Annotated in this window: 51 protein-coding genes and 1 pseudogene (2 of these 52 running past the window's edge); 29 read left to right on the top strand and 23 right to left on the bottom strand. The window is 53.7% G+C overall.

All coding sequences use genetic code 11. The features are described 5' to 3' along the window. Positions 1 to 942 carry the 3' portion of a Gfo/Idh/MocA family protein gene (locus tag JMI88_RS19360; RefSeq protein ID WP_201363579.1) on the top strand. 120 nt of this gene lie to the left of the window's left edge, so 942 of the gene's 1062 nt are visible here — the last part of the coding sequence; its start codon lies off the left edge, out of view; the stop codon is at positions 940 to 942. Further along, on the top strand, positions 939 to 1778 hold the full coding sequence (locus JMI88_RS19355; RefSeq protein ID WP_201363578.1) for a sugar phosphate isomerase/epimerase family protein: 840 nt from the start codon (positions 939 to 941) through the stop codon (positions 1776 to 1778). The genes JMI88_RS19360 and JMI88_RS19355 overlap by 4 nt, the downstream gene beginning before the upstream one ends. A 104-nt stretch (positions 1779 to 1882) precedes the next feature. Here the strand turns inward: JMI88_RS19355 and JMI88_RS19350 are convergent, their stop codons facing one another. From JMI88_RS19350 to JMI88_RS19340, 3 genes are all read right to left on the bottom strand, one after another. After that, positions 1883 to 3169 (bottom strand): MFS transporter, encoded by a 1287-nt coding sequence (locus JMI88_RS19350; RefSeq protein ID WP_201363577.1) that lies wholly within the window; start codon positions 3167 to 3169, stop codon positions 1883 to 1885. Between the two features lie 539 nt (positions 3170 to 3708). Beyond that, positions 3709 to 4917 (bottom strand): S1C family serine protease, encoded by a 1209-nt coding sequence (locus JMI88_RS19345; protein ID WP_201363576.1) that lies wholly within the window; start codon positions 4915 to 4917, stop codon positions 3709 to 3711. 52 nt (positions 4918 to 4969) lie between these two features. Then, positions 4970 to 5932 (bottom strand): TerC family protein, encoded by a 963-nt coding sequence (locus JMI88_RS19340; protein ID WP_373323894.1) that lies wholly within the window; start codon positions 5930 to 5932, stop codon positions 4970 to 4972. Between the two features lie 462 nt (positions 5933 to 6394). On the opposite strand from JMI88_RS19340, the gene JMI88_RS19335 reads away from it, so the two are divergent. The 4 genes from JMI88_RS19335 to JMI88_RS19320 all read left to right on the top strand — a co-directional run bounded on the left by JMI88_RS19335 (position 6395) and on the right by JMI88_RS19320 (position 11234). After that, positions 6395 to 7306 (top strand): S1C family serine protease, encoded by a 912-nt coding sequence (locus JMI88_RS19335; RefSeq protein ID WP_201363574.1) that lies wholly within the window; start codon positions 6395 to 6397, stop codon positions 7304 to 7306. Positions 7307 to 7435: 129 nt separating this feature from the next. Continuing rightward, on the top strand, positions 7436 to 8356 hold the full coding sequence (locus JMI88_RS19330; protein ID WP_201363573.1) for a S1C family serine protease: 921 nt from the start codon (positions 7436 to 7438) through the stop codon (positions 8354 to 8356). A gap of 421 nt (positions 8357 to 8777) precedes the next feature. Further along, positions 8778 to 9884, top strand: a complete 1107-nt coding sequence (locus tag JMI88_RS19325; RefSeq protein ID WP_201363572.1) for a Gfo/Idh/MocA family protein — start codon at positions 8778 to 8780, stop codon at positions 9882 to 9884. Positions 9885 to 10082: 198 nt separating this feature from the next. Next, positions 10083 to 11234: a Gfo/Idh/MocA family protein gene (locus JMI88_RS19320; RefSeq protein ID WP_201363571.1), complete on the top strand. Its 1152-nt coding sequence runs from the start codon at positions 10083 to 10085 to the stop codon at positions 11232 to 11234. 92 nt (positions 11235 to 11326) lie between these two features. Here the strand turns inward: JMI88_RS19320 and JMI88_RS19315 are convergent, their stop codons facing one another. After that, complete coding sequence (locus JMI88_RS19315; RefSeq protein WP_201363570.1) at positions 11327 to 11875, bottom strand: DUF4337 domain-containing protein; 549 nt, start codon at positions 11873 to 11875, stop codon at positions 11327 to 11329. 316 nt (positions 11876 to 12191) lie between these two features. On the opposite strand from JMI88_RS19315, the gene JMI88_RS19310 reads away from it, so the two are divergent. After that, positions 12192 to 13130, top strand: a complete 939-nt coding sequence (locus JMI88_RS19310) for an SPL family radical SAM protein (RefSeq protein WP_201363569.1) — start codon at positions 12192 to 12194, stop codon at positions 13128 to 13130. A gap of 402 nt (positions 13131 to 13532) precedes the next feature. Then, complete coding sequence (locus JMI88_RS19305; RefSeq protein WP_201363568.1) at positions 13533 to 14069, top strand: ATP-binding cassette domain-containing protein; 537 nt, start codon at positions 13533 to 13535, stop codon at positions 14067 to 14069. Positions 14070 to 14580: 511 nt separating this feature from the next. On the opposite strand, the gene JMI88_RS19300 is transcribed toward JMI88_RS19305, so the two are convergent. After that, positions 14581 to 15402, bottom strand: coding sequence for an alpha/beta fold hydrolase (locus JMI88_RS19300; RefSeq protein ID WP_201363567.1), 822 nt, complete (start codon positions 15400 to 15402; stop codon positions 14581 to 14583). 78 nt (positions 15403 to 15480) lie between these two features. Then, complete coding sequence (locus JMI88_RS19295) at positions 15481 to 16074, bottom strand: TetR/AcrR family transcriptional regulator (protein WP_201363566.1); 594 nt, start codon at positions 16072 to 16074, stop codon at positions 15481 to 15483. Between the two features lie 232 nt (positions 16075 to 16306). Here JMI88_RS19295 and JMI88_RS19290 point away from each other — a divergent pair, with 232 nt between their 5' ends. The 5 genes from JMI88_RS19290 to JMI88_RS19275 all read left to right on the top strand — a co-directional run bounded on the left by JMI88_RS19290 (position 16307) and on the right by JMI88_RS19275 (position 20770). After that, positions 16307 to 17968: an ISL3 family transposase gene (locus JMI88_RS19290; RefSeq protein ID WP_201363565.1), complete on the top strand. Its 1662-nt coding sequence runs from the start codon at positions 16307 to 16309 to the stop codon at positions 17966 to 17968. 20 nt (positions 17969 to 17988) lie between these two features. After that, a complete protein-coding gene (locus JMI88_RS19285; protein WP_201363564.1) occupies positions 17989 to 18159 on the top strand; it encodes a hypothetical protein in 171 nt (56 codons plus the stop codon). Positions 18160 to 18216: 57 nt separating this feature from the next. Continuing rightward, entirely contained in the window at positions 18217 to 18345 is a 129-nt protein-coding gene (locus JMI88_RS39450; protein WP_236022973.1) for a dihydrofolate reductase family protein, read from the top strand. Positions 18346 to 18394: 49 nt separating this feature from the next. Continuing rightward, the gene (locus JMI88_RS19280) at positions 18395 to 18925 is read left to right on the top strand and encodes a dihydrofolate reductase family protein (RefSeq protein ID WP_201363563.1); all 531 of its coding nucleotides are present in this window, start codon (positions 18395 to 18397) and stop codon (positions 18923 to 18925) included. 249 nt (positions 18926 to 19174) lie between these two features. After that, the gene (locus JMI88_RS19275; RefSeq protein WP_201363562.1) at positions 19175 to 20770 is read left to right on the top strand and encodes a sensor histidine kinase; all 1596 of its coding nucleotides are present in this window, start codon (positions 19175 to 19177) and stop codon (positions 20768 to 20770) included. Positions 20771 to 21127: 357 nt separating this feature from the next. Here the strand turns inward: JMI88_RS19275 and JMI88_RS19270 are convergent, their stop codons facing one another. Continuing rightward, positions 21128 to 21496: a SaoD/DsrE family protein gene (locus JMI88_RS19270; protein ID WP_201363561.1), complete on the bottom strand. Its 369-nt coding sequence runs from the start codon at positions 21494 to 21496 to the stop codon at positions 21128 to 21130. Between the two features lie 144 nt (positions 21497 to 21640). Beyond that, positions 21641 to 23422 carry an SDR family NAD(P)-dependent oxidoreductase gene (locus JMI88_RS19265; protein ID WP_236022972.1) on the bottom strand — a complete coding sequence of 594 codons (1782 nt, stop codon included), beginning with the start codon at positions 23420 to 23422 and terminating at the stop codon, positions 21641 to 21643. A 676-nt stretch (positions 23423 to 24098) separates the two neighbouring features. Between JMI88_RS19265 and JMI88_RS19260 the strand changes: the two genes are divergently transcribed. Together JMI88_RS19260 and JMI88_RS19255 are read left to right on the top strand one after the other, a co-directional pair. After that, complete coding sequence (locus JMI88_RS19260) at positions 24099 to 24467, top strand: HU family DNA-binding protein (protein WP_201363559.1); 369 nt, start codon at positions 24099 to 24101, stop codon at positions 24465 to 24467. Positions 24468 to 24549: 82 nt separating this feature from the next. Further along, positions 24550 to 25422 carry an alpha/beta hydrolase gene (locus JMI88_RS19255; protein WP_201363558.1) on the top strand — a complete coding sequence of 291 codons (873 nt, stop codon included), beginning with the start codon at positions 24550 to 24552 and terminating at the stop codon, positions 25420 to 25422. Here the strand turns inward: JMI88_RS19255 and JMI88_RS19250 are convergent. After that, positions 25367 to 26221: a VCBS repeat-containing protein gene (locus JMI88_RS19250; RefSeq protein WP_201363557.1), complete on the bottom strand. Its 855-nt coding sequence runs from the start codon at positions 26219 to 26221 to the stop codon at positions 25367 to 25369. The genes JMI88_RS19255 and JMI88_RS19250 overlap by 56 nt on opposite strands. Before the next feature lie 545 nt (positions 26222 to 26766). On the opposite strand from JMI88_RS19250, the gene JMI88_RS19245 reads away from it, so the two are divergent. Continuing rightward, positions 26767 to 27459: a hypothetical protein gene (locus tag JMI88_RS19245; protein ID WP_201363556.1), complete on the top strand. Its 693-nt coding sequence runs from the start codon at positions 26767 to 26769 to the stop codon at positions 27457 to 27459. A 141-nt stretch (positions 27460 to 27600) separates the two neighbouring features. Here the strand turns inward: JMI88_RS19245 and JMI88_RS19240 are convergent, their stop codons facing one another. The 6 genes from JMI88_RS19240 to JMI88_RS19215 all read right to left on the bottom strand — a co-directional run bounded on the left by JMI88_RS19240 (position 27601) and on the right by JMI88_RS19215 (position 32776). Next, positions 27601 to 28227: a hypothetical protein gene (locus JMI88_RS19240; RefSeq protein WP_201363555.1), complete on the bottom strand. Its 627-nt coding sequence runs from the start codon at positions 28225 to 28227 to the stop codon at positions 27601 to 27603. Positions 28228 to 28565: 338 nt separating this feature from the next. Then, positions 28566 to 28892, bottom strand: coding sequence for a hypothetical protein (locus JMI88_RS19235; RefSeq protein WP_201363554.1), 327 nt, complete (start codon positions 28890 to 28892; stop codon positions 28566 to 28568). A gap of 650 nt (positions 28893 to 29542) precedes the next feature. Further along, positions 29543 to 30499, bottom strand: coding sequence for an RluA family pseudouridine synthase (locus JMI88_RS19230; RefSeq protein WP_201363553.1), 957 nt, complete (start codon positions 30497 to 30499; stop codon positions 29543 to 29545). After that, positions 30489 to 31106, bottom strand: a complete 618-nt coding sequence (gene lspA / locus JMI88_RS19225) for a signal peptidase II (protein ID WP_201363552.1) — start codon at positions 31104 to 31106, stop codon at positions 30489 to 30491. Before lspA ends, JMI88_RS19230 begins: the two co-directional genes overlap by 11 nt. Positions 31107 to 31320: 214 nt before the next feature. Further along, positions 31321 to 31845, bottom strand: a complete 525-nt coding sequence (locus JMI88_RS19220) for a hypothetical protein (RefSeq protein ID WP_201363551.1) — start codon at positions 31843 to 31845, stop codon at positions 31321 to 31323. 256 nt (positions 31846 to 32101) lie between these two features. Next, the gene (locus tag JMI88_RS19215; protein WP_201363550.1) at positions 32102 to 32776 is read right to left on the bottom strand and encodes a TetR/AcrR family transcriptional regulator; all 675 of its coding nucleotides are present in this window, start codon (positions 32774 to 32776) and stop codon (positions 32102 to 32104) included. Positions 32777 to 32990: 214 nt separating this feature from the next. Here JMI88_RS19215 and JMI88_RS19210 point away from each other — a divergent pair, with 214 nt between their 5' ends. Together JMI88_RS19210 and JMI88_RS19205 are read left to right on the top strand one after the other, a co-directional pair. Beyond that, positions 32991 to 34220 (top strand): cytochrome P450 family protein, encoded by a 1230-nt coding sequence (locus JMI88_RS19210; protein ID WP_201363549.1) that lies wholly within the window; start codon positions 32991 to 32993, stop codon positions 34218 to 34220. Positions 34221 to 34456: 236 nt separating this feature from the next. Further along, the gene (locus tag JMI88_RS19205; RefSeq protein WP_201363548.1) at positions 34457 to 35533 is read left to right on the top strand and encodes a Gfo/Idh/MocA family protein; all 1077 of its coding nucleotides are present in this window, start codon (positions 34457 to 34459) and stop codon (positions 35531 to 35533) included. Positions 35534 to 35698: 165 nt separating this feature from the next. On the opposite strand, the gene JMI88_RS19200 is transcribed toward JMI88_RS19205, so the two are convergent. Further along, on the bottom strand, positions 35699 to 36934 hold the full coding sequence (locus JMI88_RS19200; RefSeq protein ID WP_201363547.1) for a leucine-rich repeat domain-containing protein: 1236 nt from the start codon (positions 36932 to 36934) through the stop codon (positions 35699 to 35701). 851 nt (positions 36935 to 37785) lie between these two features. Between JMI88_RS19200 and JMI88_RS19195 the strand changes: the two genes are divergently transcribed. After that, complete coding sequence (locus JMI88_RS19195) at positions 37786 to 40035, top strand: DUF7779 domain-containing protein (protein ID WP_201363546.1); 2250 nt, start codon at positions 37786 to 37788, stop codon at positions 40033 to 40035. A gap of 31 nt (positions 40036 to 40066) precedes the next feature. Here JMI88_RS19195 and JMI88_RS19190 read toward each other — a convergent pair whose 3' ends face one another. Both JMI88_RS19190 and JMI88_RS19185 read right to left on the bottom strand, forming a co-directional pair. After that, a complete protein-coding gene (locus tag JMI88_RS19190; protein ID WP_201363545.1) occupies positions 40067 to 42076 on the bottom strand; it encodes a hypothetical protein in 2010 nt (669 codons plus the stop codon). Positions 42077 to 42322: 246 nt separating this feature from the next. Then, positions 42323 to 42739 (bottom strand): TraR/DksA family transcriptional regulator, encoded by a 417-nt coding sequence (locus JMI88_RS19185; RefSeq protein WP_201363544.1) that lies wholly within the window; start codon positions 42737 to 42739, stop codon positions 42323 to 42325. A gap of 387 nt (positions 42740 to 43126) precedes the next feature. Here JMI88_RS19185 and JMI88_RS19180 point away from each other — a divergent pair, with 387 nt between their 5' ends. From JMI88_RS19180 to JMI88_RS19160, 5 genes and pseudogenes are all read left to right on the top strand, one after another. Further along, on the top strand, positions 43127 to 44377 hold the full coding sequence (locus JMI88_RS19180) for an MFS transporter (RefSeq protein WP_201363543.1): 1251 nt from the start codon (positions 43127 to 43129) through the stop codon (positions 44375 to 44377). Between the two features lie 277 nt (positions 44378 to 44654). Continuing rightward, complete coding sequence (gene glgB, locus JMI88_RS19175) at positions 44655 to 46709, top strand: 1,4-alpha-glucan branching protein GlgB (protein WP_201363542.1); 2055 nt, start codon at positions 44655 to 44657, stop codon at positions 46707 to 46709. A 228-nt stretch (positions 46710 to 46937) separates the two neighbouring features. Continuing rightward, positions 46938 to 47639: pseudogene (locus JMI88_RS19170) on the top strand (nucleoside phosphorylase-I family protein); the annotation flags it as partial. Between the two features lie 386 nt (positions 47640 to 48025). Continuing rightward, a complete protein-coding gene (locus tag JMI88_RS19165; RefSeq protein WP_201363541.1) occupies positions 48026 to 48442 on the top strand; it encodes a hypothetical protein in 417 nt (138 codons plus the stop codon). 46 nt (positions 48443 to 48488) lie between these two features. Beyond that, positions 48489 to 49175 (top strand): methyltransferase, encoded by a 687-nt coding sequence (locus JMI88_RS19160; protein ID WP_201363540.1) that lies wholly within the window; start codon positions 48489 to 48491, stop codon positions 49173 to 49175. 86 nt (positions 49176 to 49261) lie between these two features. Here the strand turns inward: JMI88_RS19160 and JMI88_RS19155 are convergent, their stop codons facing one another. Both JMI88_RS19155 and JMI88_RS19150 read right to left on the bottom strand, forming a co-directional pair. Further along, positions 49262 to 50338 carry a hypothetical protein gene (locus JMI88_RS19155; protein WP_201363539.1) on the bottom strand — a complete coding sequence of 359 codons (1077 nt, stop codon included), beginning with the start codon at positions 50336 to 50338 and terminating at the stop codon, positions 49262 to 49264. Between the two features lie 260 nt (positions 50339 to 50598). Continuing rightward, positions 50599 to 51465, bottom strand: a complete 867-nt coding sequence (locus JMI88_RS19150) for an LOG family protein (protein ID WP_236022971.1) — start codon at positions 51463 to 51465, stop codon at positions 50599 to 50601. 454 nt (positions 51466 to 51919) lie between these two features. Between JMI88_RS19150 and JMI88_RS19145 the strand changes: the two genes are divergently transcribed. Then, positions 51920 to 52408 carry a heme-degrading domain-containing protein gene (locus tag JMI88_RS19145; protein ID WP_236022970.1) on the top strand — a complete coding sequence of 163 codons (489 nt, stop codon included), beginning with the start codon at positions 51920 to 51922 and terminating at the stop codon, positions 52406 to 52408. Here JMI88_RS19145 and JMI88_RS19140 read toward each other — a convergent pair. Then, complete coding sequence (locus JMI88_RS19140; protein WP_201363537.1) at positions 52398 to 52721, bottom strand: hypothetical protein; 324 nt, start codon at positions 52719 to 52721, stop codon at positions 52398 to 52400. The two genes, JMI88_RS19145 and JMI88_RS19140, sit on opposite strands and share 11 nt — an antisense overlap. A gap of 308 nt (positions 52722 to 53029) precedes the next feature. Then, a complete protein-coding gene (locus JMI88_RS19135) occupies positions 53030 to 53797 on the bottom strand; it encodes a hypothetical protein (RefSeq protein ID WP_201363536.1) in 768 nt (255 codons plus the stop codon). 559 nt (positions 53798 to 54356) lie between these two features. Here JMI88_RS19135 and JMI88_RS19130 point away from each other — a divergent pair. Beyond that, positions 54357 to 55343, top strand: coding sequence for a threonine ammonia-lyase (locus tag JMI88_RS19130; protein WP_201363535.1), 987 nt, complete (start codon positions 54357 to 54359; stop codon positions 55341 to 55343). 296 nt (positions 55344 to 55639) lie between these two features. Here the strand turns inward: JMI88_RS19130 and JMI88_RS19125 are convergent, their stop codons facing one another. After that, on the bottom strand, positions 55640 to 56515 hold the full coding sequence (locus tag JMI88_RS19125; RefSeq protein WP_201363534.1) for a sigma-70 family RNA polymerase sigma factor: 876 nt from the start codon (positions 56513 to 56515) through the stop codon (positions 55640 to 55642). Between the two features lie 144 nt (positions 56516 to 56659). On the opposite strand from JMI88_RS19125, the gene JMI88_RS19120 reads away from it, so the two are divergent. The 3 genes from JMI88_RS19120 to JMI88_RS19110 form a co-directional block, all read left to right on the top strand. Next, positions 56660 to 56959, top strand: a complete 300-nt coding sequence (locus JMI88_RS19120) for a hypothetical protein (protein WP_007910063.1) — start codon at positions 56660 to 56662, stop codon at positions 56957 to 56959. An 87-nt stretch (positions 56960 to 57046) separates the two neighbouring features. Then, positions 57047 to 57391, top strand: a complete 345-nt coding sequence (locus JMI88_RS19115) for a hypothetical protein (protein WP_201363533.1) — start codon at positions 57047 to 57049, stop codon at positions 57389 to 57391. Between the two features lie 125 nt (positions 57392 to 57516). After that, positions 57517 to 57671, top strand: partial view of a GNAT family N-acetyltransferase gene (locus JMI88_RS19110; protein WP_201363532.1) — the 5' end (the start) only. It continues 427 nt past the right edge of the window; the window shows 155 of its 582 coding nt (coding positions 1-155); the start codon lies at positions 57517 to 57519; its stop codon lies off the right edge, out of view.

The raw sequence follows: 57671 nt of genomic DNA, 5'->3' as shown, positions 1-57671 counted from the left end.
GCACAGAAGCTGGCCGATAAGTTTCATGCCACCGCCTACACTAGTCTGCAGGAGATGTTGGATCGCGAGCAGTTAGATGTGGTCGATGTCTGTACGCCCAGCGGCATGCACGGTGAGCTTGCCTGCCAGGTTATGCGCTCCGGTCGCCATGTCATTATCGAGAAGCCAATGGAGATTCGCAAGGATCGTATTGAGGAGATTCTCAAGGTCCAGCGTGAAACCGGTAAGAAGGTGGCAGTCATCAGCCAGCATCGCTTTGATGAGGCTTCACAGCAGGTGCACCAGCTGATTAAGGAGCAGGCCCTGGGTCGCCTGGTGATGGGAAACGCAGCCATCCCCTGGTGGCGCTCGCAGAAATATTATGATAGCGGTGCCTGGCGCGGTACCTGGGCGCTGGATGGCGGCGGCATCCTGATGAACCAGTCAATCCACTCGATCGACGTACTGCAATGGTTGATGGGACGCGTGAAGACCATCCGCGCCTATACCGATACCCTGGTCCACAACATGGAAACCGAGGATGTGGCGGTGGCGGTGCTGCGCTTTGAGAATGGGGCGCTCGGGACGATCGCGGCCACCACTGGTGCTTATCCTGGCGTGACCACGCGCATCGAGCTCTTCGGCGATAAAGGCTCGGCCGTCATTGAGGATGATCGTATGGGCTACCTGCACCTGGCCAGCCAGGATACGGAAGAGGTAGGTCCTTATGGTGGCGGCACCAAGAAGTCTGAGGGAGCCGTTACCGCCAAACCGAAGGCGACGGCCAGTGATCCTGCCGCCCTGCAGGCGTCAACCCATGCCCACCAGATCGCCGATATGATCCGCGCTATCCAGGAAAATGGCACACCCCTGGTGGACGGAAATGCCGCCCGCCATCCCGTCGAGATCATTCTCGGCATCTATGAAGCCGCCCGCACTGGTAAGGAGGTTACACTTTCATGATTCGTTTATCCGCCTTCGCAGATGAGATCTCGCCAGATCTCAATGAACAGATCGCTGTTCTGCAAAGCGAGAATATTCATTACATAGATCTACGCTCGGTCTGGAAGGTCAATGTGCTTGATCTATCTAGCCAGCAGATTCAAGAAATCAAGCAGACATTGGCCGCGGCAGGAATCGGCGTTGCGGCGATCGGCTCTCCCATTGGTAAGGTGCCCATCGATAGCTCCTTTGAGGAGCATCTAGAGCGCTTCGATCGCTCGATCGCCGTCGCCAAGGCCCTCGATACACGCTACATTCGTATCTTCTCGTTCTACGCGCCCGTCAAAGAGGAGGCCGGTTCCACCAATCCAGCCGCCTATCGCGATGAGGTCATCAGCCATCTGCAGGAGATGACGCGCCGGGCGCGCGCGGCCGATGTGCTGCTGATTCACGAGAATGAGAAAGCCATCTATGGCGATAGCATAGCGCGTAACGTTGATCTCCTGCAGAGCATCAACGATTCGCACTTCCGCTCTGTGCTCGATCCGGCCAACTACCTGCAATGCGACCAGGTGCCCTATCCAGATGCCTATGAAGCCACCAAACCCTGGCTTGAATACGTCCACGTCAAAGACGTTCGCCCCGATGGCTCGATGGCCGTGGCGGGCGAGGGAGCCTCTGACTGGGCCGCCATCCTGCAGCGGCTGCGCCAGGACGGCTACGACGGCTTTATCGCCCTCGAACCACACCTGGCTGCCGCCGGCCAGTACCAGGGCTTCAGCGGACCCGATCTCTTCCGCCGCGCATCTCAGGCCCTGCAAACCCTGCTGCGCAACATGGACTGGTCCTACGAATAGACCAACCACATAAGCACGCCCAAAGAGGCCCCGCACGCTTCCTATCGGAAGGATAGCGTGCGGGACCTCTTTAGAAACAAAGTTTCCTTGCCATATTCCCCAACTCATCTTGAGCCGGGACTCGCTCGGTTAGCGCGCGACAGAGCCACCATCGTTCCAGTGAACGCCATGAGCGCAGCCGAGGTGAGGAGCGTGATCGACATACCTGTGGCACCTGCAATGACTGCCAGTGTGAACCCACCGCAAATCTCCCCAATGGCCTCAGCCTGATCGAGGAACGAGCGCACGGTTGCCCGCACGGAGCTACTGGTGCGCTCGTTCACCCAAATCACGCTGACTGTCCGCGTCACGTTGAACACGATGCCGCTCGCCAGCAGCACCCCAGCGCCGCCGATGAGGGCGTCAGGGGCCTCGGCCAGCACGAGCAGCCCGAGCACCCCGATGAAGCAAGCGAGCGCATACATGCGCCGGGCGACGCCCACGCCGTCGATGCGCGCCTGGACGATGTGCAGCGCGACGACGCCTGCCGCCGAGGAACAGATCCCGACTGCCGTGTACCACAGAACGGGATCTGAAGGGAAGCCCAGGTGCACGAGTTGCTTGGGAAACAGCCATGCTGCCATCGACGCACCGTTGATGAGCATCGTCGCGACGCAGACCAGCAGAATCTCGTGGTCGCGGCGCACAAGGCTGACGCCGAGCCGGACGATCGAGAGCGAGGTGTGCCACCGTTTCTCGCGCGTGGGCCTGAAGATGCGCTCAGTGAACTGTGCCGCGACGAAGAGTCCGAGCAGCGCCATTCCGACACCTGACACCACGATCGCTGTCGCCAGACCCGTGGTCCAGCCAAGTACCCCGAACGCGATCATTCCTGTTGCTCCTCCTACCAAATCCCAGCGAGCACTCGCCGTCAACACGCGGGCGATCCGCTGGGGTTGATCGAGCTCGTCGGTAATCCACGCGACATCGGCACCGGTCAAGAAGGCCCACCCCACTGCCCACAGCACTTGTGTCACCAGGATCAAAGGGAACGCCGTCACCACCCCGGTCATTACCATACCAGCAGCCAGGAACAGGTGGCCGATCACCAGTGGCCATTTGCGTCCGAGCGCGTCGGCCCACACGCCGGTAGGAATGTCGGTCAGCACTAAGGTGGCCGACATGACCGTGCCGAGGAAGACGATCTGGGAGGCGAACAGATGCGCATTGACCACGAAATAGAGGCCGGAGGTAAGCACGTAGCCCCGGTGGAACACCGCGCGCAAATACGTCCAGCGCAAGAATATTGTCACAACATCACGCCTCTCCGGGGAACGTTGGCGGAGCAGATCACTGGTCTCCCGCAGAGAGCGGGCGAACTGTCGGATGGCACGCCTGAACTGAATATCCATTTCTCTTTTCCTCTCTTACTCGGAGATTGTTGCATGTGCGGTTTGATATGAAACAAGCAGAGATCTGAGTGCGCACACATGGGTGCTTACCGAAGAAAAGACGCGGCATTCCCTGTTCAAGGGCGCACTCAGAGAAGAGTGAGTGGGAAGGTCATGGGAAACACGACGAACAGACCGGAGAGGAAGAAGGAGAAGCAAGAGGGGGCCACAAAACGGGAGCGTTTCTGCTCACAGATTTTCATGGGCCGCACTTCTTTCCCTGCCGAAGCCCTCCACTCCTGGTGTTCGCGATGCGCGACCACATGATTCTGAGAGATTGCATCATATACACCACCTCCTTTCTTGAGAGTAGTAGCTACAAGAGCTAGAAGAAATATAGCATACAGAACGAAACGTATCAATAACAATAATCCCAATAGGTTCGGGCCTTGCGCCTGATTTTCCTCCCGACGCTTGAAATCGCTCCCAATCGCTTTTCGGGAGCAATTGGGAGCGATTTCAAGCGAGATGCAAGCAAGCGCCCGCAAGGGGCGCACCTACTACGTTTTCGAGGGCGCTAACTCGCCGAGTTTGACGTCCACAGCGAGTTGCTGCTTGCCCCGATAGAGTCTGACGCGGATGATGTCGCCAGGATTGTCGTTGATGATGGCATCACTGAGCGAGAGCACATTGGTGATCTGGTTGTCTTCAACCTGGACGATGATGTCGTTGGGCTTGATGCCAGCATTGCTGGCGGCTCCACCCGGCGTCACATTGATTACCAGCGCTCCCTGAGTAACTGGCAGATTGTTTTTCCGGACAAATACGGGGTCCAGGTCCATGGCCTGCACTTCGAGGGCGGCCCTCCCGGTTCGTGTAACTTTTCCAGACACAATCAGTTGTGTCCCAATAAATTGCACACGATTAGATGGAATCGCAAAACCGACGCCACTAGCAGGAGTCTTGTACTCGGGGTTGAGCGCGGACAGAGTGGGAATGCCGATCAGGTTGCCGTGCATATCTACGAGCGCTCCACCACTATTCCCTGGATTGATGGGAGCATCGGTCTGGATGGTGCCGGGCAAGATCTGCCCATCTTCACCGGTAGCAATGTTGCGTCCCAGAGCGCTCACAATGCCGCTGGTGACGGTCTGGGTGATACCCAGTGGATTGCCAATCGCGATCACGTCCTGTCCTACCCGCAATCTGGAGGAGTCGCCAAGAGTGGCCACCGAGAGTTGAAGATGGGTCGGATCTACATGCACAACCGCCAGGTCGTCCGCCGCTGATGTCCCGGTCAGGCTAGCGGCCACCGTCTGTCCGTTAAAGAAGACAATCTGGATGGTCTCGCCATTCCTCACCACGTGATTATTCGTGATGATATAGCCACGCCGATCAATCACTACACCAGAGCCAACGTGGTTACCGGTAAGGCTTTTGACATTGATCTGTACAACGGTCGGCCGTATGTTCGCCACCACTTTCTCGCGTAATGCTTCCCGATCCTCACCATTGGAGGAGCTAATCGTCGGGGCGGCATCTGAGCCGAGTTGTAGATTTTGGCCCACCGCTCCGCGCAACGTGAATTGCCAGCCAGCCACCATGCCACCACCAAAGATGATGGCCAGCAGGAGGGCACTGATGATCAACGTCCCTGTACTCCATTTCCTGGAACGAGGCCGCCGGGTCCGGGACTCCTGCTGACCATCCGTTCTGCTCTGTTCTTCAATCAGATGCTGCTCAAGTGGTTCAAATGGTTCGTTCATCATAATTCTTCGCCCCGCGGGCGTTTCCTCCCTCCTCTACCCAAATCCTTTTGCGCTAGTGGACCGACTCTTCTTCTTCAGCTTTGACTGGCGTCTGCTCCTCACGCCGGCGGCGCGCTCGAATGATTGAAGCAATAATCGCTACAGCCAGTACCAGAGCAATAACCAGCAGCGAGAGCCCGGTCGGCACATGATAAAAACTAGAGATAACCATCTTCAAGCCCACAAAACAAAGAATCACTGCCAATCCAGCTTGCAGGAAGTAGAACTTGTGAATGATATTGGCAAACACAAAGTACAGTGAGCGCAAGCCCAGAATAGCAAACACATTTGAGGTGTAAACAATAAATGGATCGGTCGTCACCGCGAAAATAGCCGGGATTGAATCTACTGCGAACAGCAGATCGCTCGTCTCGATCACCAACAATACCAACAAGAGGGGTGTGATCATGATCTTGCCCGCGCGTTTCACTATGAAGCGATCCCTCACAAAGTCATTGCTCACCGGCACCAAACGGTGCGCACATTTTACCAGCGGATTATTCTCCGGGTGCACGTCAGCTTCTTTCTGCACACCCATTTTGATGCCGGTAAAGATCAGGAAGGCGCCGAAGACGTAGATGATCCAGTGAAATTGCTCGATCAACACGGAGCCAGCGACAATCAATATACCGCGCATGAGCAGAGCACCAATAATACCCCAGAAGAGAACACGATGTTGATAGGCGTTTGGTACCTTAAAGTAGCTAAACAGCAACACAAAGACGAAGATGTTATCGACGCTCAACGACTTCTCTACCAGGTAGCCTGTCAAAAACTGCAGGGCCACCTCACCACCGCTCACCAGGTACACTCCCGCGTTAAAAACTAGCGCCAGCGAAATCCATACCGCGCTCCAGATCAACGCTTCTTTCGTCGAGACCGCATGCGATTTGCGATGAAATATACCCAGATCAAGCGCCAACAGCACCAACACAAACAAGTTAAACCATATCCATGGCCAAACACCGGTCAACAACGTTATCCTCCCTCTTCTCATCCTCTTATTAAGATGTCCTGATAACATATCTCAACATACATGGGGGTCGAGGGGCCGCCAGCCCCCTCGCGGGGTTCCAGGGGACACCCCTGGCCCCTTCCCTTCCTCCCTCACCACCGCCGCATGATGTTTAACAAATAAAGCAGGTATAAAGCGGGGAGGTGCAGGAGGGGCGGCCAGCCCCTCCTGCCGGGGAGTGGGGTGTCCCCACCAACATCCTCTCCCCCTCCCGCCGAAGGCGGGAATACAAGAGATCATTTATACCTTCTTAAAAAGTAAAAGATCATCAGGCGGCGAGTCAAACAAAGGTAAAAGAAAACTCCACCTGTCATTTTTTCCAGGTAAACAACTGGAAAAACTAACGATGCGCCCTCATCAAGCATGATATATAGTATGCACAAGCTATCCGTTGTTATTAGTTCTCTGTCAAAGGATACATACATGGAAAACACGACTTACGACACCGCATTGTTACGCGCTCTCTCCAATCAGATGGCTGATGCGGTCGAAAGAGCTACGCCATCGCTGGTGACAGTGATGGGTCGAGCACGACAATCAGGTAGTGGCACTGTCATTGCGCCTGAACTTGTGATGACAGCGAGTCATATACTTGAACGTGAAAATGACATCAAAATCCAATCACACGAGCAGACTCAATTTCCAGCCACGCTGGTTGGTCGCGACAAGACAACCGATCTGGCGTTGCTGCGCGTCCCTGGCCTCAAGCTGCCAGCGGCGGTGGCCGCCGCCGAACCTGCGCGCGTAGGACAGCTCGTGCTGGCGCTTGGTCGCCCATCTGAGGACGGTGTAATGGCCAGTTCGGGTATCATCAGCGCGCTGGGTGGCCCCCTACGCACCAGCCAGGGAACGGTCCTCGAGCGCTATATCCGCACCGACGCCACCCCCTACCCGGGCTTCTCTGGCGGTCCCCTGCTCGATACCCAGGGACAGGTACTGGGCATCCTGACCACAGGACTGGCCAACGGCGTCCCGCTGGCGATTCCGATGGCGCAGGCGCAATCCATTGCCGACGCCCTGGCGCAGCAGGGATATATCAAGCGTGGCTTTCTGGGCCTGAGCAGTCAGCTCGTGCATCTGCCCGAAGCACAACGCGCGGGTCGCGCTCAGGACCACGGTTTGCTGATCGTCAATGTTGAGGAAAAGAGTCCTGCTCAGCAGGCGGGCCTGCTCATCGGTGATATCCTGGTCAGCCTCGATGGCCATGCCGTCACTGATACTGAGGATCTGCAGTTGCTGCTGACGGGCGAGCGCGTCGGCAAAGCCCTGCCGGTCGAAGTGATCCGTGGCGATGCCGTGCAGACGCTCTCGGTGACGCCCGGACAACGGCGATAAGTCAGAGTCTGACCATCATCACCACCCATTAATCATTTGGTAGGCGGAAGAAGAACTGGTTCCACGCTTCTTCCTTTGACATATTCCAAAAAGTATTTGGATCACATAGAGAACGGATCGGTTTCCAATATGACACAATCTACTACACCTTCAACACAGTCTTCATCTCCGCTACCTGATGCATTTTCGTCCACGCTAAGCGGACTCTTCAACCAGGTTCGACCGGCCATCGTCCAGGTGCGCAATGAGCGCCATGGAGGCGGTACGGGTATCGTCTGGCAAGCGGACGGTCAGATTATCACGAACAATCATGTGGTGCCCCAGGATGGCGAGGGCATTCAGATTCATTTTACCGATGGGCGCACGCTACCGGCCCGGGTGCTGCATCGGCAGCCCCAGTTTGATCTGGCCCTGCTCAAGGTTCAGGCTGAACAGCTCCCAACACTACCTGCTGGTGATTCGGACAGTCTGCGCGTGGGCGAATGGGTCTTCGCCATCGGACACCCCTGGGGACAACGCTGGACGGTTACGGCGGGCATCGTGAGTACAATGAGTACGCGCCAGGTCGAGCCCGAAGTAACGATTCCTTACATTAAATCCGATGTACGCCTGGCTCCTGGCAACTCTGGCGGACCACTGCTAAACGCCGATGGGCAGGTGGTGGGCATCAATGCCATGATCTTCGGCGGCGATCTCTCGGTCTCCATCCCCAGCAACGTTGTCAGCGCGTGGCTGAAAGATCTGCCCAGATCACAAGCCATCCTGGGCGTTGGACTCCAACGTATCGATCTGCCGACCGCCATCAGACAGCAACTAGCGGATCATAGCGACAACGGCCTGCTAGTCGTGAGCGTCGTTGAACGTCCCGCCGCCCAACAGGCGATCCTGCTCGGCGACCTGCTGCTGGAGATCGAAGGCCAACCTATCCAGGGCGTACACAGCATCCGCCAGAACCTGGCCAACAAAGCACCCGGCCAGCAGGTCACCCTCAAAATCGCTCGCGCTGGCAAGCTCCAAACCATCACCACCACACTGATTGCAACCGAATAAAAGCACCTCTACATCTTTGTCGCTCGCCAAAATTCCTCAAGAGGTGCAGGACGTGTCCTGCACCTCTCTACAAAAAAGATAAAAGCGCACATGCAACCGCACCCCCAAGAGGGCGCTTTTGCTCCCCCGGAGCTCAAATCATCCTCCCAAGCTCAAATCATCCTTCCGAGCTCAAATCATCCTTCCGAGCTCAAATCATCATCCATTTGTTGGTGCAGAAAGCGCGCTGTGCGCGCTTTCTGCACCAACAAACAAAAAAGGTGCGGCCGCGTATGCGGACGCCCGCAAGAAAAACAAAAAAACAGAATTCCCCACTATTACCTTGGAAAACCTTTTCTTGCATGATATTATGTCTATAATAAACTCTGGCAGACGCGATACCGTCATCGTGCCGAAACAGAAAGAGGAGTCTATTTCTGCTATGACAAAGAAAACCAATGTAGGTGTGATTGGCTGCGGACAAATCAGTTCTATCTACCTTGAAGCCCCCAGCAAGTTTGATATTTTGAACTTTACTGCATGCGCAGATATCGATTTAGAGCGCGCTCGTGCTCAGGCGCAGCGCTACAACGTTCCTAAAGCCTGTACGGTTGAAGAACTACTGGCCGATCCGGATATAGAAGTGGTTCTCAACCTGACAATTCCTAAGGTTCATGCCGAGATCGGCATGGCCGCCATTGAGGCCGGTAAGGCTACCTATAGCGAGAAGCCACTGGCGATCAATCGCCAGCAGGGTCGTACGCTTCTCGATGCGGGCAAGGCCAAAAATTTGCGTGTGGGCTGTGCCCCCGATACGTTCCTGGGTGGTGGCCTCCAGACCTGCATTAAGCTCATCAATGATGGCGTGATCGGTGAGCCGATAGGTGCCACCGCCTTCATGCTCGGTCACGGCCCTGAGAGCTGGCATGCTGATCCAGACTTTTTCTACCAGCCAGGTGCCGGTCCTATGTTCGATATGGGTCCTTATTATTTGACCGCCCTGATTGCGATGCTGGGACCCGTACGCCGCGTGACCGGTTCTGCTCGTATTACGTTTCCGGAGCGCATGATTACTAGCCAGCCGAAATATGGTACGAAGATCCAGGTCAATACGCCGACCCATATCGCTGGCGTGCTGGATTTCGCCAGTGGCGCCGTCGGCTCTATTATTATGAGCTTCGATGTCTGGTCCCACCAGTTGCCACGTATCGAGATCTACGGTACCGAGGGTACGCTGGTCGTGCCTGATCCAAATACCTTTGGTGGCCCGGTTTACGTTCGTACGTCCCAGGAGAAGGAGTGGCGCGAGGTGCCTCTGACCCACGCGTACGCTGAGAATAGCCGTGGCATTGGCCTGGCCGATATGGCGCATGCCATCAATTCTGGCCGCACCCATCGAGCCAATGGCGATCTGGCCTACCACGTGCTCGATATTATGGAAGCCATCCATGATGCTTCCGACCAAAACAAACACATCGAGCTGACCAGCATGTGTGAGCGTCCTGCTCCCTTGAATCCTGGCAAACATGATTGGAGCGAGGATCGCTAATTTCGCTCAATCCAGGCGCGGCCTGACCGTGGCGCCGGGAATGCCAGTCATTTCTCGGCGCGCGGTTATTATCATCGTTGTGTAATCGTGGTATCCTTCATATATATCTCTATTGAGCCAGGTACATCAGTCATGCTCTTCCGCACATATCTGCGCATAACTGATGCGCCATATTGACACAGATAGGAGAACATTTCAATGGGCAGAGACGTAGCTAATCGACGATTACGTGCCGGCATTGTGGGCGGCGGCAAAGGTTCTTTTATCGGCGCAGTCCATCGCGTCGCGGTCGAATTGGATGGTCAGGCGCAAGTGGTCGCGGGCGCGATGTCCACCGATCCACAGCGCGCAGAAGAGTCGGCCCGGGCCTGGTTCCTGGATCGCTCCTATGCCAGCTATGAAGAGATGGCGGAGAAAGAGGCCAGCCGCCCGGATGGTATTGACTTTGTGATGATAACCACTCCCAACCATATGCACTATCCTGTGGCTAAAGCGTTCTTGCAGCATGGTATCCACGTGGTTTCCGATAAGCCCATGTCCTTCAGCCTGGATGAGGCCAGAGAAGAGGTGGCGCTGGTTGAGCGTAGCAACCTGATCTTTGCTCTGACCCACAACTATACTGGCTATCCGATGGTGCGCCAGGCGCGCGACCTGGTGCGCAGCGGCGCCCTGGGTGAGGTGCGCAAGGTGCTCGTTGAATATGTCCAGGACTGGCTGATGGAGCCGCAGGAGAAGGGTGGCAACAAGCAAGCAGCCTGGCGCACCGATCCTACGAAGTCCGGTATCGCTGGCAGCGTGGGCGACATCGGCACCCATGCCGAGAACTTGATGGAATTTATTACCGGTCAGAAGATTGCCTCATTGAGCGCTGACCTGAGCACGTTTGTGCCGGGCCGCCAGCTCGATGACGATGCCAATATGCTGCTGCGCCTGGAGAACGGTGCCAAGGGCCTGCTGACCTGCTCACAGATCGCTGCTGGCGAAGAGAATAACCTGAACATTCGCGTCTACGGCACTCGTGCCGGACTCGAGTGGCACCAGATGGAGCCGAACACGCTCCTCTTCAAACAGCCAGGACAGCCCACGCAGATCTATCGCACCAATGCGCCCTACACCAGCGACGCTGCCAGAGCGGCCGCACGCACGCCCGGTGGACATCCCGAAGGCTTCTTCGAGGCCTTCGCCAACGTCTACAAAATGGCCATCGCCGACATTCGTCGCGTCGAATCCGGTGAGAAGCCCCTGGGCGGCTATCCCACCATCTACGACGGCCTGCGCGGCATGCTCTTCATCACTAAAGCCGTCGAGAGCTCCCAGAAGGGTGCCACCTGGGTCGACATGAAACTCTAACCCGGACCATCCCCTTCAAAAGAACAACGCATCAGTCAGGCGACTGCTTTGATCAAAGCAGTCGCCTGGCGTTTTCATGAATGATAAACCTCTCAAATGATGCCGCTGACAAAAATGACGACCGACACGCCCGTGACTAGAAGAGATCCAATCCACAGCCATTCTTTCTTAACCAGGGCACTCATCGCGGACAACGCGATAGCGATCTGGCAGAATAATGTCGCCGTGTCAAGCCTCTCGCCTTTCTCCAGCGCTTGAGCCGATTGGTCGTTGGCCGCCTGGGCCAGGCTTTCAAAGTGTTTGGCATCATGGTAAATGCCGTCCTGTTCTTTCTGGTAGCGATCGGCATCCTTCTTGCGCTGTGGATTATGGGTCTGCTCATAAAAATCCAGCGCCAGGTTGAGCTTGATGCTTTTAGCCTGGTAGAAGGACCACTGGTCGGAAGCTTTATTCTGATAGAGGATAGCATTATTTTTTTGAAGGAATGCCTCGCTAGAATAATTCCCTGCCATTGAAGATATAATAGCAGTGAAGACGGCGATGAGAGCGGTCGTAATCGCCAGGTATTTATTCCAGTGCCCCCCATGTTCGATCACTTCTTCGATCTTCTCTTTAACTTCACTCGCCTCCCTACGCAGCATATAAATCTCCTTTTTGTTATAGAATACCAATTTTTTATTAAAATATAAATATATATACACATAGGTTCGGGCCTTGCGCCCGATTTCTTGCTCGACACTCGAAAATGCTCCCATTGGTTCGGGCCTCGCGCCCGATTTCTTGCTCGACACTCGAAAATGCTCCCATTGGTTCGGGCCTCGCGTCCGATTTCCCTCTACGCACGAAAAATCCACCCATAGGTCAGGGCCTTGCGTCCGATTTCGGCTATGATATACTCTACTAGCTATCGATAGATCGAACATACTTAATCACAGACTTTGCAGGCAAAGGATTCGCATGGACATCCATATCAGAGAGGCAAAGAGAATCTTAAATCCCCAGCGCGGCGGTTTTCTGGCGACCGGCCCTTATCCATTTACCCATACGTTGTCGGCCTACGTGGGCTGCGGCTTCGGACAGACCACGTGTGGCATGTATTGCTATGCGCAGTTTCTCCCCAACTGGTCTTTCATCGGAGAAAACGCCACCTGGGGGAGCGCAGTTCACGTCAAGACGAATGTTGCCCAACTGCTCGATCAGACGCTGGAAAAGATGCGGCCCGCCACACGCCAGAAGCTGCGTATCTTTATGAGTAGCTCCACCGATCCCTACCAGCCGATCGAGCACAAATATCAGGCCACGCGTCAATGTCTGGAGGTGTTTGCGCGCTATCCCGATCTCGACCTGCTGGTTATCCAGACGCGCTCCCCATTGGTAGAACGCGACCTGCCGCTGCTACAACAGATTCCCTACGCCTGGTTATCCATGACCATCGAGACCGACGATCAATCCTATTTAAAGAATCTCAAAGGTGGGCCACCGCTGGAAAAGCGCTGGCAGGCGGTACGAGCAGCCAGCCAGCATGGCGTCCCGACCCAGATTACCGTCAGTCCATGTCTCCCCTATACCGACACAGAGCAGTTTGGACAGCAACTACTTGAGAGCGGAGCCCGGCGCATCGTGGTTGATACGATGGTCGATGGCGATGGTACGGCAGGCAACCGCACATCACACAGCCCCTTTGCCGAAGCCGTACCAGACTGGGCAGAGACGCGTCACGCCCACCAGCTCTATGATTATCTACGCCACCACCCTGAAGCCAAAAACATCACCATCGGCTGGAGCCAGGCCGGCTTCTGCGGCATCGCCCCACGCTCCCATGCCGTAGGTGCGCCCCTGGGGGCGCTTCTTACCTTGCCTCGCCTCAATGAAGGCGAATGCACAAACTCTAATTGACACATAAAAGCGGATATGTTATTTTTACTAGAATTGTTGCGCTGAGCAGCAACTCGAAAATTTTACTATAGAAGAAAAGAAAGGGATTTGGTATGGCTATTGCGACAACGAAGCTCACCAGAGTGTGGGGCCTTCGTACTTGTTGCACCGTTGTTCACGCGGTTCGTGTCGCCCATAGCCGTATTGTGCCCTTTTTTGGGATAGATGAGCGCGCGAAGCTAGAGTGAACGCCAGTCAAACGTCTAATCAAAACGCCGTGGGTGACGCAAACAGGTCTCACCCACGGCGTTTCTTTTTCCTTTCATTTATCAACCGCAACCAGACCGCTGGGTGAGCCATATACGCTACCACGGTTTTTTGTACGTGACAAGCATTTTAGATAATTAAAGGAATACATAGACGATGCTACAGGTTAATCATATTCAGCTCTCATACGGCGCACGCCTGATCCTGGACGATGCCCCTTTTACGGTCGCTCCAGGAGAAAAGGCGGCTTTAATTGGTGTGACACTCCGCTATTACGCACAGGAATACGAAAACTTAGACTATACGAAGACCGTCATCAACGAGGCCACGGAGATACTTCCGGAAAACGCCAAACGGGTGCGCAATGTGCTGGGACGCTTCCTCTTTACAGGTGATCAGGTGTTTCAGAAGATCGGCACCTTGAGCGGCGGCGAAAAGACACGCCTGGCGCTCGCCAAAATGGTGCTTGATGGGCCGAATCTACTGGTCCTGGACGAGCCCACCACGCACCTGGACGCCATGTCGCGCACCATTATTGGCGAAGCCCTCGGCCACTACAACGGCACCATCATCGCCGTCACCCACGACCTTGAATTCGTACAATACATAAAGCCAGACACCATCCTGATGATGCCTGAGGGTCGCGTCCAACTCTACGATCCCAAATACGACGATCTCCTCCAGCGAGCCTAAGCTAACGCGCAGGTGCGCCCTCTGAAGGCAAGGGCGCACTTACAAATCGCCTTTCTTGTTTGCATTGAGCATGCCAAAAAGATCTTGATGATAGCTTCTGTCGGTTGTACTCGTTCCATCACGCAAAAGCAACAATAAAAGCGATCCCCGTAGGTTCGACCCTTGCGGTCGATTAGCCCCACCGTTTGTGGGGCCCTGTGTCCTCGCCGCTCGGCGCCTCGTCGCATCACACCTCCGCCCACGCGGTGCCCAAAAGCGAACTTCCCCTCCGAAGGAACATACACATGCGTGAGCCATCGTAGGTGCCGGGCTTGCCCCGGCTTGGAGCCCGCGCAGCGTGGCGACCCCGTTCCCGGCCGGTTCGGCTTCTCCTGCCAGCTCCCCTCGGCCCATGTGGCCGATCGCGCGTGTGGTGCACCACACGCGCCCGGGCACAGGGCCGCTTCGCAGCAAGCCAGGTGTCGCGTTTCCCTTTGCAAAAAATGAATGATACCCATGGCAGGTGTTGTATTCAATCTGCGGGCTCATCCTGAAGAACTTCACTCAACTTTTGAGCAAAAGCTTTGGGATGGCTGATGTAGCCGGCATGGTGACTGGGAAAATCTACGACCGTGGTACCGAGTTGTTCTGCTACCGCTACCGCGCAGCGATATGCAACAAACTCGTGGCCGGCCTCGGCGCCAGCCAGTACAATACGTGTAGGCGCGGCCAGCAGAGCAGGAACATTTAGCCGGTAGCGGCGCACAGCCAGGAATGTGTGGGCGAAAAACGCTTCGGCATGCGCATCACTCACTTCTCTATTCAAAGGAGGCAGTTCAACACCCGGCTCCAGATCATCATATCGGACGCCCGACTGGGCCATATATTTCATCAGGGCCGCAGATGCCCCCTCGCGGTTCCTCAGTTCAAGCGGTTTCTCTGGAGATTGTTGCTCATCGTCAGGTAACAGATAGTGCGCTGGTGGTTCATGCGAAATCAGTGTGCGCACCTGCTCAGGATAGCGGGCAACCAGGTCCAGTCCAATTAGAGCGCCGGCACTGCTGCCGAATACGTATGCTGGTTCATTCGTCAGGGCAGCCAATAGATGATGAGCATCGTCACCCTGCGTTTCCAAAGGTATATCTGCGCTCACATCATCAAGTGTACTGCGCCCCGCGCCGCGGCGGTCGTAGGTCACCACGGTATACTGGCTAGCCAATATGCTAGCAATACCGTTAAAGCTGCTACCACCACCACCACCGGCAATCATCAAAAGTAGGGGACCCGCTCCACGTACTTCATAGTAGAGGGTCGCTCCGGGTACAGGCAATGTATCGCTCTTTGGCAGATTCATTCATTTGCTCCTTGCTGTCTGGAGAACATAATTCTCAAACTCATTCCAGAGACAATTCCCGCTTTAACTTGAGACGCACTATGGTTTAAGCATACGCAAAAAAATGCTGGCATCCGGAAAATGATCGCTATATTGATCAGGATAATAGACGGCCCAGCGAATCAAGCCATCCAGGCAGGCAAAGATGGCTCGTACCAGTTGATCTGGATCCCCGGCTGCTACTTCTCCAGTGGCCTGACCGTCAATGATGAGTTGCCTCAGCACGCCTTGCAGCGCCAGTCCACGTTGATGGATCAGTTCGCGTAAACCTGGCGGTGCCATATCAGAGCTGAGTACCTGCCCCAGGAGCAAGTAGATCTCTGGATGCTGCCTGCTTTTCACGAACTCTGACAACAGAAAATTCAGGCGCTCTCCCGGTGTTCCCGGCATATCTTGCACGTTTTGCAGACCCGCGGAAGGCTCAGGAATATCTTGCTTCACGAGGGCGTAAATAAGCTCCTCCTTGCTGGCAAAATAGCGATAGGCCAGCCCATGGCTGACTGAGGCTTCAACCGCCACATCATCCACTGTCGCCGCCAGTCCCTTGCGCGCAAAAACTTTCCTGGCCGCCTGCAAAATCTTTGTGCGCTGCTCCTCCCGTATACGCTGACTGGCTTCTTTCGTCCTCGGCATCGCATCACCTCCTTTTGCACATTTTATTTATGACTGACTTAGTCAGTCATAAATAAAATGTAACATCATTATTGTATGTCGTCAAGTGCTGCACACGATACCTCGCCACGTGATGCTGGCTCTCCCGCGAAGTTGATGAATAATATAGCTCGCTTGCTTGCGTGCAGAACCAGCTTCCAATTACATTCTTCATAGATGATGATGGATAGTTAGGAAAAGAGAGGAGTTTCTGATGGGAAGCGAAGTTCATTCTCCCCTATTGCCCGACCCGACATGTTTACACCTCACCCATTTGAAAACTTCTCCCAAAATGATTACGGTGGTGGTGACAACCACCGCCTCTCAAGCGCGCTGTCCAGTCTGCCAGAGCCTTTCGGGTCATGTGCATTCTCGTTATGTACGCACCGTAGCCGATCTCCCCTGGATGGGTTGGGAGGTCCGGCTGGAAATCCATACGCGTCGTTTCTTCTGCCTCAATCTTGCTTGCCCGCGCCAAATTTTCACTGAGCGACTTCCCAGCGTGGTTGCTCCCTATGCTCATCGAACCACGCGGCTGGCAGATGTCTTCACGCTCATCGGTTTTGCCATCGGTGGGGAAGCGGGGAAACGCGTCATAGCAGGTATGGGTCTTGTCACAAGTCCAGATACACTGCTTCGGCTCATTCAGGCAGCGCCGGAGATCTCCCATGCAACACCTCGCGTCCTTGGCGTCGACGACTGGAGTTTCCGCCGGGGCCGCAAGTTCGGTACGATCCTCATCGATCTGGAAAAGCACATTCCGATTGAACTCTTGCCTGACCGTGAAGCCAGTACGCTCGCTACATGGTTGCAAGAACATGTGGGGGTCGAGATCATCAGCCGTGATCGTGGCGGTACGTATGCGGAAGGAGCCTCTTTGGGAGCACCTGATGCTCAACAGGTAGCAGATCGGTGGCATATCTTAAAGAATGTAGGGGAGGCCTTGGAAGGTTTTTTTATCAGCAAGAAATCTCTGCTCAAAGACACCATGTTGGAACTGACAGCATCGACGAGGAAGTCTTCCCCCTTGCAGGAGAGTCCTATGGGCAATACCAAACGGCTCGAAGAAGTGAGCCTGCAACGTCATCAGGAAAAGGTGGAAAGATATCGGAAAATTCATGAACTGCATGCGAAGAAAGTGGATCAGGGGATCATCGCGCATGAAGTTGGAACCAGCCGCCAGACAGTCTCGCGCTACATCCATATGGATCAGCCACCGGAGCGAAGATGTCCGCGTCGCACCCGTATCCACCTGCTCGAACCGTTCAAGCCCTACCTGCTCGAACGCTGGAACGAGGGATGCCGGAATGCCTCCGAGCTCTTTCGGGAACTTCAGGAGCGTGGATACACAGCTTCGATGTCCAATGTGACCCGTTTCATCAAGAAATTGCGCACGACGAAAGGGAAGCCGAGGGGGTTCAAGCGCGTTGAGCCAACTCCAGAAACTATTGCGACGAAAAAAGATACGCAGGTGCGACGTCCACCGACAGCGCTCCAAGTGTCGAGATGGATGACCTTTACCGAAGAACAACGACTGGATTGGCAAAATGCCTATCTGACACGCCTGTGTGAAGCCGATCCGCTCATTGCCCAGACGTTCACTCTCCTGCAAGATTTTGCCGCTATGCTTCGGGAGCGTCAAGGAGCACGATTAGATGCTTGGCTTGCCCAAGTCGAGGAGCAGGAAGTAACCGAGCTGAAAAACTTCGCGCGAGGTCTCCAGAAAGATTATGATGCTGTCAAAGCTGGCCTCACACTCGAATGGAGCAATGGGCAAGTAGAAGGTCACGTGCAGAGGCTCAAGTTGCTTAAACGACAATCCTATGGTCGTGCTAGCTTCCAGATCCTGCGCAAGCGAGTACTCAAGCACGCTTAGTGAAGCCTCTCAAGGAGGGGATGATTCCGAATCATCAACTTCGCGGGAGAGCCGTGATGCTTGACGTATATGGTCAGTGCAAAGTGAGTAAAAAAATCGACGTCATCCGCGACGTTTTCTGGGAATGGAATGCTGACTATATGCCGGAGGAAAGCAAGATCGAAGAAGTTTTTTTCTTTGCAAGGTGGTAGAGTATATTTGCTTGCAACAGGCAAGCAGATGTTGTTCCCCAGAAGGAGAAAGACAGCATGAGAAAAGTCATCGTGTCAGAGATGATCACCCTTGATGGTTTTTTCGCAGGGCCTGATGGAGAGATCGACTGGCATGCCATTCATTTGGATGAGCGAAGCCGCCTGAACAGCCACCACTGTTTCTGAGAAAAGATTCGCTCCCAGTGATGAACTCTGGCGGCGGAGCTAGCCGCGAGTGAGCGGCGTTTCCAAATGCTTTTTACAGCATGCCGTGGATGAAGATTTTAATGAGCGTACGCTCAATTTTTTCCGTTCCGTAGACACGCTTGTGTTTGGTCGCCTCACCTATGAGCTGATGGCGAAGCACTGGCCCACCCAGGCTGCTGCTACGGATGATCCGCTCATCGCTGAGAAGATGAATACGTTGCCCAAAGTGGTGTTTTCAAGGACGCTGGAGAAGGCCGAGTGGGGGGAGTGGAAGAATGTCACAGTGGTGAAAGGAAATCTCGAGGAAGAGATCGCCAAATTGAAACAAGAGCCAGGAAGAGATATGGTCATATTTGGGAGTAGCGAGATCGCCTCAGTTCTGGCAAGGGCTGGTTTGATTGATGACTATCTGCTTTACTTGTCTCCTGTGGTGTTAGGGAGTGGAATACCTTTATTTAAAGGCATGAAGGAGAGAATAAAGCTGCAACTGGTAGACGTGCAGAATTTGAGTTCCGGCGTGGTTCGACTTCATTATCGATCTGTAAACTCTCTCCAGTGAGCTTTAAGGAACGGCGATTCATCTCCCGTTTGAAAACAGGGGCTTTCTCGCTCGCTTTTTGTAAAGTGGATGAGGTGCCTGCCTGATGGGTTGAAAGCTCAACTTCTGTGGAGACACTTTAAGGGCAACAACTTTTCCAAGCTACCTGGAAATTACTGTACGCTTGTCATATGATAGGTAGGAACGTCCCTGTTTTTTTTATCCAGCTAGCAAGTGCGAGCCTCTAAGCTCTTCAAATACGGGGGGAGCATGCACTACGGTACGTTGAAAAAGCATAAGTCATATCTGCTGTCACGCAAAAATCAACTCGACTTGCAAGGACGTTTGCTTGAATTGGCCCATGATGCCATCATTGTACGGGATCCTGAGAGTAATATTGTGCTCTGGAACCAGGGAGCTGAGCATCTCTATGGGTGGACGGCGCGGGAGGCCATGGGGCAGATAACCCATACCTTACTCCAGACGCGTTTTCCGGTCTCGGAAGATGATGTCCAAAATATATTGGAGACAAAGGGCTATTGGGAAGGTGACCTTGTCCATACCAACCGTGAGGGAGAGCAGGTTATTGTTGAGAGTCGACAGATTCTTGAACGTGATGCACGCTCCAAACCGATGGCAATCCTGGAAATAAACCGCGATGTGACAGAACGTCGTCGCCTGGAGGTCATTGAGCGAAAGCTCCAGGCTGAGCAGAAGGCGAAGCTAGATTTTTTGCAGTTGATTATTGATGAGCTACCCGTGGGTATTTATCTTGTCCGGGGGCTGGAGGCTAGATTCGTGCTATTTAATCGGGCTACCACCAGTGTCTGGGGCGCCGAAGTGAAACCCGGCCAGCCCTTGAAAGAATTTATGGAGGACAATAATATTAAACTGCTGGGCGCTAATGGTCAGGAGCTCTCATTCCAGCAGTTAGCCACCTACCAGGCTATTATGACCGGAGCGAATATTTACCAGTTCCAGGAAGTGGTACGGCGGCCTGATGGTTCGGTCCTTCCCATCCTGGTAGGCGCGATACCTCTTAAAAGAGACGATGCCCCCTACCGTTTTTCTCATGATCTTTTCACCGGTATTGATCCAGATGAGCGATTAGTGCTCGTTGTGCATCAGGATGTAACCATCCTTAAAAAGACGGAAGCACTCAAAGAGGAATTTATCAATCTGGCAACGCACGAACTGCGTACCCCGGTAACAGTGCTGGCTATGGGCGCGGATATGCTGCTGGCGCGCTCAGCACGCGGGCATGGACAACCTTTAGATGTGCGACAGGAAAAAATTGTGCAGGATATGCGGCAGGCAACTCGTCAATTGAGCAAAATCACGGAAGACATGGTGGATGCAACACGCTTGCAGGTGGGTCATCTCCAGGTCAAGCAAAAGCCAACTGATCTACTTGTGCTGGTCACGCAGGTTATTGATCGGCTACAACTAACCACACCAATTCATCAGATTAACTTGCATACTTCTGTAGACAAATTATGTGTCTTCATCGATGCCGACCGCATTGAACAGGTGCTGGCGAATCTACTATCTAACGCCATCAAGTATAGTCCACAGGGTGGTCCTATTGACATAACCATTAAAGAGGAAACCAGGACAAATGAGGCCTTGCTCCAGGTCAAAGATGGTGGATTGGGCATTCCTGCCAATCAGCAATCACGTATTTTTGGACGCTTTGAGCGCGCCGATAATGTTAAAGCGATGCATATCGGCGGAACCGGCCTGGGCCTCTATCTGAGCCGAGAATTAATCGAATGCCATGGCGGGCATATCTGGTTTGAGTCTGAAGAAGGGGTCGGCTCTACCTTTTGCTTCACACTACCGCTCTGTAGCGAGAACCTCTCTTAAGAGCGTGCATGAAAATCATGCGGTTTGCGCCTTCGGCCCCTGACGCTTCGCACCTTCGGTGCTCAAAAAAAAATTATTTAATTGTGGAACATGAAAAATGTGTATATACACATTTTTCATGTTCCACAATTAAATAGAAGAGTGGGGGCGTCCGCACCCTACAGGTATAGGTTTTTTGGATTCGCGCCAGGCAAGCGGGGATGCAAGGGGCGGTCAGCCCCTTGACTGGGGGTTTGGGGGCTGTGCCCCCAACTCCTCCTCTCCTCGTGCCGCCCGCAGGGCGGCATCAAGGGGCCTCAGGGGCGTAGCCCCTGAAAAACCTATACCTGGGCTGGCAGAATCTATTGTATAAGCGCTCTAGAGCGTAATCACCTGGTCGGGCGGATTGCCTTCCAGGGCGGCATAGAGATCGGGGAAGCAGCCAACGCGAACACCTTCAACGGTTCCGACGGGATCATAGGTGCCTTGCTCGTTTTTGACGGCCAGGTTGCGCTCGCTGGCACATTGGTCGCAGAGCATGAGCAAGATACCGCGCTCACGGGCGACGGCGCTCAGACGCTCACCAAGCGGATCGCCTTTGCGTAGCGCAAATGTGTTATCGTCGAAGAAGAACATGCCAACTACTTCAGCCCCATGGCGCCGCTCTTCGAGTTGGGGCAGGATCATTTTTCCTAGTTTATAGCTGACAGTGTGTCCGGATGTGCTAAAGATATAGGCAACTTTCATTGTGGTCCTTTCTTGTTGAGGCAACAGGGATTATAGTTTGTCGAGACAAACGCCTTATGGTTGTCCACCATACCGGTCTATCTAGCAACTATACAACAGTGCAGCCCTACAATGAAACAGCCAGCAGCCTTCCTTTATAGATATCTACCAGGGCGCAACCAGGTAATCTTTCCAGAATTTCCCGGCTGTAATCTGGCCGCCCTGCGCGGTTCCAAAGATCAGGTCGCAGATACGGGCGGCCGCGTCAACCTCATCTAGAGGCAACTTGTCCTCTGCGATGCGTTGCCCGTAGGGAACCTGTTGTGAGATCCAGCCGGGGTCGACACTGTTGATGGCAACCCCTTCGGCGGCTAAATCCGTTGCCATGGTTAAGGTTAACATATTTAATGCGGCTTTCGCCATATTTGTATGTGGATGCGCGCCCGTTTTGTGGCCCGCGAATTGCCCTTCAATCGCTGATACGTTGATGATATGGGTCGGGCGCTGTTTGACGTCCTGCGTGCGGCGCAGCAGGGGCGTCAGTTGCTGAATCAGGACTGTGGGGGCGATGGAATTGACCAGTTGCACTTCAACAATTTCTGGAATAGAGAGGTCCTGTAAGCGCATGGTCCAGCTGTTCTCTGTGCGCAGGTCGAGTTGCTGTCCATCCTGGTCATAGGTGGCGGGCGGAAAATGCTCTGAATTGCTGAGTTCATCGCCTGCGATCAGCGGTATCTGCGAGAGGGCGGCGGATCGCTCTGCGCTCAATGATGGTATGGAGATATGTTGTTGATCGGCTGACCACTGCTCACGTTCGCGGACCGGCGGCAGCATGGAAACCTGTTCGCTCTTTAGCAATGGTTGGAGGATTGCCGGGAGCTCGTCGGGTGCCAGTAATTCAAATTCCAGCAGGTGAGCGTAAAAAGCTGGTGGACGCCGCACGGTCTGGGCGGCGTTGTTGATCAGGATATCAAGCCGTCCATATTGCTGCTGAATATAGGCTGTGCAGCGTTGGATGCCCGAGAGCTGGCGCAGATCGAGGCCGTAGATTTCCAGGCGTTCACACCAGTCGGCGAAGTCGGGCTGGCTGGCATAGCGCCGGGCGGCGTCGTGAGGGAAACGCGTCGTGACGATCACAGTGGCTCCGGCCCTCAACAGTTTGAGGACCGCGGCCTGTCCGATACGCAGGCGCCCACCAGTAATCAGTGCCACATAACCACGCAGGTCGGCCGTTTGCCGCCGCTTCACATAGTTCAAATCGCCGCAGCGGGGACACATATGCGGATAGTAGAAGTGCTGGCGGAAGAAGCGCTCCTTGCATACATAACAACTTTCAGCGTTCTGATGATCCGGCTCCCGGCATATGCTCAGTTCATAGCCTTTCAGGCCACGTCCATCCAGGGCGGGATTGCGATAGTATACGCCCCAGTCCAGCAGGTATATATAATCGGGTCGCTCCCCCAACTCATACTGCGAGATGAATTCCGCGAGATGACGACAACGCTCCTCGTGCTCCAGTTCTGGTAGAGAGCCCCGCGCCAGCACGATTCCAACCGGAAAGGCCTGCTTCGGAATGCGCTCAGTCCGCGTACTCAGGTCTGCTACTTCTTTCTTGACTATAGGAATGACGCGATAAGGTTGTAAGTGTTTGACGCTCCGGATAACTTCCATGGCCGAATCCGGCCCGGTGAGGTTGAGCTCCATGCTGAATTGTAGTATGGCCAGCACACTTTTGAGGCTGTAGCTACCTGCGGCTGATGGTTCAGACGTGGCCCGCGTTTGGTCGTAAATGACGATGTCTGGCACACGCGAGCTTTGTCCCTGGGAGTTGTTGATGGGTCCACTGCCAATACCATAGCTGCTCGGCAGCAGTTCGCGCAGTTGGGCGCGCATGCCCTGCCTGGCAGCCTCCCACGCCAGTGCATCTGCATCATGTGGAACGGCCATGAACGCACTCCGGACCAGCTTCACAATTTTAGGCAGGTGTTTATGGATGTCCGTCATAGCTATGCCAGGCCTGCTTGCAAAGGGGATATGTCATGGTTGTTTTTCTTTTTGCTGCAAAAAGCTTTTTTACGCCTCATATACAAGCGGGATGATAGCAAATAGTCTCGGATCTGTCAATACAAAACTGTGCAAGCAGGATTCTTAGCTGGTGCTCCGGACGTGTGTGCGTGGCTCTTGCTGGAACTGCGCAGTCATTGCAGCGGTTCGCATAGATCACGGCTGCCACGGTGCCGCGACAGAAGGGTGCAGGGGCGATCAATGCTCATCCCGGCCTTATCAGCAGGTTACTGCTACTTCTGCATTCAGGCATCATTTATCATGGCACGAAGCAGGTGGCAAGGACGACCCTTTACGGTAAAGACCTAAAGTATTTGGTGGCACTCTGTATAGTGAAAGTGGTAGACAACACTACGCTATTCAATCAGATGAGCTGTACACAGCAAGTCGCATCAGCGGCACTTCTGATTGCTGATTACAGGACTACTAATGCGCAGAGTTACTATTCTGTTTTATGCAGCTAGTCTGCCAGATAACATTGGCAATGCTGCACAGCATTGACGTTATGAGCAGAGCACTATTTCTCTCTGCAAACCATTTGTGAGGAGTTAGAATTCTTATGAGAACCAATTCACCAGATAGAGAGCATGTTGTAGTTGGCAAAGACGAGCTGATCCATCAGATCGCTGCCAAGGCTGGTATGAATCTGAAAGAGACGAATAAGGTCATTGATGCTTTTACTGAGGTCGTTCGTGAAGGTGTCGCCAAGGGCTATGAGGTCCGCTTGATGGGCTTCGGCACCTGGAATCTCCGTGATGTTGCTCCCCGCCGTGTTAAATCCATTCGCGGTGGCGCCCAGATTACTATCCCGGCGCGTAAACGTGTTGGCTTCTCAGTTGGTGCAGTCCTTTCACAGGCAGCGCTAGATGCTTCTGCAGGACGCAGCAGCAAAAAAACAGATACGCAGCGCAGCGGTACAGGCCGCTAATCTCGTTTGATTCGTTCCTCCTATCATGCTATTCTAGCAAGAGATGTTTCCTGCGCAGTAGTATGATAGGAGGTCTCGGGCAATGCGGCAGCAGAATGTACCTTTTTTGCTTGGTCCAGAAGATGCGTCCAGCGCTTGTTTACTTATTCACGGCTTCAGTGGTTCGCCGAAAGAGATGCTGGGGTTGGGTGAGGCGCTGGCTGCCCAGGGTATTCGTGTCTATGGGGTGGCCCTGGCGGGACACAGTGGCGATCCGGATGAACTGTTGCGCTATGGGCGTAAGCATTGGATCGCTTCAGCCAAGGCAGGACTGGAACAGCTAGCGCGCTATCCACAGGTCTTTGTGATCGGCTTTTCTATGGGTGGCGTTCTGGCTTTGCTATTGGGCATTAAGCATCCTAAACGTATCGCAGGCGTGGTGACGCTCTCAACTCCAACGAACTTCTACGATAACTGGCCGGCACGCGTGGTCCCCCTCTTACGCTATTTTATGAAATGGTATTATCCGCTCGCTCGCCTCAATTTTAATGATCCTAAAGTACAGGCTGAGACACTCCAGCAGGCCCGCTTGCGCGATCCAGAGGCGCAGATTGATTTTTCCGATTATCATACGGTCCAGGCCATTAAACAGATGGTGCGCCTGCCCATCCCTGCTCTGGCCGAGCTGTTTACGCTGACCGCTTATTGTCGCCGTCGCCTGCATAAGCTGCGCACCCCTCTCCTGATTATCCAGAGCCACAACGATCATACCGTCAAGCCACGCAACGCCGATGAGTTGTATCGCCGGACACGGGCGGCCGCGCCCAAATTGCTGCGCTGGCTACATAAGTCGGATCACATGATCGTGGTTGGACCTGAACGGGACGAGGTCTTTGCTCAGATCAGCCGTTTTGTACAGACTACAAACCCAGATGCTGTAGCGTCTGCTCGATCTCATCCTGCTCAGCCGGAGTAGAGAGACGAAAGCTCTTCCCATCATTGATGTAGACAAGATGCTGGCCTTGATAGAGAACGATCATGTCTGGCTTGCGGTCATTGTTGACATCGACAAACTTGAGCTCGACCGGTACCAGTTCATCATTAGCGTGATAGAGTTCGGGCCCGATGAAGATTTTGGCCTGGCCAGGATCACCGCCGGCGAACTCGATGATCTCGATACGCCGATGCAGGTTGATGGCGATAAAATGGCTGGGCTGACCGCTCTGTTCGTTGTGGCCCACCTGGGCATCGGTCTGAAAGGTTCGTGGTCGTCCGTAGTGCAGGTCGTCCATCCAAGTCGAAAACCAGCCGGCCGCTGTGCTCAGTAGCATCCATAGCACGAGGGTAGCAGTCATGCCGATTAACAGATAAAACCAGAAAGGGCGTGGGGACTCTGTATGCACCTTTATAAGTTTTCGCGGCTTCTGGTGCGCTGGCCGACGTAAGGTCCCCTGTACTCGCGTCACGCGCGTCGGCGACAATTCCATATACAGCATCTGCCGCGTCGCCGTATTCTTTCCGTTGTGTCCCTGACCAGCCGTTGTCTCTTGCATATGCCGACCCTCCCGCGGCAACTCATCGGGCGCCGCCTCCCTCTCCTGCTGCACTGCAACACCACCCTCTCCACTCGGACGCGAGGCACGTGGAACAGGAGTTGGAATACCAGCCAGGGAATCAGGTAACTTCTTTCGTGACTTAGCAGTCCCATCCTCTATCGGACGATGGCGTAAGATACTTTTTGGGGCAATCTTATCAGTAGATTCCAGAGTCGGCATCGTGCGTGCTCCTCTCGATCTTGAACGATACTCTTCGCGTTTGTTCTCTCAAAAACGCCACTTCAATTCACCTACTCCTCGCTACCGCTAAAATAGAACAAACGATCAAATCAGAACCTTTGTTCTATTTTAGCCGAACAAAATACCCCTGTCAATCTATTTGGACCAAAAGGAGAAAAAAGCCCATACACACCAGGGCCTGCACGCAGCACACAGGTAATGGAGTATAAATCACAACACAACCACAATCCATCATCAAAAGATACACATATTTTAACTGCAATTACGGCACACTGCAAGAAATATCACCCATATGTCTTATCCGATCCTCGGCCTGCACAGCCTGTAATGGAGCGTGGAGATGATAATGACATTTGTCATAAGCACTACATGATGATTTGCACTGGGAAATAGAACTGCCTCCTGCTACACTTATAAATGTCGAAGAGAAACGCAACGCGAATTGGGCGCGTCGTTACATACAAGATGTGAGTGCTTCACAAGCAAAATTATCAGGCTCACATTTGCAAAGGAGTTTCGCGATCATGTCTACAAGATTATTCCGTATCCTGGTGGCTCTGTGCGGCCTGCTCGGTGTTATAGCGCTCATGGTTTCTTTCTCCATCAATCCAGCTCCACCGGCAGGTGCCAGCATACGACAGATCGTGGTATGGGGACGGGCACACGAGAACTTGATTCTGGCCGGTTCATGGCTGCAAGGCTTCGGTTCGCTGCTCGAAATGATTTTTATTATAGCGCTCGTTCATCTGGCGAATGCCACCCAGCGACTGCGGGGATTAATTACGATCGCCGCAGCCATCATTATTGCCAGTGTTAGCCTGGTCGAGGTCTCCTTCTATATCAGCGCCATCGAGGGCGGCGTGGGTGGCGACCTGGAAGCGTTGGCGGTAAGCCTCAACCTGATCAAGGCCATCCAGCACGCGTATGTGATTGCGCCAGCTCCGGCACTCCTGTTGAGCCTGGGACTGGTCATGTATATCTCACGCCGGTTCTCGCACGTCTTCAGCTACCTGGCGCTGCTGCTTGGTGTCACCATGAGCATCCTGGGCCTAATCGGCACCTTCATTCCGCTCCAGACGGTGATTGACTCCGTGCTCAGCGCCCAGGAGGTCTGGTTCGCGGCTGTGGCTGTGGCGCTCATCGTCGGTGCTCGCAAAACATCAACCACCCAACCATCCAGGGAGCAGTCACAGCTAACCGCGCAAGTCCTGTCTTAATCCAAAACAGCATCGTTGGCTTCCCATCCTGAACATGCATGCCAGTATCTCACGTAGATACTGGCATGCATGTTCGATCTGATGCTGGTTCAGTTTCTATCAGATCCCTTGCTTGAGCATCAGGACAAGCGGTTAGATTGTTCAGGCCTGAATCGTGCCGGGGTGGGCCTTGCCCGGCGTATCCTTCTGGATGCGGTCGGTGCGCGCACCTTCTGTCAGCTCCAGCAGGCAGTTCGCCAACAGGAGTTTACGCACCATCTGCTGGCTGGTAGAAAAATCGGGTGCGGTCGTCGCAACCGGCGTATGGGTGTGGTATAGCTCAATAGCGCTCTGTATAGCTTCTGGCAGGCCAACAAAATCATGCTGCGCATCCGACCAGTGGATGGCATAAGGGGCCTGCAGCCCGAGCGTGTGCAGCAGGACGAAAGAGTTCTGCCTCCAATCGACGCCGTGTAACAATACAGGCACCAGCACTATATCTCCGTCTTCGTGACGCTCTAGTATCTGTTCCATTTCCAGCCCATCACTGAACTCGCTGGCAAAAAAATGCTGGCTGATCAGCACACAGACCAGCGCATCATCTCCTGCATAACTTCCTTCTCCGTGACTATCCGCAGGGCTGACAGAGATATCGCAGCACTCCCAGCCGGCGATCAGACCCTGCTGCGCCAACTCTTTGAGATGCACTTTAAATACATTCAGCCAGAAGATATCTTCGGTCACATACAGTACGCGGATTTTAATATTCTGATCCCTGGTTTCTAACATAATACGCTCCTACTTTGCGACAAGCCCCATCTACATCTGCTAAACCAGCTATTAACCATATATCATCCATTGAAAGCTTCATTAAAAGTATATGGAAATATATTCAGCAACAGCTTATTTTTTATCATATTTCAGCCCGGGTGACAAGGACATGCTGCGTCCGATTCTGTTCCGCGGCAAAAAATATATGGAAACACCGCCATAGCTTAGAAAAGAAAAGTCAGTTCCTCGATGTCAGACCTGGCGGTGTGAATACCTTCCAGAAACTAACTGACGAGGAGCTGACCTTCTTTAGTGAGAAATCCTGATAAGGAGTAATCTGATAGGTGCGCTAGCGGTTAAGGCGATACTGGCTGCTGCGTGTAGCTCTGACGATAACGGCGGGCTGCGCGGCGGCCTAGGCGGCGGGCTGCGCGGCGGCGATGGCGCCGGATCACTCCACCAGGCACAGTGGGGGGCGCGGGCGCTTGCCCGTACATACCAGGAGGAGCCCCACCCAGGTCCATATCATCCAATTCGTACGCGTCCGCAGCATAGCCAGCACCAGCAACGACATTAGCCAGGTCTTCATCAGCTAATTCTACTATAGCTACACTATAGTCAGGCGACGTAGCTGCGAATGTTTCCCTGGCATGCTCACAAGGAACTGTTTTCTTCATCAGCATGAGGATAAACCTAACCTTTCGGCAAAAGGTCAACATAAACTTATACGCGCTACATGGCTTGAAAACTACCGACACGATAGTAGTACCCTAAAAACGATTGCTAGTCAAGCCCCTGAAGTCATTGTTTAGGAAATGCATTGTTTTTTTGTTGTAATTATTATAAAATCGACTTGATTTATACTCTCTTATCAGTCGAATATACTCTCTGAGCCCGCAGTCGCTGCGAGCAGATCCAGGCACCATTTTTTTAAGGCCGGGCATAGTGGTTGATGTAATAACCAGGGCATAATTATTGCACAAGCCTGCGCCAGACCTCTGTTCCTTGTCGTTGCGGTCACTCCTGTAACATTTTTCCGAATCGATTGGCGGGTTTCTCCCAGTTTTCAAGCGTCTTGAGCAGTTGCATTATTTCCCACATTCCTGGCTACCAAGCTGATAGTTATCGGTGGGCGCGCTCCTTGCGGGCGCTTTTATCCTTCCCACTCGAAGAATGAACAAAAACCATAATATGCATCGCATCAAACCGCCCTAAATCGTTCTCTTGTTGCTTTTTCGAGCGTAAAGGAAGAAAGCGCCCGCAAGGAGCGCATCTACGAATCGCATCTATTATCGCTTTTGCGTGATGGAACGGGACGACGGTGGGCCTGAGGCTAGAGAAACTCTGGCTGGTCCAGGATGTCCTGCAGGTCTGGTGGCAAGGGGGCTTCCAGTTCGATGGTGGCTCCTGTGGTGGGATGGTTGAAACGCAGTTGATAGGCGTGCAGGAACTGGCGCTGTAAGGTGATGCCGTATCTGATCCGGCCGGTGCCGTAGGTTGGATCGCCAACTACTGGATGGCCGATCGCTTTCAGGTGGACGCGAATCTGGTGGGTGCGCCCGGTCTCTAGCTGCAGCAAGACCAGGGTGTGATGCTGGAAGCGTTCCTGCACCTTGAAATGCGTGACGGCCTCTTTGCTATCGATGGAGGTAATCGTCATTTGCTGACGGTGGCGTGGATCGCGCCCGATCGGTGCGTCGATGCTGCCACGATCCAATGATACGACGCCCTCGACCAGGGCCAGGTAACGCTTCTCGATCTGGTGTGCCTTCATCTGCTCGATCAGGGCCCCCTGCGTCTGCAGATTCCGGGCGACGAGCAGGAGCCCCGAAGTGTCGCGGTCCAGGCGATGCACGATGCCCGGCCGCAGATCCTCTTGCTGTTTTTTTAGCTCTGGATAACGGGCCAGCAGGGCGTTGACTAGCGTGTCCTCATAGTGGCCGGGAGCTGGATGAACGACCATACCAGCCACTTTATTGATCACAATTAAATCAGCGTCTTCATACACGATGTCCAGCGGGATGGTCTGCGCCACCACGTTTTTGACGGCTGAGGAAGGAACCAGGGTCAGGACCTGTATCCGGTCATTGCGGCGCAAAGCATAGCCTGGCTTGGTAGCTGGTTTGCCATTAATGAGGATGGCCCCATCGGTCACCAGTTGCTGGATCGAGGCGCGTGACAGCTTGTCGATCTGCGATGTTAAGAAACGGTCCAGGCGTGTGCCCACTTGCTCTTCTGCGATCGTCCAGGTTGTTTGTGGTGTTGTCGGTGTAGTGTTTTTATCCATCATTCTCCGTTGTGTGCAGTGTGGTGTTTTTAACTGCCGCCTTTTCTTCTGCCGCAGGCTTATCTGTTACGTCTGCGTTGCTTTTGTCGTCGTCCTCTTCCTTGCGGTGCCTGAGTCCCCCAAATAGCACCATGATGAACAGGAGGGCGACACCAACTGAGATGCAGGCATCGGCGACGTTAAAGATAGCGAAATAGTAGTTGATCTCAGGTATGCGAAACGAGACAAAGTCGACGACATAACCACTATGCACCAGGCGATCGATCAGGTTGCCAAAGGCGCCTCCCAGGATCAAACCAAAAACGAGTTTATAGGCCAGTGAACCCGTGTTGAGCATGCGCGAGTAGAGGTAGCCGACAACCAGAATGGCGACCGCGATCAAGATGGCCAGCACAATTGAGCCATTGCCGCCGGACAACATGCCAAAGGCGGCACCTGAATTATGGATATAGTCGAAAACCAGGTTGTGTCCAAAGATTGGAAACGGTATTTCGCTTCCAACGGTCATATTGCGGACAACCAGTGCTTTGCTCCATTGGTCAAGCACAATGGCGATGATCGCCGTACAGAGAGCCAGAATATCATACAGACGGGCACGTTTAAGCGGCACGATTTCCTTTTCCTTCTTTCCATGCAATTGCTTGGCTGCGGTCGATCACTTTACCATGGCTACAACCGTGCCAGCCAGACAATCGCGCGCACACAATTATAGGGCGCATGATTAAAGCCATTGGGCATGCCTATTGTATCACACCAGCACCAATGACCTCTACCTGCGTGTATCCTCTTGTGTCTCTCCGTGCCTGCTCCTCGTGCTGAGGCTTCTACAATCCCCGACGGCCGGATCTGGATTGGGCGATCTTCCCGTTGAGCGTGATGCGCTGGGATGATGGCAGTTGCTGGACTGAATAATGCAGTAAAATGGTTTGCGCCAGGCGCGCAATCCTCTCTTCATCCTCTACGTCAAGCGGGGCCAGGGCCAGTTCGATATCTCCCAACACCAGGCCGATGCGCAAACTGGCTGGCGCCTGCAGGGCTTTTTTCCCTGCCATCCAGAAGATGCGTACAATGGGACTGACCGCTTGCAGTAGCAATCTCATCCCTTCTCCGATGTCTGTCGCCTCACCCGGGCTGCTCTCAAGTGGCACAACCCCCGATGCCACCAGATAAAACATGCTGATCCCTCCAGGCTTGCCCTTATAGACTGATGCGACTGCATAACCATCCTGCCGTAAAGCGCTGATCAACTCACGTCCAACTTCATGGATCACTGCCACATCAGCATCATGCTCATTTTCAGGAGCGATCTCGATATTACACATCAGCCTTGCTGGTGGCTGCGTCCCCATAAGATCTTTCCTTCCAGCTTTACGCTATCTCTAAAAAACTCTACCCACATCACTGATCATCGGCCAGCAATTGGTTTCCTATCCTTCAGGTATAATTTTCCCTTTGCAGGTCCCCCATTATAGATGCCTTTTATTAGGACGAATGACAGAATGTTCATCTCAAAGCATACATCATGAAAATTTATTAATAAAGATGCGATTCAAATTCATACGCTTTTCCCTTCCCCACCCGAAAAAACAACAAGAAAGCGTATCTTCATTCCCAGGTGGTCGCTTCTTTGAGGATCGCGAATACCAGGTGGAAACTGTAGGTAGCAATCTGGCTGGCAGGATATGGTCTGCCTTGCTCAAGCCACCAGGTGATGACATCAACTATCTGCGCGCTGATGAGGGCAGGCATCAAACCCTTCGCCAGCATATGCTGGTCGGTTACTCGCGCTCCCTGGATGTGCACGATAAAATCGTGCAGGCGCTCGCTGGCCCGTTCGGTCAGATATTCGCGCATCTTGATGGCAAACCAGGAGCTACCCTTCTTTCCCAGCAGGACGCGGTAGAGTCGCTCATATTCCTCAAAATGCTCGAACAGCTTCACCCATGGCTCTGGTGTATATTCCTCCATTGTCTCAACCAGCTTGAATAACTCGGCCCATGACTTCGGTTTGTGGTCCCCATCGATGCTGGCGAAAATACCGCGGCGCAGAGGATCGATGTCGCGTGTCAGGGCCTCGATGGCATCCTCAAAGATCTTCTCTACCAGGTCGTATTTGTCCTGATAGTAGCGGTAGAAGGCGGCCCGACTCACCATGGCGCGCTGGGCAATCTCACCCACGGTGAGGGAATCGAAACCGCGCTCCTCGATCAGCTCAATCAGCGCCTCGCGGAGCAGCTTACGGGTACGCCTGACGCGCAAGTCGTCGGAGTTTTGAGACATTTTTCGCTCCCTGTCACATATGTGACATTTCTTTCTGATTGCACCTTGTTGCCAGCTGTTCGACAGACTACACTTCGAATGAGACAGATTGTTACGTATTGCTTATCATGTATTACATAAGCACTACTGTCAAATGTCATCTTACAGAGAGGCGTAACCATTTTGATATTCTCTTTTCGGTAAACTCCGCACGATCGATGAAAGGAATTTAGATATGACCGGACATATCACCATGGATGATTTGCTTGCTCAGGAAACCAAGCGCAATCCGCAAGCGTTCTATGCACATTTACGTGAACAGGCTCCGCTCACCTACGCCGCCGGACTGCTCGGTACAAGGGGTGCCTGGATTACGACCAGCTATGATGATGCAATTGCCATTCTGAAGGACCCGCGTTTTACCAAGGATGTGCAAAAGGTTTTACAGTCGGGCAATGGACAAATCACTGATGGCGCGAGTGAATCCATCGCTAAATTAGTTACCTGGCGGCGCGATATGCTTACGGTGGACCCGCCCGACCATACGCGCCTGCGTGGCCTGGTGTCGAAGGTTTTCACGCCACGCATGATCGAGCAGTTACACCCACGCATCCAGCAAATTACCGACGAGCTGTTGGATGCCGTTCAGGAGCGTGGTGAGATGGATCTCATTGTTGATTTTGCCTTTCCGCTCCCCATTACCGTCATCTGTGAAATGCTGGGCATTCCCTCACAGGATCGGCCACAGTTCCGCGTCTGGACGCAGGCACTACTGAATTTTTCAGAGGGCAATCAAAGAGGGGAGGCGACGGTGGCGGCGATGGAGGCGTTTATCCACTATATCAAGACGCTGGTGGCAGTCAAGCGCGCACAGCCCGGCAATGATCTGATCAGCGAGCTGGTTCAGGTCGAGGAGAGCGGCGACACGCTCAGCGAGAACGAACTCCTTTCGACGATCTTTTTACTGATCGTGGCCGGACATGAGACGACAGTCAATCTGATCGGCAACGGTACGCTGGCGCTCTTGCAGCATCCCGAACAGATGCGTCTACTCCAACAGGATGCCTCTCTTATCCCTTCGGCAGTCGAGGAATTGTTGCGCTACACGGCTCCGGTGACGCTGGCCTCGCCGCGCTGGGCGCTCGAAGACATCCCCCTGCATGACCAGGTCATCCACAAAGGCGAGATGGTGCTGCTCTCCCTGGTAGCGGCCAACATCGATCCGCAACATTTCAACAACCCGGAAGAATTGGAGGTTACACGCCAGGTAAACAAACATCTCGCCTTTGGCAAGGGCATTCATGTCTGTCTGGGAGCACCGCTGGCGCGCCTGGAGGGCCAGATTGCCTTTGCCACCCTGCTGCGGCGTCTGCCTGGCCTGCGCCTGGTGGGTGATCCCGCACAATTGCACTGGAATCGCACTCCTATATTGCGCGGCCTCACAAGCCTGCCCGTGGCTTTCTAAGGTCCCCAAAAACGACTCGTAATCACCCGTTTGCTTGCATCTCGTTGTGTATCCCATAGGAAATTCAAACAAGAAAGCCAGCACGAGCGCCCACAATACAGCATAAACCCTATCAAAAATACGAGGAAATACTACTCTGCCGACGAAATTATGTTACTATTAATTCGAAGAGTAAAATTCTCGCTATGCTGTTTTGTACCAGAATCAGAGTAGATAAAGGATGAAGGAAGAGAACAATGACTCGTTTACGTGTTGGCTTTATCGGTACCGGTAGGCGTAAGGAGCGCCGGGACGCATTTGGCTTTGCTATGGCCTATGATCATGCTGCTGGCTACCTGGCTCTGCCAGAACAATGCGAACTGGTCGCTTGCGCCGACCTGGTCCAGGACTATGCTGCCGCCTTCGCGATCACGAATGGCATTCCATCTGAGGGTATTTACACAGACTATAAGAAGATGCTGGCCGAGGAGGGGCTGGATGTGGTGAGCATCTGTACCTGGCCCCACCTGCATGCTCAGATGGTGCTGGATTGCGCGGTGGCTGGCGTGAAGGCAATCCATTGCGAGAAGCCGATGAGCGATAACTGGGGCATGGCCCGCTTGATGGAACAGGAGTGTTCGCGCCACGGGGTACGCCTGACCTTTAATCACCAGCGCCGCTTTGGCTTGCCGTTCCGCAAGGCCAACGAGCTTTTGCAAGGAGGCTCCATCGGTGAGCTGCAGCGCATTGAGATTTCATGCGGCAATATCTATGATTGGGGCACTCACTACCTGGATATGGCCGGCCTCTATTGTGGCGAGCAGGCCGCCGAATGGGTAATGGGCCAGATCGATTATCGCGCGGAGTCCCGCGTCTTTGGCGCCCACGTCGAGAACCAGGCTATCGCTACCTGGCGTTATCGCAATGGCGTCTTCGGCCTCATCAGCACTGGACCCGGCGCAGCTTTGGTCGGGGCCGACATTCGCCTGCTTGGCACTGGCGGCAGCATCGAGATCGGCAAATGGGAGGAAAATCGCTACCTGCGCGTCTCCAGCCAGGGCCGCCACGACTGGGAATATATAGATACCGGAGCCGATAACCTGCACGGTCCACATTATGTGGAGCGCGCCATCGCCAATATTGTGGAGGCCATCGTCACCGATCAAACATCGGAGCTGTGCGCACGCAACGCCTTGAATGCCACCGAAATCATCTTTGGCATCTATGAAAGCAGCCGCCGCCGTGGTCGCGTCGACCTACCGCTCACCATCTCGGACCATCCCATGTACGCCATGATCGAGAGCGGCGACATCCGCCCCACACCAACCGCCTGACCCTTTTGAATATATCCCGTAGGTGCGCCCCTTGCGAGCGCTTGCTTGCTTCGCACTCGAAAAGCGTTTTTATTGTTTGATTTTCGAGATTGAAGGGTAAAAGCGCCCACAAGGGGCGCACCTACGGGTTTCTTCTTTCTTGTTGCTGTCTCTTATCACCTTCGCTTATTTGAGGACCACACAACCACGCCGCTGCAGGCGTGATAACCAATCTGGTTCAGCCACTAGCTTGAGCCAGCGCAGGTCTAATTTTTCTAGCTTTGGCAGTCTTTCTAGCTGTGGCGGCAGGGCAACCAGGCGGTTGGCCCGGAGATCCAGCTGGACCAGGTTCTCTAGCTGACCAATGGGGGCTGGCAGTTCCTGCAACTGATTATTTCTGAGGTCCATAATGCGCAAACGTGCCAGCCCTCCCAGGGATTCGGGCAGGGTGGCCAGGCGATTGTTCATGACGTGTAATTCCTGCAGCTGGCTGAGTTTTCCAAGGGAGGTCGGAAGCGTCTTTAACTGGTTGTTGTAGATGCGGAGCTCGCGCAGGCTGGCCAGCTTGCCAATGGTGTCGGGCAGTTCCTGCAGCTGGTTATCGGTCAGGTTGAGGTAGGTAAGCTTGTCCAGGCGCTCAAACAAGGCTGGCTTCAGCGTTGTCAGGCGATTATTGCTGAGGTACAGGTACGCTTCCAGGTTTGTGAGCTGGCCCAGGGAATCAGGAAGCTCGTTCAGTGCGTTATGGGCCAGATCCAGGGTGTGCAGCTGGCTGAGCTGACCAATGCCTTCAGATAGAGCGGACAGCTGGTTTTCGGCTACGTTTAATACCTGCAGCCGTCTTAGTTGCCAGAGTGCCTCTGGCAGCGTTGTCAGCTGGTTCTTACCCACACTGAGATTCTTGAGCTGCGCCAGTTGACCGATCTCCGACGGTAGTTCCTGTAGCTGATTGCCATAGAGCTGCAATGTCTCCAGCGCAGGCAACCGACAAAGCCGGGTCGGGAATCGACTCAGGCGATTGCCATCCGCATGTAGTGCCGTCAGGCGCTCTAGCTTGCCCAGACTCTCCGGCAAAGTCGTGAGGCGGTTATGATCAACTATCAGCGTGTGCAGGTGCCGCAGCTGGCCCAGCGATGCTGGCAACGCCTCTAGCCTGTTGCCACGCACATCCAGGTAGCGCAACTCCTGCAAGTCTCCCACATTTTCTGGGAGAGCCTCCAATCCACAATAGCGTACGACCAGGCCAACGACCCTGTCGCCAGCGATCTCTACACCACATTGTTCGCCGCCACCTTCTCCCTCGGCCCACCCTGACAAGCCATAATACTCATTGAGCCAGCCGCTCCGCTGAAGCATCTCCTCCACCTGCCTGATTACTTCCCGCTCGCCGCCATCTAACCGACGCACTTTTTCGTTCGACATTGCGTTATCTTATTCCTCTCACACATACTTAACCATAATAAACACCGCACCCCGTTAGGGTGTACCTGAAGCCTATCACCATGGGAAGCAAAGCGCCTCCGTACGAGCAGGCGCATGCGCGCCTGAGCCCTTTTTATGTGATGGTGGAAAAAGTGCGCCAGGCGCACTTTTTCCACCATCACATAAAACCTTTTGAGCGCCGCAGGCGCGTAGCGTCGTAGGTGCTGGGCTTGCCCCAGCTTGAGGCGCGAACAGCAATGCATTCAGATATGCTCTTAGAAAAATCTCACGTGGGCAAACAGCTGATGCTTGATGATCAGATATATCAGCAAGAAGATCAGACCAGCGATTAACAGCAAGACAATGGAGAGCTTATTTAGATAGTCTAATCTACTTTTATAATGGATATATTGATCCTGCAGCGTATAGCGATGCGAGACCATCCTGAGCAGGACCATCACGCTTATCAATAGGCATATGCAAAATAATAGCATATATGGAACCAGGCAGTTCATCATCCCTCACATGGCATGCTTAAAGCTGGCTAGCAGCGTTTTGGGAATTTATTCAGGGTCAGATTTGTTTAAGACCAGTTCACTGTTTACTAAACATTGAACGACCATTAAAAATTATACATTACCTGCCATGAAATACAAGATATCTGGCTGGTATTTCTTCACACATTAAAAAATCTGTAGCAACAATCGGACGGCCTGCCTGGTTCGGTCAGGAGAGCTGACCGCAGGCTGGGGCAGCCACTTTCATTGTATTCTTGAGCATGATCGCATATACTATATATTGTTTATTATTGTTTACTATCTTTCACGAAGCAGCACTCGACAGGAACAACAATGGCGCGTAAGGATAAACAAGTTGCAGATGCACATCTGGAGAGTCTTCCACTCTCGATGCGTTTGCGCCTGGCTCGTCAACAAAAAAATATTTCGTTGACCGAAATGGCTGCTCGTCTGGCGTATTCCAAGGGTTACCTGTCTGGCATTGAGAATGGGAATATCCGCATTACCGAGGACATGATTCGGCGCTATGCGGAGATACTATTAGCCAGCCAGGAGGAGCTGGAGGAATTGCTGCGGCTGTTCCATGGCTCCGACAGCAAACGGCAGACATTATCCTGGTTTATGCCCTATCAGCGCAATATTTTTTTTACTGGTCGCGACGCTCTTTTGCAGGAGGTTCATGCGCGCCTGCAAACCAGTGGTCCTGGATCGCGCTTGCTGGCTATTACTGGCCTGGGCGGTATCGGCAAGACTCAGATCGCGATTGAGTACGCCTTCCGCCATCGCCAGGACTATCAGGCGGTGCTCTGGCTGAATGCCGATTCACCCGAGACGCTGCTGGAAAGTTGCGTGGAGCTAGCCGGCTATCTGGACTTGCCCGAGAAAGGTGCCAGGGATCGTCAGGCGACGGTCGGGGCGCTGCGCCACTGGTTCAAGGTGCATCCACGCTGCTTGCTGATCCTCGACAATGTCGATAATCCGGCTGACCTGCAGGCTTTTCTACTGCCACCAGACAATTGCTATACCCTGATCACGACGCGGCGACAGGTGATTGGCCCGATTGGACAGTCGTTTGAGCTGTTAGAGATGTCGCCTGATGAGAGTGTCCAGCTCCTGCTGCGGCGGGCGCAGATGATTTCACCTGCGACTGCTTTGGAACAGATACCGGACGTGATGCTGACGCTGGCCTATGAGATCGCGAAGGAGCTGGATTACCTGCCGCTGGCCCTGAATCAAGCCGCTTCGTATCTGGAGGAGACTGGCTGTGGCCTGGCCAGCTACCTGAAGCTATTCCAGGAGCACCGGGCGGATGTGCTACAAGAGTTCGATTCGGTAGCTAGCAATTATCAATTCTCGGTGGCGACCACCTGGAAACTCTCTTTTGATCGTATCCAGCAGACACAGCCAACATCCTCGCAGATCCTCTATTTATGCGCCTTCCTCAATCCAGATCGCATCTATGAGGAGTTTGTGCAACAGAGCATCGCGTATTTTAACCCCGAGCTGGCGCCCCTTGAGGAGAATCCACTTTTGCTGCATCGGGCCATCGGCGAGCTGCGCAAGTATTCGCTAATCCGCACGCAGCCTGATAGTGGGGCCCTCTCGATCCATCGCCTGGTTCAGGCCGTGATCCAGGATTCAATGGATGAAGAGACGCAGCGTATGTATGCGCAACGCACGGTTAGCGCGGTAAACCATGCCTTTCCGCTGGTGACCGTTGCCCACTGGCATGAGACCTGGTCTCAGTGCCAGCGCTATTATTCGCAGGTTGAAGCCTGCGTCAAGCTCATGGATCGTTATCAGTTGACTGGCGATGAGGTGTCACAGCTCTTGAGCAAGGCCGGTCACTATCTAAGGGAGCGCACCCAGTATCAGCTGGCGCAACAAATGTATCAGCGGGCACTCCAGATCGATCGCCAGCTATATGGGGACGAACATCTCGGCGTCGCCACCGACCTGGGCAACCTGGCCGTAATCTATGAAGACCAGCATCAATTCGAACGCGCTGAAAAGCTCTATCGCCAGGCTATCTCCCTGCAGGAGAGGATTAGTGAATCTGCCAATGCTGATGTCTCGCTGCTAAAGCGTTATGTCAACTTACTACAAAAGACCGAGCGCCAGCATGAGGCGGGTCAGTGGTTTCAGCGCATTGGTACGCACGATACGGAACATGCCCTGACGCGCGAGGTCATCAATGATAATGACCCACGTATCCTCTATAATGAGGAGGGGCACTGGACCTCGCGCCAGCATGCCGGCGATTTTAATAATGATGCGCATTTCACCGAGACACCCGGGGCCTCGTTCCAGTGCCAGTTTACCGGCGTGGGCATCGAGATCATTTCTGATACGACGGTCTATACAGGCGCGATCGAGATCTATATCGACGATACCCACATTCAGACCACCAATACCGCCCGCTTCTCGGTTGAGAAATATACCCAGACCATCGTGTTCAGCCACACCAACCTGGCACCAGGACCCCATACGCTCAAGGTCATCGTTGTCAAAGGTTCTTTTATCCTCGATGCCCTGGCCGTCTTTTCCTTCAATGGCACAAACCTGGAGGCACATAGCGCCTGAACTTCTTCTACGTTATAATTGGCTACAGTCATCAAGGTAGGGGTGTGAAGGTGAAGTTTGAAAAGATGGTGGTTGCAGCCGCCCCCTTGCTGCCGGGCAGCGTATTGAGCTCGATATGATCGGTCGTGTTCAGAAACACATCATGGACAGAGGCGACTGGTACGCTATCAATCTGTAAGCTCTGGTTGTCCACGTTGCTTTCAGCCTCAAGAGTATAGCTGTCACGCGGGGCTACGCGGCCGGCGGCCAGTTGATAGCCGGCACCATTATTATCGTAGCGCACTATTTTCCAGTTACCGTCATTGCGTATCAGAAACGTATAGCTGGCTCCCTGTGTATTTATGCGCGTGCTCAATCCGGCCCAGTTGTCGTTGGATCTTTTCAAGTCTACATCAACCTTGACGCAATAATTGCCGTACACGAACCCATCCAGGCCATAGAATGGGATGCGCCCCATGTTCTTGATATGCGCTTTCTGCTCTACGCTAAGTCCCTGCGCCAGGCAGTGGGTAGTTATATACCCCTCGATCTCGCTGGTCGGTTGCCATTGTCCCTGGCCGTGGTCACAGGCAAAGCCGGGCACCAGAGCGCTGTAGGACTGCCGCCTCAGTTGATTGGCTGCGGCATTGGCCTGCGCGTAAGCGGTACTGCGAACCTCGGCATCATTTTTTGGCAAGCTATCTGGCAGGGGCGTATAGGTGAAATGGGAAAAGAGGGCGCTGGGCGGCTCCTTAGCGCCAGCATCGCTCAGTCCAAAGGAGATACCGTAACTATCTGGGTAGGTGGTGTCGATAATCGTGGCTACAGTATGCTGGTTGATAGTAAAGGTCATCGCCGGCCCATTGACGTCGGCCGCCAGTATGTAGTTCTGAGCGGCCGGGACAAAGCCACGGGCGTAGCGTACATCGATAGCGTTGGTTGTATTATTATAGCGCACGATCTCCCAGGCACCATTGATGCCAACCTGCAATACGTCGTTGCCGTAGCCAAGCTCGGTGCCACTCATGTCCGAGCCGCTCTGGTCGCGCACACCCAGTTTAAAGACGGCGGCCTTGCTGGTATTGACCACGCTGGCCATAATCTGGGTACTGTAGTGATGTGGTAGGGGCAGGCCCCGACTGGTAAAGATCATGGAGGCAAAGGCCGCATAATGACTGGTATGGGTGAGTAGTACACCATCTTGCTGACATGTGGTGACAATTGAGTTATCCAGGATCAACTGAGGCGTCGGCGTGCTCTGGCGAGGAGTCGCCGTGACCGGATCACTAGCGGTCGGCGTAGCTATCCCTTTGTAATAATCAGGCACTTCCCAGTCGGCGCCACCCGTGTCACATTCCTGGCCCGGCACAATCGTTGAGTAGACGTGATTGCGCCAGGTCGAGGTGGTAGCCATGGGCGTGGTAGCCTCGGTGTTTGTGGTGACTGAAAGCTGGAAAAAATAGTAGGTCAGGAAACTGATGCAGAGGATAAAGGCCAGCGGCCAGCAGAGTTGAATATAATGGGCCAGATTGCTGCCGGGCCTTTTTTTGTGCGCGGGGGCACTGCTCACTATTTCGGGCTCGCGTAACCAGGCAGCACTGGCAGACTCCTCGAGCTCACGCAGCCAGGGATTGCTACCGGCGCGTTCTTGCATAAGCACATTGACCTCTTGTTCCGACACCGTTTGCAAGTGATGGCGAATCAGGGTCACCAGGGCTTTCGCCGTTTCGGCCAGCATCTCTTCAGCTAGATAAAATGGCTCGGTTGCCCAGGCGGCCCGGGGCAGGCTCATTGGCTCTTCCAGCACAGGAATCATAAAGCGTGGATTCCTGCGCATGGCGGTCATGACCGAGGGGACACTACGCCACCTGTCGGGATGCAATACGACCACACAGACCGCCACGTCATCTGCTTGAGATGCTAAACCGATAGTCGCCGCAATAATTACTGTTAAACCCAGAGCACGCATGGCTTTGACAAGCTCGATCGCCTGCATGTCGTCTGGAGCTACCGCCACCAGCACCCTGCGCCTCAGGAACGAGGGCTGCATCTCATACCCCATCAATTTACTTCCCTACATGCTAAAATATTTACGGATCGATAAGTATTCATTGTAGATGACATGTTGGGGCACGTCAAGATGATTTTGGAGTATATCGAGGTTTCTTAATATTAGGTACATTGTCTACACTGCAAAAAAATACTCCTATTCATGCTCAAAGGAGTAATTATATGGGTGCGCATGAATAGGAGCATCGCTATGTATCTTTACATATTTTGGGGGAAGGAGCCCAATGGAAAATAGCTCCTAGTAGAAATGGGTGCCTTCAGTAGGCTCGTTGCTATGAATAGCATCTTCGCTGGTCAGTATTTGATCGTGTTTTTCTTCGTCTGCAATACAACGCAGAGCCCAGGGCATGGCCTCCAGGCGCTTCGGCGGTATCTCTTTGCCACAATCAATACAGCGTCCATAGGTGCCATCTTCGATGCGCTTGAGGGCGGCATTCACATCATCCAGCTCACGCTGCAAGGTGAAGCGAATACCTTGTTCTTGCTGCGCCTCCTGCGTATCGGTGGCCTCGTCTTCCTTATCCTGGTACTCGATCGTGGCGGGATCGCCATCGCCCTGTGGTGGTGGTCCGGCGGTTGGGTCCTTGAGATTCTCCTCTAGCTCATGGCGTCGCTCCTCCAAACGTTTCTTCATCTTTGCTATATCTATAGCCATGGCATTACATCTTCCTTTCTTCATCTATCTTGTGACGCTTCCCGTTAATATAGCCCAATCAACTGGCTCTCTTCACCGGGGTGCGCGACTGAAGCGAGCGTATATAAAAACCTGTATCGCTTTCCTTATACATACACGTAGCTCGTAGGCAATTGGTCTCATGTGTAGCTACTCAGCGACCTCGACTCTTATGGCACTCGCCTCGCTTAACCCACCATCGGTTATTTGCTAATTTTCGCCATTTCCATAGTTTAAATCACCATTATGTTGACAAAATACGCCAATATATTGTAAAATTTTGACATTGTTCGGCAATAAAAATCAATAGACTAAAACAAATCACCATTTGAAGACAAAATATTTGCAGTTAAAAGGAGTTATAGCATAATGTTTTCTGTCTTACGCAACCGCAATTTTGCCTTGCTCTGGATCGGTCAGTTGATCTCAATCATTGGAGATTGGCTGCTGGTACTGGCTCTGCCTTTCTACATTTTTGACCTCACAAATTCAACCCTGGCCACAGGTGGAATGTTTATCGCGACTTCGGTGCCGCGCCTGCTGCTTGGTTCGCTGGGCGGCGTTTTCGCTGATCGCTGGGATCGCAGGACCATGATGATCGTCACAGACCTGCTGCGCGCCGCTATTCTGCTCCTTTTGCTGCTTGTCCACTCGGTCTCCTGGCTCTGGCTGATCTACACCGTGGCCCTGCTGGAGTCGGCGATCTCGCAATTCTTTGCGCCCGCCAAAGGTGCTCTGGTCCCACAAATCGTTGCGTCCGAGGAACTGGTAACTGCCAATTCGCTGGATTCATTCAGCGAGGCGGTGACGCGCTTGCTGGGTCCAACCCTCGGTGGCGCGCTCTATGCTCTCTTTGGAATTATCAGCATCGTGACGATTGATAGCTCTTCCTACCTGATCTCTGCCCTGTTGATTTTCCTGATCGCGTTCCGTCCTCTGACCGCGCAGCAGTCTGCACCGGCTGTAGAGCAGTCACAGGTGACGCCAAAGACGATCTGGCTCAAACTCTGGCACGAACTCGTCGATGGACTACATCTGGTTCGCAAGGATCAATTGTTGCGCACTATCTTTGCCGGTATGGGCGTAATGATGATAGCGGAAGGCATCATCGAGGTGCTGCTGGTCGCCTTCACCAAACAGATTCTGCACGGCAATGCCAGCACTCTTGGCTGGATCATGGCGGCCCAGGGAGTGGGAGCCCTGTTAGCCTCGATCTTCAGTCAACAAGTTATACGACTCTTCCAGCCCAGGTACCTGCTCATGCTCTCCTTTGGGATTATCGGCCTGCTCTTGATTGTGGTCTTCAATGTCTCCATTTTCGCCGTGGCCCTTATTGTCATGGCCATCGCCGGAGCCCTGATCGTCTGGGCCATGGTTACCGCCCAGACCCTGATGCAGAAGGCGGTCGCTGACAGCTATCGCGGCCGTGTCTTTGGCGCCTACAGCACTGTCCTATCCCTGATGGTGTTGATCGGCATGGGCATTGCCAGTGCCTTCACCGGCCTGCTAGGAACCACCATCCTGCTCGACATTTCCGGCATCATCTTCGCCCTCAGTGCGCTCCTATTCATCAAAATGCCGGCCGCCTCCCTCACCACCCCCGAAACACCACTCGCCTAAACCCAAACAAAGCGGAAGTGCAGAGGGCGGCCAGCCCTCTGCCTGGATGCTCGGCGAGCATGCCGGGGGCATGGCGAGCATGCCGGGGGCATGATCTCCAAGCTGTGCCTCCACACCTCCCTTCTCTTCTTTTCCGCCGCCGCAGGCGACAAAAAAAGTACTTCACAAGATTCCCAAAATATAAGCAGTAGAAGAGTTATAAAACAACATTTTGTTTGCTGAATGTGCTATGCTAAAAACAAATAGGTAGAAACAGCGAAAACAAAGGAAGTTTTTTATGTCAGCACCACATCTTCCACAACAACCAGAAAGCGGTATACATAATCATACACATACACAGGCGGTCCCATCGATCTTTAGCGAGTTTGATCTCTACCTCTTTGGTCAGGGTAAGCACTTTCACCTTTATGAGAAGATGGGAGCCCATCCCCGCGTGGTGAATGGTGTTGAGGGGGTCAACTTCGCGGTCTGGGCGCCTAACGCGCGTACGATTTCGGTGATCGGGGATTTCAATGGCTGGAATCGTAGCGCCAATCTGATGGAGCTGCGCCACCAGGATCTGGGGGTCTGGGAAACGTTTATCCCCGGTCTGCAGGAGGGGGCGCTCTATAAGTACTCGATCTATTCACGCTACAATAATTATGTGGTCGATAAGATTGATCCATATGCCTTTGCGTGTGAACTGCGCCCGAATACCGCCAGCATTGTGCGGGATATCAAGCACCATGAGTGGCAGGATGCGGCCTGGCTGGAGCAGCGGGCGCAGCGTCAGGATCTGAATGCTCCGATGTCAATCTATGAGGTGCACCTGGGATCGTGGCGCCATGTGCCTGAGCGCCATGTGCCGGGCGCGGTCGAGGAAGATCGCTTTATGACCTATCGCGAGCTGGCTCCTGCGCTGACCGAATATGTGAAGGCGCATGACTTTACCCACATCGAACTGATGCCGATCACCGAATATCCTTTCGATGGCTCCTGGGGCTACCAGTGTACCGGCTACTATGCGCCGACGTCGCGCTTCGGGACGCCCGAGGACTTCCAATATTTTGTTGACTATATCCACCAGGCAGGCATCGGCATCATCCTGGACTGGGTCCCTTCGCACTTTCCCAAGGACGGCTATGCCCTGAGCTACTTCGATGGGACCCATCTGTATGAGTATCCCGATCCGCGCAAGGGTGAGCATAAGGAATGGGGCACTTATGTCTTTGATTATGGGCGCAGCGAGGTGCGCAATTTCTTGATCGCCAGCGCGCTCTTCTGGCTGCGTGAATACCATATCGATGGCCTGCGCGTGGATGCGGTGGCTTCGATGCTCTACCTGGACTACCTGCGTGAGTCGGGCGAGTGGGTTCCCAATGAGCATGGCGGTCGCGAGCACCTGGAGGCGGTGACGTTTTTGCAGCAACTTAATGAGGCGGTCTATGCCGAGGTGCCCGGCACCATCACGGTCGCTGAAGAGTCGAGCGCCTGGCCGCTGGTGACGCGCCCAACCTATGTTGGTGGCCTGGGCTTCACCCATAAGTGGAATATGGGCTGGATGCATGATATGCTCGAATATATGAAACTGGACCCCGTCCATCGCCGCTACCACCATAACAATATTACGTTCTCAATGATGTATGCCTATTCGGAAAACTATGTGCTCCCACTCTCACATGATGAGGTGGTGCATATCAAGGGGTCGATGATTCGCAAGATGCCGGGCGATCTGTGGCAGAAGTTTGCCAACCTGCGTGCCTTCTATGGCTACATGTGGGGACACCCCGGCAAGAAGCTGCTCTTTATGGGCGGCGAGTTTGGTCAGTGGAGCGAGTGGAACTATAAGGAAAGCCTCGACTGGCACCTGCTAGCCGAGCCCAGCGATCCCCACCATGCCCAGCTGCTCGACTTTGTCTCTCAGCTCAACCAGATCTACCAGCGCGAGCCCGCCCTGAGCGCCCTGGACTGCGATCCCGCTGGCTTTTCCTGGATCGATCCGCACGATAGCGATAATAGTGTGATCTCGTTCCAACGGCGCAGTAAGGATGCCGATGATACCCTGCTCTTTATCAGCAATTTCACGCCGGTGCCGCGCCATGACTACCGCCTGGGCGTGCCTGCCTCTGGTATCTACTACGAACTACTCAATAGCGACGACACCCGCTACGGTGGTAGCGGCCTGCTCAACACTGAGGATATGACGAGTGACCCCATCGCCTGGCAGTCCTGCTCACACTCGATTGTTCTGACGCTTCCTCCGTTGTCTACAGTGATCCTCAAGCGCCGAACCGATAGCGTTGGCAACGAACCCGTCACAACAAATCCCGACACACCCCAACCAACCGAATAAACGCAACAACAAAAACACCCCATACGCGCGCCCCTCCCGGGGCGCTTTTTTTACCCTTCCCACTCGTAAACGTATCAATAAAAACGATTCGTAGGTGCACCCCTTGCGGGCGCTTTTACCCTTCCCACTCGTAAATGTAACAATAAAACCCACAACTCCCCTCATAGAGATGCATATCCCAAATCGTTTGCCTCATATAGTAGAGATAGAGCGCAGGTAAATCGCGTCCTCGATTTCCAGAATACCTACTTTATTACCGCTGGCACGGCCAGCACCCCGCCACTTCCAAGCTTGTCCGGTCAAGAAGAGGGTACACTGGGCTTTACCGCCTGGGCAGACTGGATCGTTGACTGGGATCAGGGCTTCCATCAGCTACCAGGACAGGTGTCTGATCCTTTTGGCTATATCCCACCTAATACAACGTTCCCAGATAGCACATCCGTCTATCATCTCAATCCGAACCTGGTATCCCTGGCCTTTAATCTGACCGCTAACCTCACTTTGCAGGATAGTCCTGCCGCCATTTTGGAACGCCAGAAGTATCCCAGTCAGGTGGGCAAAAAGCCCTTTGTCGCTCGGTGCGATACGACCGCAGGCGATAATCTCTGGAAAGGTGACTTCTTCTCTGCCCTTGCTCAACATATTATGGACTTGTTGACTAATAACCAGGGTCACAACTGCACCTATAATCAAGAAGATACAGCTACAGCTACCTCCCTGAAGCGCTTTGGCCATCTGGATCACTACTTAGATCTACGTAGTGCTAGCGCCTTCTATCAACCCCCTCAGGGAGAGACGATCCAGGAATTCATCGACAGGCCCTTCCGCACCAATGATATCGCGACCGCCAATCTCTACATTGTTGGCTCAACCGTCGCCCACTATCTCATGAGCCTGTCAGAGCCGAAGCAGAATGAAAGAGCCGCATAGCAAGGTTTCTAGCTGCAACGAACTGTTGCACTCTGATTAAATCGCACTGGCACATTTCCTACTAATAACAAATTTGTCCTCTATTCGCGCTAGAATAGAGGACAGGTTGTATTACAGAGAACAACGTCTTGCTCTGCTGGACTTACTTTAGACACAGTAGTCTTTCGCTCCTTTTACTGCATTCTCCTTCTGTACCCATATGATATTTATTCATGATCCTTTTCTCGCGACTCTTTCTTGAATACAAATCCTTTTGTTAGGAGGTGACAGGTTATTCTCAACAAACTTCCTCCCGACACAAGGAAGGAAAATGTTCTTCTGGAAAACACCAAGAGAGAGGCTCATCGACTCGAAGAACATATTATTGGAAAGGGAGAAGGTACCAGGTGCAGTTGGTCGAACGACATCTCATTCGTCACGGTGATGCACGCTTTGCCGTCATTGATCAGGCGGCCTTTGCCGCCAAAAACCTCTATAACCAGGCCAACTACCACGTTCGACAAGCCTTCATTCACCAGGGAACCTATCTGCCCTACGCTTCCATCTTTCATCGCTTGAAACAGCATGAGGCCTATTGTGCCCTGCCTCGCAAAGTCAGTAATGCCATCCTGATTCAGCTCCACCACAATTGGGTCAGCTTTTTTGAAGGGATGGAGGCCTATCGCGCAGACCCCTCCGCCTTCACGGGACGCCCCAAGATCCCTGGCTATCAAGACAAGGCCAAGGGCCGCTTTCTGCTCATCTACGAGAAAAAAGCCCTGGGCAAGAGGGCCTTCAAGCGCACGGGCAAGCTGGTCCCATAAGGATTGCTCGATCCGGCACAGCAAATCAGCCTGGACCTCACTGGTATTGGCGGTCGCGTGGGGAAGCCTTCTCAGCGCGGTCAGGACTGGTGCTCCTGCCTACCATGAGATTTTCGGTCGGCCCTTCTGGGAGGATCTAGAAGCTCATCCCGATATCGAAGCAAGCTTTGACGCTCTTATAGGGCCGCCAGGACATGGTAATCCCGATCCAGAGGTACTTGTCACGGGAGGCTGGGAGGAGATCAAGACGGTGGTGGATGTCGGGGGCGGGACGGGGGCATTGCTCGCGGAGATTCTGCGTGTTCGGCCTGAGATCGAGGGCATACTGGTCGATCTTCCCCGGACAGTGGCCCGCGCGAATGCGATCATGCAAGCGGCTGGCGTGGGTGAACGGGTCAGGTTAGTCGGGCAGAGTTTCTTTGATCCGCTGCCAGCTGGTGCCGATCTTTATCTCCTAAAGTCTATCCTTAGCGACTGGCCCGACCGTGAAGCAAAACTGATCTTGAGCCGCTGTGCCCAGGCAGCATGCCCCAACAACGGTCGCATTGTGCTTCTGAACGGCGTGTCGTCAGATGAGAAAGCTGACCCCGAGTTGCTGATGATGGTCCTGGTGGGGGGCAAGGAACGCACGCTCACGGAGTTTGAAACGCTGGCTAAAGAGGCTTCGCTCAAGGTTCAGGCCACCGGGTGGCTCCCGTCTGGCCGCTTCGCCGTCGAGTGCCGTCCGGTGTGATGTCTTTGCCCTGCCAATTGCTGATCGATTCCGAAAAACTCCATCACATCAGTGATGGAGTTTCGTTGGCTCTTGATAAAATCGACTTAGTCGGCGGCGATCTCTTCCTCTTCGGCCATGTGGTAGCCAAAGAGGGTGCTGATAAAGTAATGGTCGGCGTTGGCAAAGTTATAGAAGACGTTGTTCTCGATGACGTCGAAGCGATGCAACGGGACAAGCAAGCCTTCGGAGTTGATGAAGAAATCACGGTAAAATTGATGGTCCAGTTTGCGTTCACCCCACTTGCTGCCGGTGGTGACGTCGATGGCGTCGATGGCGGAGTTGACGACATGGCCGGCCAGCCTGGTGAAGGAGTTCTTTTCTTCCAAAAACTCTTGCTGGATGCTATGCGGCAGGTTGGCGGTCACGTTGATCTCGGCTGTAGCCTCCTTGACCCCCTCGCCCAGACCCTGCTTCAAGAATTCGACGCGGTCCATTTGCCAGCGTGTGCCAATGAAGCCACGTGTGTTGCCGTCGCCGCTGAAGGTCACCAGACCTTTTAAGCCCACATGCGCTTTGCCGTCCTGCTGGCCCAGGTCCTTTTGAATCAGTTGCTCGACTCCGTGCCTGGTCTCTACGGCCTGCAGGCGACTGATCTGTGTGCTGACCGGCGTCAGGCCCAGATCATAGTGAAAACCAGTCGTTTCCAGGTAGATCTTCTCGCCGCCTGGTAGCCCAAAATCATAGCTCGTGTTCAATGCCACCCGTTGATTGCGGCGCATCAACTTGCGTTCAACCATAGAGAGGTGGATAGCGCTACGCAAGCGGATCGCCAGATCCCGAGAGGACACGATATATTGGTCCATCCCATCGCGGACCTGGCCGTTGGTCTCTTCGGGACCATAGCGGAAAATGGTAATCTCATCACCAAAGACGTCTTCAAGCAGCCTGGTCATACCGACGCTCTGCTTGTTGATGGCGCCTGCTTCCTGCAAATGCATGGTAAACGGTACACCGTTGCGGTGCACACGCTGGCGCATGGCCTTCAAAATGTTTACAGTCGGGATGTCGCCCCGCAATAGTTGGCCGGCATTCCCAGAAAACACCATCAACGCTGGTGTGCTCTCAGTTGGATGTTCAATTGTTAATATTCGACCCTTATTTTCCGGACTATATAGTAGCATGAAAGAAAACCTTTTTAGCTTTATTAATCATATACGGCAAGAATCTCGGTCCACATAGCTATTTCCGGATCAGGCTCTTGTCTGCTTCAAATAGTGTGCTTTCTTGCATATCAACACGGGAGACTCTATATAAGAGTACGGTTGACCTGCGCAAATGGTTGAAATCATGTTCCTTTTTTTGTGCTACACCTGAGACAGCATAAAAATGCAACCTGCTCAAGTCGCAGGTTGCTTGGATGTTGGTGGCGCGGCCCATACAGTTAGCGGATTGAGGTCTCACGGCTAGAGTCAACTTTTTCAAGCTGGCTATTGCGCTGATAGGCATCACAGACCAGCATGCAAATCTCGGCGGGATCATCAGAGACCAGTAGCAGGTCCAGGTCTTTCGGCGAGATGTTTTCGACGCCGAGCATGGTTGTGCGCAGCCAGTCCATTAAACCGCCCCAATACTCGGACCCATAGAGGATAATCGGGAAGTTGCTGACTTTTTTGGTCTGGATCAGCGTGAGCGCTTCAAACAGCTCATCCATGGTGCCGAAGCCACCAGGAAAGATGATGAAGGCGCTGGAATATTTCATGAACAGCGTCTTGCGCACAAAAAAGTAGCGAAAGTCCAGTGAGATGTCCAGGTAGGGATTGGATGCTTGCTCAAATGGTAGCTCGATATTACAGCCAATTGACAGGTTTCCACCCTCCTGAGCACCCTTATTGGCGGCCTCCATGATACCAGGTCCTCCGCCTGTGATGACCCCAAAACCGGCCTGGGCTAGCAGGCGCGCGGTCTCGGTAGCGGCGGCATAGGACGGATCGCTGGCCTTTGTACGGGCAGAACCAAAAATGGCGATCGAGGGAGGAATATGGGCTAAAACGTCAAAACCGTTGACGAACTCGCTCATAATACGGAACACTCGCCAGGGATCTGTCATCGTATAATCAAAGTTCAGCGCACGCTCAAAGGCATGCTCCTCCTCTTTGATACGCTCACGCGGAACGGGTTGATTCGGGCTGACCAGTGGCTGCGTCGGACGGCTGAGCAGTCTCTCATCATCAGTCACGGCCCCCTTTTGGCGCAAAGCCTTATAACGCTCTGTCGCTGTCTTGTCTCGGTGATTACCCGATCCGTTCATCTTGGTGTTCCTATTTCTCATAATAAAAACGCTCTTCTGTCTATTGATAGCATTAAAAATTGTCTGAGGCCGGCCTTCCAGGAGGTAAATGCATCTCCTAAAACCATAATAACAGCCATGGTTGAGCCGTAGTGACGCAGGTCGCTGGCATCAAGCGGCGCCTCCAATTAACTTTTGCCGTTCCTGAATAATACCCACAATAACAAATCCAGTATAGCACGAAGCGTTGTTCGCAACTACCAAAGGTGTGTTAAATGTTGGTAAATGTTTTTTTAACCAGCCACGATGCAGGACTCTATGGCTATACGAATTCTCATGGCTCGTGCCAGACTGCACATATACTACGAGCAAACCTTCTTTCATGTTGCAAAACTCAGCCCATTTTCTACCGATGTACTTACATGTGTTATACTCGAACCGGTTACAATTTCGCTGAAATGAGGGCAACATAACGATGAGTAACGATGATATGCTGTTAAAAGAGCTGCTCCAGCAAGAGGAGGAGCTGCAATTTACGCGCTTCTCCAATGATATGGCGCTGGAGCTCGGTCTGGCCCTTCTCAAGGAGGCACGCACCCGCAGCAAGCCGGTGGCTATCGATATTATGCGCCATGGCCTGCAACTCTTCCATTTCGCCATGGAGGGGACTGCCATCGACAATGGCGAATGGATTCGCCGCAAGAACAATGTGGTGCAGCGCTTTGGCCATAGCTCCTTTTTTGTGGGCCGCTCGCTCAAGCAGGCGGACAAAACAATTGAGGAAAAATATTTGATTTCCTCTCAGGAATACGCAGCCCATGGCGGTGCTTTTCCGCTGCTCATTCGCGGCGTAGGCGTCGTTGGTACCGTAACGGTTTCTGGATTGCCACAACAAGAGGATCACGAGCTGGTAGTCGGTGTGCTAAGACAATTTCTGGCGACGAAGAATACAACTACAGTGTAAATTCAATACTGATACGTGGTAGGCGCAGTTGCGCTGCGGTGTGGGCCCAGAGCCGAATCGCCTGCGCGACAATCTCATTATCTCGGGGGGATTGCAAGCCTTCCCGCTGCGAGAGGCGCCTCGCCATAATCTGAATGCGCCAGATCCCATTCATGCGCTTGAGACTGGTCGGCAGTCCCATACGGAGCAGGGAGGCCAATCGAGGCGATTGACGATTAATAATGAAAAGAATATCGGGCCACTGTTCAACTAAAATGGAAACGAATTGTTCGGAAAATTCATCATAATGTACACGTTGTTGCTTTTGCTCCACAGAACTCTCCTCGTTTCACCTAAATTAAGCCGGACGTATCCTTAGTATAACACATCAAAATATAGGGCGTAAATATAAACTCTATATCTGTATTTTTGCAGAGGTAATTATCATATAGAAACGCAAGATATAATCAATTTATCCCTTGTAAATGATATTCACCCGCCCGTAGGTTCGGCCCTCGCGGCCGATTGGAGCCGTCAGGCGACCCCGTTCCCGGCCCGTTCGCCCCCCCCAATGCATATAAATGCATATATTTATAGATATCAGAATCCAGATACCAGGATCGTGGCTCTCTGGCATCCCTCTTAGAATCCCAGCAGGACGTGCATAAATAATAGCAGCCAAACGACCAGGCGCAACAGGGATAGCAAGGCTATCAGCAGTGATAAATAGAGGCCGGCATAGGCCCGGCCTTTCCAGCTATACTGTTGTTGGTTCACAATAACGCAGACACTGCCGCCCAATGCTATCAGAAGGCTGGCACAGACGAGCCAGAGGTTGATGCTCGGAAAAAATAGGGAGAGCACAAGGGCGATAGCGCTAATGCCGCCTGTGAGCAGGCTCATGATAGTCATACTCTGCCGGTGATGCGTTGCTACTGGCACCGGATCCTTTGTCAGTCGCATGCAGCGCAATGCTCCATGCCCTCCGAGCGCGCCCAGCAGGGAGCCCAACGCAATCAAGAATAGCCACAGCAGCGGTAAGCCATAAAGCAAGGTGAACTCAATGCTCCAGGCCTTGACAGAAGTTTGACGAGCGTTAAAAAGCGGTTCATGATAGCGATAGAGGAGGTAGACAATCACCATAATACTCATCATGGCATCCACGGCACCTACCCAGAAACCAGCCGCCATACCAGTTACCGCGTCGGCCGTGGCATTGGTACTTAGTATACCTATCCCAAACACTCCCAACATCCACAATACTACCATCAAAATCATCCAGGCCAGCAAATATGGCCACGGCACACAGACCGCCAGCAGGAACGCCACACAACCAGTACCTAACCCAAACAAGGCACCATAGCGAAAAGCAATATACCCGGTCGTCACATGTCGGACAGGAGCATGCACAAGCTATCCCTCAACTTTTCCGTCTTAAAGAAATCTCCCACTTTTATGCATCCCTCCTTCTCAATACTTATTAAGTAAATACGCAAAAAAATCTTTTTTCATCACAAAAACCTGATCAATATTCACCAAAATCTCTACACGCACCCCCATAGGTTCGGGCCTCGCGCCCGATACATTTCATTTATGAGAACATCGAAGAACCAAACGCACCAAGAAAAAAGAAACACAATGCGTAGGTGCTGGGCTTGCCCCAGCACCTACGCATTGTGTTTCTTTTGCTTGATTGCTTTTGCTTATACATTGCGTTCCTAAATGAAATGTATTGGACCTTGCGCCCGATTTCTCTCTTGAAGCTCGGATGCGCATGCGCCCATCCGCAAAAGGACGACGCTTGCAGATATGGCCTTGGTTCGGATACGATACATAGGTATTTGCGCTTTGTTTATTATAGTTTAAAAAAATCAAAAATTTGTAAAACAAGGCTAGCAGGGGCTCGCCCCTGCTAGCCTCTCCTCCCGCTACAGGCGAGTGAGGCTGTGAAATGAGATGATGAGGTACTATGATGCTTGCTTCTTATCCTTCGGCACCTGAGTTGACTGATGCTTATGTGGAGCAGGTCTGGCAGTCGTTGCCGGCTTTTGTGCGCCCGACGTTGTTTGTGCCGGCGCCGCGCCTGTCGGCCGAGCTAGGCTGCGAGGTGACCATTGCCAGTGAGTCGCTGCAATATACGGGAAGTTTTAAGTTTCGGGCGGCCTATAATCTGCTCGCCAGCGTGCCACAGACACATATCGTGACGGCTTCGTCGGGCAATTTTGGGCAGGCGGTGGCCTACGCCTGCCAGTTGCTGGGCAAGTCGTGTACAGTGGTGATGCCATCTACCTCGGCGCAGGTGAAAATCGCGGCGGTACAGTCCTATGGGGGGATCGCCGATCTGATCGATGTACAGCAGATCAGCCGGGCGGCACGCGTGGCCCAGCTGCTGGAACAGTATCCCGATGCCTTCTGGGCTCAGGCCTATGATGATTATCGGGTGGTAGCTGGCAATTCTACCCTGGGAAAAGAAATCCTGGCGGTCGGCCATTTCGATACAATCGTGGTGCCGGTCGGAGGTGGTGGCTTGAGCTCGGGCATCGTGGTGGCTCGCGATCATCTGCAGGCCGCGACCGAGATCGTGGGTGCGGAGCCGCTGCCCGGCAATGATGCTGCCCGCTCGCTACAGGCGGGACGCCTGATAAAAAATGAGGCCGAACCGGCGACAATAGCCGATGGGGCCCGCACCATCAGCCTGGGACAGATCAACTGGGAGGTACTGCAGCATGGCCTGGCCGAGATCATTGGGGTGCCCGATGTCCGGACCCTGGCGGCTTTAAACCATTATTTTCTTTACGAAAACCTGAAGGTAGAGCCGACCGGTGCCCTGTCCCTGGGAGCCCTGCTGACCCGGCCAGAGCGCTTCAAAGGGAAACGCGTCTGCTGCATTGTCAGCGGCGGCAACGTTGATCCGGCCGTCTACGCCCGCGCCATCACCACCGACCCCTTAACGTAGTTTCGGAGCTTGTCTCCGATTGGCCCTACCATTGGTAGGGCCCTGTATCCCCATGGCAGGCTCCTTGATCACGACAACAGCATAGCAATTCACCCTCCCCTACACGAATGGCTATCACAAAGAAGTTTTCCAATGGTTCTGGAGCGGAGCAAGATTCCACCACTCGGTCTTCATCTACAGGCTTGATCGCATCAAAGGGAATGCGGCCCCCTTGTGTTCCGTCTGTTGCTCGAGAGAGTACTGGCGAGACTGCCGAACAGGTATTCAGGTATGTGCGAAAGACGGACAGCGGCTTGTCAGTCGTCGAGGACCGCAAGGTGCAATCGGCGCAGGCGTGCAGGATCGGAAATTGCAGTGATCGCGGTGATCTTGCCTCCCTTGATTGAGAGATCGAGGATGCTGAGCAGCCGCCCGTACGGGGCCACGACGACTCCCACTGAGCCATTCACCAGAGCTGGTTGTGTTGCCTGGGCACGTCCCACAAACTGTTTCGCCACAACCGCTGCACCATGAAGCTCTCCTGGTACGCCCGCAGGCACGGACATTTGATCGCGCCGGAGCATCACATCTGGATCGAGCACGGCAAGCAGCGCGTCGAAGTTCCCTTCGCGCGCGGCGGTGAGAAAGGCTTCGGCCACTTCTCGGCTGGCGGCCAGGTCTGCATCCTGCATGGGTGCTCTTGCTCGCATCCGGCGGCGTGCACGGCTGGCGAGCTGCCTGGCCGCGGCCTCTGAGCGCTCCACGATAGGCGCGATCTCGTCGAAGGGCACAGCGAAGATGTCGTGCAGGACGAAGGCGAGGCGCTCGGCGGGAGCAAGCGTATCGAGCACCACCAGCAGCGCCAGACCTACCGAATCGGCCAATTCCATCTCTTGCTCCGGGTCGATCTCTCTTTCACCGCCCGTCACTGCTTGAGGCACCGACGCTTCCAGGGACTCCTCACCCCGTGCGTGACGAGCACGGAGCATATCGAGGCACACCCGTGCGACTACTGTCATCAACCATGCGCCCAGGTTCGCGATGCGGCTAGGATCGGAGCCGCTGAGACGCAGCCAGGACTCCTGCACGGCATCGTCCACCTCGTCGAGCCGACCCAGCAGCCGATAGGCCACTGCCCGCAGGTGGGGGCGCTCGGCCTCGAAGCGCTGCGCTAACCAGGTATATTCGTCCATCGGTCACATTCCTTTGTTTTGTTTCGTCGAAGTAATGACGAAGGAAACCCAGCCGATGTGACAGGGGAGACGCACTCCCCGATGATCCGCCGGCCAGAGGATACGTACAACGAACCAGGTGTAAAAGTGAAAGGAAATGTTCCCATGAAAGTAGCGATTTCCCATACCAAAGTGAAGCCCGACAAGCGCGCCGAAATCGATGCGGCGGGCAAGCGCGTGCTGGAGGCTCTTGAACGAGAACGGCCGCAGGGCATTCTGTATGCCGTCTGCCCGCTCCCCGACGGGGAGAACTTTGTCACTCTCCTCGTAACTGACGACGGGGTAGACAATCCTTTGTTGGCCTTGCCGGAATATCGGGCGTTCGCAGAGAACTTCAAGACCTGGATAGCTGAGCCGCCGACCGCCGAACAGTTGACGGCAGCCAGCTCCTATCGGTCCTTCTAAAGACCCAGGAGTCGAGGGTCTGGCGAGTATGACCGTGAGAGCAGCCTCGCTCGCCAGGTCCTCATGGTGATCGGAAGTCGACCTGCGGTGCAAGAAGACTTGGCCATCTGGGACATGCGAACGCAAATAGATGCGCTCATCGATCGTCTTCCATCGAATGCGTTAGAACGAACTATTGCTCTTCCTGATGGTGTGTGGAGCTGGTTGAAGCGGATGGGATGCATCGCTGGTGCACACTCTACGCCTCAACCCGATGGCACCCTGCTCTGTCCCGCTGGTACTCCTCTGTATCCGCAAGGACAGCGTCCCGAACGCGATGGCAGTCTGCGTGTGGTCTATGCGGCCCGAATCGCGGGCATTGCTATTGCTGTTTCGCTTCGGGAGGAGCGTCAGGGCTACGGAGCAGCTACGAATGTACGATGTTGTATGTGAGAAGGTGAGCAACTTATCCCTTGCCAGCGTGGATTGCCTCATGTATACTGGGCAAGCTATCTGCATTTATGAGATGGCACATATGAAGATATGCTATGAATCTGCCTGATAGGAGAAAACAGCCTGTGATACTGCGCATGCTGCAATTTTTACAGGAAGATTGTCCACAGACCGTGCGCGCACAGATCATCGCTATGATGCAGCGTGAGTGGCCGCAGGCTTTTGCAGGGAAGAGCGACGGCGAGATCGCGTGGCCCGATAATCTCGCCACGCAGCCTAC

Source organism: Dictyobacter formicarum (genome assembly GCF_016587435.1).
The sequence above is the reverse complement of the archived record's forward strand: the minus strand, read 5'-3'. Positions and strand labels throughout refer to the sequence as shown.

Bases quoted from the DNA above. Each gene is read 5' to 3' on its own strand.
- JMI88_RS19355 (WP_201363578.1), top strand. From the start codon at position 939: ATGATTCGTTTATCCGCCTTCGCAGATGAGATCTCGCCAGATCTCAAT.
- JMI88_RS19350 (WP_201363577.1), bottom strand. From the start codon at position 3,169: ATGGATATTCAGTTCAGGCGTGCCATCCGACAGTTCGCCCGCTCTCTG.
- JMI88_RS19345 (WP_201363576.1), bottom strand. From the start codon at position 4,917: ATGATGAACGAACCATTTGAACCACTTGAGCAGCATCTGATTGAAGAA.
- JMI88_RS19335 (WP_201363574.1), top strand. From the start codon at position 6,395: ATGGAAAACACGACTTACGACACCGCATTGTTACGCGCTCTCTCCAAT.
- JMI88_RS19330 (WP_201363573.1), top strand. From the start codon at position 7,436: ATGACACAATCTACTACACCTTCAACACAGTCTTCATCTCCGCTACCT.
- JMI88_RS19325 (WP_201363572.1), top strand. From the start codon at position 8,778: ATGACAAAGAAAACCAATGTAGGTGTGATTGGCTGCGGACAAATCAGT.
- JMI88_RS19320 (WP_201363571.1), top strand. From the start codon at position 10,083: ATGGGCAGAGACGTAGCTAATCGACGATTACGTGCCGGCATTGTGGGC.
- JMI88_RS19315 (WP_201363570.1), bottom strand. From the start codon at position 11,875: ATGCTGCGTAGGGAGGCGAGTGAAGTTAAAGAGAAGATCGAAGAAGTG.
- JMI88_RS19310 (WP_201363569.1), top strand. From the start codon at position 12,192: ATGGACATCCATATCAGAGAGGCAAAGAGAATCTTAAATCCCCAGCGC.
- JMI88_RS19305 (WP_201363568.1), top strand. From the start codon at position 13,533: ATGCTACAGGTTAATCATATTCAGCTCTCATACGGCGCACGCCTGATC.
- JMI88_RS19300 (WP_201363567.1), bottom strand. From the start codon at position 15,402: ATGAATCTGCCAAAGAGCGATACATTGCCTGTACCCGGAGCGACCCTC.
- JMI88_RS19295 (WP_201363566.1), bottom strand. From the start codon at position 16,074: ATGCCGAGGACGAAAGAAGCCAGTCAGCGTATACGGGAGGAGCAGCGC.
- JMI88_RS19290 (WP_201363565.1), top strand. From the start codon at position 16,307: ATGGGAAGCGAAGTTCATTCTCCCCTATTGCCCGACCCGACATGTTTA.
- JMI88_RS19285 (WP_201363564.1), top strand. From the start codon at position 17,989: ATGATTCCGAATCATCAACTTCGCGGGAGAGCCGTGATGCTTGACGTA.
- JMI88_RS39450 (WP_236022973.1), top strand. From the start codon at position 18,217: ATGAGAAAAGTCATCGTGTCAGAGATGATCACCCTTGATGGTTTTTTC.
- JMI88_RS19275 (WP_201363562.1), top strand. From the start codon at position 19,175: ATGCACTACGGTACGTTGAAAAAGCATAAGTCATATCTGCTGTCACGC.
- JMI88_RS19270 (WP_201363561.1), bottom strand. From the start codon at position 21,496: ATGAAAGTTGCCTATATCTTTAGCACATCCGGACACACTGTCAGCTAT.
- JMI88_RS19265 (WP_236022972.1), bottom strand. From the start codon at position 23,422: ATGGCCGTTCCACATGATGCAGATGCACTGGCGTGGGAGGCTGCCAGG.
- JMI88_RS19260 (WP_201363559.1), top strand. From the start codon at position 24,099: ATGAGAACCAATTCACCAGATAGAGAGCATGTTGTAGTTGGCAAAGAC.
- JMI88_RS19255 (WP_201363558.1), top strand. From the start codon at position 24,550: ATGCGGCAGCAGAATGTACCTTTTTTGCTTGGTCCAGAAGATGCGTCC.
- JMI88_RS19250 (WP_201363557.1), bottom strand. From the start codon at position 26,221: ATGCCGACTCTGGAATCTACTGATAAGATTGCCCCAAAAAGTATCTTA.
- JMI88_RS19245 (WP_201363556.1), top strand. From the start codon at position 26,767: ATGTCTACAAGATTATTCCGTATCCTGGTGGCTCTGTGCGGCCTGCTC.
- JMI88_RS19240 (WP_201363555.1), bottom strand. From the start codon at position 28,227: ATGTTAGAAACCAGGGATCAGAATATTAAAATCCGCGTACTGTATGTG.
- JMI88_RS19235 (WP_201363554.1), bottom strand. From the start codon at position 28,892: ATGCTGATGAAGAAAACAGTTCCTTGTGAGCATGCCAGGGAAACATTC.
- JMI88_RS19230 (WP_201363553.1), bottom strand. From the start codon at position 30,499: ATGATGGATAAAAACACTACACCGACAACACCACAAACAACCTGGACG.
- JMI88_RS19220 (WP_201363551.1), bottom strand. From the start codon at position 31,845: ATGGGGACGCAGCCACCAGCAAGGCTGATGTGTAATATCGAGATCGCT.
- JMI88_RS19215 (WP_201363550.1), bottom strand. From the start codon at position 32,776: ATGTCTCAAAACTCCGACGACTTGCGCGTCAGGCGTACCCGTAAGCTG.
- JMI88_RS19210 (WP_201363549.1), top strand. From the start codon at position 32,991: ATGACCGGACATATCACCATGGATGATTTGCTTGCTCAGGAAACCAAG.
- JMI88_RS19205 (WP_201363548.1), top strand. From the start codon at position 34,457: ATGACTCGTTTACGTGTTGGCTTTATCGGTACCGGTAGGCGTAAGGAG.
- JMI88_RS19200 (WP_201363547.1), bottom strand. From the start codon at position 36,934: ATGTCGAACGAAAAAGTGCGTCGGTTAGATGGCGGCGAGCGGGAAGTA.
- JMI88_RS19195 (WP_201363546.1), top strand. From the start codon at position 37,786: ATGGCGCGTAAGGATAAACAAGTTGCAGATGCACATCTGGAGAGTCTT.
- JMI88_RS19190 (WP_201363545.1), bottom strand. From the start codon at position 42,076: ATGGGGTATGAGATGCAGCCCTCGTTCCTGAGGCGCAGGGTGCTGGTG.
- JMI88_RS19185 (WP_201363544.1), bottom strand. From the start codon at position 42,739: ATGGCTATAGATATAGCAAAGATGAAGAAACGTTTGGAGGAGCGACGC.
- JMI88_RS19180 (WP_201363543.1), top strand. From the start codon at position 43,127: ATGTTTTCTGTCTTACGCAACCGCAATTTTGCCTTGCTCTGGATCGGT.
- glgB (WP_201363542.1), top strand. From the start codon at position 44,655: ATGTCAGCACCACATCTTCCACAACAACCAGAAAGCGGTATACATAAT.
- JMI88_RS19155 (WP_201363539.1), bottom strand. From the start codon at position 50,338: ATGCTACTATATAGTCCGGAAAATAAGGGTCGAATATTAACAATTGAA.
- JMI88_RS19150 (WP_236022971.1), bottom strand. From the start codon at position 51,465: ATGAACGGATCGGGTAATCACCGAGACAAGACAGCGACAGAGCGTTAT.
- JMI88_RS19145 (WP_236022970.1), top strand. From the start codon at position 51,920: ATGAGTAACGATGATATGCTGTTAAAAGAGCTGCTCCAGCAAGAGGAG.
- JMI88_RS19130 (WP_201363535.1), top strand. From the start codon at position 54,357: ATGATGCTTGCTTCTTATCCTTCGGCACCTGAGTTGACTGATGCTTAT.
- JMI88_RS19125 (WP_201363534.1), bottom strand. From the start codon at position 56,515: ATGGACGAATATACCTGGTTAGCGCAGCGCTTCGAGGCCGAGCGCCCC.
- JMI88_RS19120 (WP_007910063.1), top strand. From the start codon at position 56,660: ATGAAAGTAGCGATTTCCCATACCAAAGTGAAGCCCGACAAGCGCGCC.